The sequence below is a fragment of the Faecalibacterium sp. AF10-46 genome, from assembly GCF_003604105.1.
GTDB lineage: Bacteria > Bacillota > Clostridia > Oscillospirales > Ruminococcaceae > Faecalibacterium > Faecalibacterium taiwanense.
The window spans coordinates 1-53,199 of the sequence record NZ_QVGY01000011.1 but is presented as its reverse complement, the minus strand read 5'-3'; the positions used below and the strand labels follow the sequence as shown (position 1 = coordinate 53,199).

The following is a 53,199-nucleotide window of genomic DNA, read 5'->3' as shown; positions in this document are numbered from 1 at the left end:
TGAACCTGAACCGGTGCCTTTGCCTTGGAACCCTGAAAGCGCCGCGGTTTTCACGTGCCTGCGCCCGTTTGACCGCAGCTTGCCGCTTCAGCGTTCTCCAGTTCCAGTGCCGGTCCACAGACGGACAGGCGGCGATGATCGCCACATACTTCATCTTTCGCGGCACAAAATCCGCAAAACGGGCAGAAAATCCCTGTCCGCCGAGGAAGTATCTGGCTTCCACAGCCATTTATAGATTATACACCTTTTGTTGTCAATTTGCAAGAGGTTTTTTCCGTATTTCCGATAAAAAATTCTCGAAATTCAAAAGCTGCCCTTTCTCTCCCCGGTCTTGGTTTTTCTCCACCGCAAAGATGAAACTTTTTCACCAAAAGTTGTCATAATTGCACAAACAGCAGGTCTGTCCCTGCAAAAACGCCGCCTGCGGCGGAGCATTTCTGCTCTTCACAGGCGGCGCTTCTCATATTTCAGGGATCAGCTTACTTCAGGCTGAACTTTTCCGGGTCAAAATCCGGGTCATCCCAGAAGCGGGTCATGATCTCAGTGTGATCCTTCAGGATCGCATTGGAGTGCTCAAAGTGCGCAGCCAGACCACCGTCCTTGGTCTTGACGGTCCAGCCGTCCTTGGACTGGGTGATCTTGCAGTCGTACTGGCAGATCATGGGCTCAATGGCAATGGTCATGCCGGGCACAAGGCGCGGGCCGCGGCCCTGATGGCCGTAGTTGGGCACTTCCGGGTCCTCGTGCAGCTCACGGCCGGTGCCGTGGCCCACGAACTCGCGGACGACCGAGAAACCGGCATCCTCGCAGTAGCTCTGCACGGCATAGCCAATGTCGCCGATGCGGTTGCCGGCCACAGCCTGCTCGATACCTTTATAAAGAGCAGCCTTGGTCACGTCCAGCAGGCGCTGTGCTTCCAGATCGACCTTACCCACCGCATAGGTGCAGGCATTGTCGCCGTTGAAGCCGTCGATCTTTGCGCCGGTGTCGATGCTGACGATATCACCGGGACGAATGACGATGTCATGCGAAGGGATACCATGGATGATGGTATCGTTCAGGCTGATGCAGGCCGTGCCCGGAAAGCCATACAGACCCTTGAAATTGGGGGTGCCGCCGTGCTTCACGATGAAGTCGTAGATCAGCTTATCCAATTCCCATGTGGTCATACCTGCTTCGATATGCTCACCGCCGTACTTCAGGGCAGCTGCGCTCAGGGCATTTGCCTTGCGCATGCCGTCCAGCTCTTTCGCATTTTTGATCTGAATCACGATTATGCCTCCAAAGCTTTCATGACTTCAGCCGTGGTCTCCTCGATGGAGGGGCAGAACTTGATCTCTGCCAGCTTGCCGCGGGTACGGTAGAACTCCACCAGCGGCTCGGTCTGCTCATGATATGCTTTCAGACGATCCAGCACGGTGGCAGGCTGGTCGTCCTTGCGGATGACGGTCTTGCCGCCGCACAGGTCGCATACACCCTCGACCTTGCTCTTCTTGTTGACGATGTGGTAGCTTGCGCCGCACTTCTCGCAGACGCGGCGGCCGCTCATGCGGTCAACGATCACATTGTCCTCGACCTGCAGCTCCAGCACCTTGTCGATGCGGATGCCCATGGTCTCGATGGCCTCGGCCTGAGCGATGGTGCGGGGCACACCGTCCAGGATGAAGCCGTTTGCGCAGTCCGGCTGAGCCAGACGCTCTTTCAGGATGCCGATGATGACCTCATCGGGCACCAGAGCGCCAGCGTCCATAAAGCTCTTTGCCTTCAGGCCCATCTCGGTGCCTTCCTTGACAGCAGCGCGCAGAATGTTGCCGGTGCTGATGGAGGGGATGTTCAGCTTGGCGCAGATGATCTCGGCCTGAGTGCCCTTACCAGCACCAGGTGCGCCCAACAGGATCAAATTCATAGGATCATTCCTTTCCTTTGTTAGAGGATGTAAACTCCAAAAAAGTAAAAAAGCACTGAAAAGTTCGAGCGTACTCTCCTTTCCAGTGCTTTCTCACATCTTAATTATTGTGGATCAACCAAGGAAGCCCTTGTGGTTGCGCATCGTCATGAAGCTGTCGAGGCTGCGGGTGGTATCAAGTGCCACACCAACCACGATCAGCAGGCTGGTACCGCCCAGCTGGATGCTCATACCGGTCAGGTTGCCCAGAATGATCGGCAGCACAGCCACCGCAGCCAGGAAGATGGCACCGATGAGGGTGATCTTGTTCAGGGTGCGGGTGATGAAATCGCTGGTCGGCTTGCCGGGACGGAAGCCGGGGATCGAGCCGTTGTTGCGGCGCAGATTGTTGGCGATCTCAACGGGGTTGTACTGGATGGCCACATAGAAGTAGTTGAATGCCAGAATCAGCAGCAGGTAGATCACAACGTACAGCCAGGAGGTGTAGTTGAAGGTGTGGAAGAATGCATACCACACCGGGTGTGCCTGCTGGTCGATCTGCAGGAAGCTGCCGACGGTGCCCGGGATGGACACCAGAGCCGAAGCGAAGATGATGGGCATAACGCCGCTCATGTTCAGCTTCAGGGGCAGATAGCTGTTCTGACCGCCCATCTGCTTGCGGCCTACCACGCGCTTTGCGTACTGAATGGTGATGCGGCGCTCTGCGTTGGTCATGACGACCACGAAGACCACAGCCACCAGTGCCAGCACGATCAGCAGCGGCAGGAAGAAGTAGTACTGAGGCTTGCCGGACGCTGCCTGAGTCAGCAGACCCTTGACAGAGGTGTACAGCGAAGACCAGTTGGAGACGATCGAAGCAAAGATGATGAGCGAGACACCGTTGCCGATGCCCTTGTCATCGATCTGCTCACCGCACCATGTAATCAGCTGTGCGCCAGCCACAAAGGTTGCGATGATGACGATGGCGGCAAAGATGCCGGCACCGCCGGAAACGTACTTCAGTGCGCCCATATTGCGGATCACGAAGTAGTAGCCGATGCTCATGATCAGAGCGACCACAGCACCTGCGTACCGGTTGATCTGCTGCAGCTTCTGCTGGCCGTCGGCTTCCTTTGCCAGATTTTCCAGCGCGGGAATTGCCACGGTGAGCAGCTGCACAATAATGGAGGCGTTGATATAGGGTGTCACACCTAACGCGAAGAGCGTGCAACGGGCCAGAGCACCACCGCTCATCATGTTCAGATAGGAGAGCATGTCGCCGTTTGCGAACATCTGCGTCAGCGCAGAGCCGGAAACGAACGGAACGGGGATGGCACAGCCCAGACGGTACACCACGAGGATCGCCAGCGTGAACAGGAGACGATTTTTAAGCTCGGGGATCTTCCATGCGTTACGGAATGTCTGGAACACCTTACATCACCTCAGCCTTTCCGCCTGCCTTCTCGATTTTCTCTTTGGCAGAAGCGGAATAGGCTGCGGCCTTCACGGTCAGAGCCTTGGTCAGCTCGCCGTTGCCCAGAACCTTAACGCCGTCCAGGGTCTTCTTGACCAGACCCTTTGCCTTCAGAGCCTCGGTATCGACGACATCGCCGGCATTGAAAGCAGCTTCCAGATCAGCCACGTTGACGATGGCGTACTGGGTAGCAAAGATGTTGTTAAAGCCAACCTTGGGCAGGCGGCGTGCCAGAGGCATCTGGCCGCCCTCGAAACCAGCGTGCTTCACGCCGGAACGGGCCTTCTGGCCCTTGCTGCCGAAGCCGGCAGTCTTGCCATTGCCGGAGCCAATGCCGCGGCCCTTACGGGTCACAGCCTTGTTTGCGCCGGGAATCGCGTGCAATTCATGAAGTTTCATTATGCGTATACCCCCTGCTATTAGGCTTCGGTGACGCTGAGCATAAAGCCGATCTTTGCGATCTTGCCCTGCGTAGCGGCATTGTCAGGCTGAACGGTAACGTCGCCCGGCTTCTTCAGGCCCAGAGCCTCAGCGGTAGCGATCTGCTTAGCGCCGCGGCCAATCAGGCTCTTCTTCAGCTCGATCTTGAGCATCTTATCTGCCATGGTTTGTTACCTCCTTAACCCAGAATTTCTTTCACGGTCTTGCCGCGCTTCTCAGCGACAGACTCAGCGCTGACCAGGCCGCACAGACCTGCGAAGGTAGCAGAAACAACGTTGATGGGGTTGTTGGAACGCATAGACTTCGCACGGATGTCCTTGATGCCAGCAGCCTCAATGACGGCACGCACAGGGCCGCCGGCGATCATACCGGTACCGGGTGCAGCCGGCTTGAGCAGAACGGCGCCTGCGCCGTACTTGCCGACGATCTCGTGGGGGATGGTGGTGCCCTTCAGGGCAACCTTGTGCATGTTCTTCTTAGCAGCAGCTTCGCCCTTGCGGATTGCCTCAGGCACTTCGCCGGACTTGCCGATGCCGTAACCGATGGTGCCCTTGCCGTCGCCTACGACAACCAGAGCGGCAAACTTCATGATGCGGCCGCCCTTGACAGTCTTGGAAACGCGGTTGATGGAGACAACCTTGGTGATCATGCCGTCGTCTTCACGGTTTCTCATAGCCATAATGTGTTTCCTCCTCTCATTACAGCTTCAGGCCGCCCTCACGGGCGCCATCAGCCAGGGCCTTAACACGGCCATGATAAACGTAGCCACCACGGTCGAACACGACCTCGGTGATGCCCTTTTCCAGAGCCTTTGCTGCGATCTTCTTGCCGATCTCAGCAGCGGCCTCGACGTTGCCGCCGTTGCCGTTGAAGTCCTTGTCCATAGTAGAAGCCGACACCAGAGTCACGCCCTGCTCATCATCGATGATCTGAGCGTAAATGTGCTTGGCGGAGCGGAAAACATCCAGGCGAGGACGTGCTGCGGTGCCGCTGATCTTGTTACGAACGCGGCGATGACGACGAAGACGAGCTTCGTTCTTGTCGATCTGCTTAACCATTGTCTTTCACTCCTTACCTTATTTCTTGCCCTTGCCGGCCTTGCCTTCTTTGTGCTTGACAACCTCGCCCTCGTAGCGGATGCCCTTGCCCTTGTAAGGCTCAGGCGGCTTCTTGGCGCGGATCTCGGCAGCATACTGGCCGACCTTCTGCTTGTCAATACCGGTAACGGTGAAGTGGTTGGGATCCTGCCACACGATGGTGCAGTCCTCAGTATCAGGAATGTTCACCTGATGAGAGAAGCCCAGGTTCATGACCAGGTTGGAGCCCTGCTTCTGGCAGCGCAGACCAACGCCCACGATCTCCAGCTTCTTCTCGTAGCCGTTCACAACACCGTTCACCATGTTGGCGATGTTGGTACGGGTCAGGCCGTGCAGGCTGCGGGCCTGGGGTTCGTCATTGGGGCGGGTAACCAGAACTTCATTGCCCTCGACCTTGACGGTCATCAGGGGATGATAGTTGGAATTCAGGCTGCCCTTGGGGCCCTTGACGGCGACGTGATGTGCTGCCTCATCGACAGTGACAGTAACGCCGGCAGGAATGACGATGGGTTTTCTTCCAATTCTCGACATTGTCTTTTACCCCTTTCTTACCACACGTAGGCCAGGACTTCGCCGCCGACGTGTGCAGCACGTGCAGCCTTATCAGTCATGATGCCCTTAGAGGTGGAAATGATTGCGGTGCCCAGGCCCTTCATAACCTTGGGCATATCCTCGCAGTTGGTGTAGATGCGCAGGCCGGGCTTGGACACGCGGCGCAGACCAGCGATAACGGGCTCGCCGTTAACCTGATACTTCAGGGTGACAACGATGGTGCCCTGAACGGTGTCGTTCTTGACCTGCATGCCCTTGATGTAGCCCTCGTCAACCAGAATCTGGCAGATAGCCTTCTTCATGTTGGAAGCGGGGATCTCCACAGAAGGGTGTTTGGCAGTGCTAGCGTTGCGGATGCGAGTCAGCAGGTCCGCGATAGGATCAGTAATCTGCATTTGCCACTAACCTCCTTAGATTAGCTCTCGTTTGTTTTATAATGATACCGCCCCGAAACATCGTTGCCCCGGGGCGGATATCCGACAAATTATCCGGCCCTCTGGCTTGATTACCAGGAAGCCTTCTTCACGCCCGGGATCTCGCCCTTGTAGGCCAGCTCACGGAAGCACACACGGCACACGCCGTACTTGCGCAGCACGGAGTGGGGACGGCCGCAGATGCGGCAGCGGGTGTATGCACGGGTAGAGAACTTAGCAGGACGAGACTGCTTCAGCTTCATAGACAGTTTAGCCATTGTAGAAATCTCCTCCCTTAGTTGTTCTCTGCGAACGGAGCGCCCAGAGCCTTCAGCAGCTCCTTGCCCTCTTCGTCAGTCTTGGCAGTGGTGACAAAGCAGACATCCATGCCGCGGACTGCATCGACCTTCTCGAAGTCGATCTCGGGGAAGATGATCTGCTCCTTGATGCCGCATGCAAAGTTGCCGCGGCCGTCAAAACCGTTGCCGTTGATGCCGCGGAAGTCGCGGACACGGGGCAGTGCGATGTTGAAGAAGCGATCGACGAACTCATACATACGCTCACCGCGCAGGGTGACCTTGCAGCCGATGGGAGTGCCCTGGCGCAGCTTGAAGTTAGCAACGCTCTTCTTGGCACGGCACACAACTGCCTTCTGGCCAGTGATCTGGCCCAGATCCTTCATGACAGCTTCCAGGATCTTCTCGTTGTCCTTGGCTTCGCCGCAGGCAACGTTGATGACGACCTTGTCCAGCTTGGGGATCTGCATAACGCTCTTGTAACCGAACTTGGAGTTCAGAGCAGGAGCAATTTCATTGACATACTGTTCTTTCAAACGAGCCATTGTTCCTTACTCCTTTCTTACAGCTCAGCGCCGCACTTCTTGCAGACGCGAACCATCTTGCCGTCCTTCTCGACGTGGCCCACACGCACGGCCTTGCCGCACTTGGGGCAGATGGGCATGACCTTGGATGCGTACATAGCACCCTCAGCCTTGACGATGCCGCCCTGCTCGCCCTGACGACGAGGCTTGACGTGCTTGGTAACCATGTTCTGGCCCTCAACGATGACCTTGTTCTCAGAGGGGCTGACCTGCAGGACCTTACCAGTGTGGCCCTTGTCCTTGCCGCTGATGATCATAACGTTGTCGCCGGTTTTAACATGAAGATTATTCATTTTTAAAACCTCCTTACAGCGATTCCGGAGCCAGGCTCAGGATCTTGGTGTAGCCGGCATCACGCAGCTCGCGAGCAACGGGTCCAAAGATACGGGTACCCTTGGGGCTCTTGTCGGCCATAACGATAACGGCGGCGTTCTCATCGAAACGGATGTAGGAGCCGTCGTCGCGGCGGACGCCATGCTTGCTGCGCACGATGACAGCCTTCACAACGTCGCCCTTCTTAACGGAGCCGCCGGGGGCTGCCTTCTTGACAGAGCAGACCACGACGTCACCAATGTTTGCGTATCTCTTGCGGGTGCCGCCCAGCACGCGGAAGCACATCAGCTCCTTGGCACCGGTGTTGTCGGCAACTTTGAGATAAGTTTGCATCTGAACCATATCAGATATCTCCTTTCAAACTGTTCAAAGCAGCGGGCAAATTACTTTGCCTTCTCAACGATACGGACCAGGCGCCAGCGCACATCCTTGGACAGGGGGCGGCACTCCATGATCTCAACACGGTCACCGATGCCGCACTCGTTCTGCTCATCACGAGCCTTGAACTTGGCGGTACGCTTCAGGATCTTCTTGTACAGGGGGTGCTGCACGCTATCCTTAACGGCAACCACGATGGTCTTATCCATCTTGTCGGACACGACGACGCCGACGCGGGTCTTTCTCAGATTACGTTCTTCCATCGTTTAACCTCCTTACTGCTTCTCAGCCAGAACGGTCATCACGCGGGCGATGTCCTTCTTGACTGCTTCGATGCGGCCGGGGTTCTCCAGCTGGTTGATGGCATGCTGGAAGCGCAGGTTAAACAGCTCGGCCTTCAGGTCTGCCAGCTTGCTGGTCAGCTCTGCGGTCTGCATTTCGCGGAGTTCATTAGCCTTCATTGGTGCCATCCTCCTTCACGGAGTCCTCACGGACAACAAATTTGCACTTGATGGGCAGCTTGTGCATAGCCAGGCGCAGTGCCTCACGAGCAGTTGCCTCATCGACATCTGCCAGCTCGAACAGAACGCGGCCGGGCTTCACAACTGCAACCCAGTATTCGGGAGAGCCTTTACCGGAACCCATGCGGGTCTCAGCGGGCTTTTCAGTCACGGGCTTATCGGGGAAGATCTTGATCCACACCTTGCCGCCACGCTTGATGTAACGAGTCATGGCAACACGAGCAGCCTCGATCTGGGTGGAAGAGATCCATGCCGGCTCCAGAGCAACAAGGCCGTACTGGCCCTGGCACACCACGTTGCCGCGGGTAGCCTTGCCGGTCATGCGGCCGCGCTGGACGCGGCGGTACTTAACACGCTTAGGCAGTAACATTACTTGTTGCCTCCTTCCTTCTTCTGAGCGGTCTTAGCGCTCTTCAGGACTTCGCCCTTGTAGACCCACACCTTAACGCCGATGCGGCCGTAGGTGGTAGCAGCCTCTGCAAAGCCGTAGTCAATGTCAGCACGCAGGGTCTGCAGGGGGATGGTGCCCTCGTGATAGCTCTCGGTACGAGCGATATCAGCGCCGCCCAGACGGCCGGAGCACATTGCCTTGATGCCCTTTGCGGGAACGGTTGCGCGATCGCGGGGGCTCATGGCATTGCGCATGCACTGCTTCATGGCACGGCGGAAGGTCACGCGGTTCTCCAGCTGACGAGCGATATCCTCAGCAACCAGCTGAGCGTTGGTAGCAGCGCTCTTGACCTCGATGACATTGACGATGACAGTCTTGCCATACTCCTTGGTCAGCTTGTTCTGCAGAGCAACGCGCTCTTCGCCGCCCTTGCCGATGACCATGCCGGGCTTAGCGCAGTAGATGTTGACAGTTACGCGAGGAGCGGAAGTGGACGGGTCCACAGTACGCTCGATCTCGATCTTGGGCACACCAGCATCCTTCAGCTGAGCCTTCAGCTCAGTGCGGATCTTGTGGTCCTCGACGAGGTTATCGCTGAAATCCTTCTTGGAGGCAAACCAGCGGCTGTCCCAGTCTTTAATAACGCCGACACGAATGCCGTGCGGATTTACTTTCTGGCCCATTGTTTTCCCTCCTTACTCTTTCTCTTTCAGAACAACGGTCATGTGGCTGGTGCGCTTCAGGATGCGGTAGCCGCGGCCCTGTGCACGAGGCATCATGCGCTTCAGCGTCGGGCCGGGGCAGACGTAGCACTCGGCGACGTAGAGGTTGTTCTTGTCCATATTGAAGTTGTTTTCCGCATTAGCGGCTGCAGACTTCACCAGCTTCAGAAGGGGCTCACAAGCTGCCTTCGGGGTGTACTGCAGGATTGCCAGCGCTTCGTCCAGGGGCTTGTTACGGATCAGGTCCATAACGATAGACACCTTACGAGGACTAATGCGGGCATAACGAAGAATTGCCCGAGCTTCCATGTTGTGTTCCTCCCTCTATTACTTAGAATTACCAGTGTGGCCCTTGAAGGTACGGGTGGGAACGAACTCACCCAGCTTGTGGCCAACCATGTCCTCAGTCACATACACAGGCACATGCTTGCGGCCGTCGTGGACGGCAAAGGTGTGACCAACGAATTCGGGGAAGATCGTGGAGGCGCGGCTCCAGGTCTTGATGACCTGCTTCTTGCCGGAAGCGTTCATCGCTTCAACGTGCTTCATAAGAGCAGCCTGGACGAAAGGTCCTTTTTTAATGCTTCTACCCATTGTCTTAAACTCCTCTCTTACTTACCTGCACGCTTCACGATCAGCTTATCGGAGCGCTTATGATGCTTGCGAGTCTTGAGACCCAGAGCGGGCTTGCCCCAGGGAGTCATAGGACCGGAGTGACCAACAGGTGCGCGGCCCTCGCCACCACCGTGGGGATGGTCGCAGGGGTTCATGACGGTACCACGGCTGCCGGGACGCACGCCCATGTGGCGCTTGCGGCCAGCCTTGCCCAGGTTGACGTTCTCGTGGTCGATGTTGGAAACCTGACCGATGACTGCGGTGCAGTTCACGGGCACGTTGCGCATCTCACCGGAGGGCAGACGAACCAGAGCGTAGCCATTCTCCTTAGCCATCAGCTGAGCCATGTTGCCAGCGGAACGAACCAGCTGAGCGCCGCGGCCGGGATACAGCTCGATGTTGTGGATGATGGTACCGACGGGGATGTTCTCGAAGGGCAGGCAGTTGCCGGGCTTGATATCGGCAGACTTGCTGCTGACGACCACATCGCCCACCTTCAGGCCATCGGGAGCAATGATGTAGCTCTTGACGCCATCGGTGTACTCGACCAGAGCGATGAATGCGCTGCGGTTCGGATCGTACTCGAGAGTCTTGACGGTAGCGGGCATATCGGTCTTCTGACGCTTGAAGTCGATGACACGATACTTGGTGCGGTTGCCGCCGCCCTGATGACGGACGGTGATGCGGCCGGTGTTGTTGCGGCCGCTGTGCTTCTTCATGGGCTCCAGCAGGCTGCGCTCGGGAGCGACCTTAGACAGGACGCTGTAATCCGTGACGGTCATGCCGCGGCGGCCCGGAGTAGTGGGGCCATACTTCTTGATAGCCATAGTGCTATTCTCCTTTGTTTATCTTATGAATTATTATCGGGGTCATATCCCCATAGAGGAACCCTCGGCGGGTTCGGCTTAGACCATGCTGTTGAAGAACTCGATCTCCTTGGAGTCCTTGGTCAGGGTCACGATAGCCTTCTTGGATGCAGCGGTGTAACCGGCGTGCATGCCCTGGCGGCGGAAACGGCCGCGCACAGAGATGGTGTTGACCTTTGCGACCTTAGCGCCCGGGAACAGGACCTCAACGGCCTGAGCGATCTCGACCTTGGTAGCATCGGTAGCGACCTTGAAGGTGTACTTCTTGTCAGCGATGCCAGCCATGGAGTTCTCGGTAATGACCGGCTTCAGGATGATATCATGTGCGGTTTTCATTAGCCAAGCACCTCCTCGAGCTTCTTAGCTGCGTCGACGCTGATGATCAGCTTGTCGGCGTTCAGCACATCGTAGGTGTTCACGCTGCCTGCGAAGGTGGTCTTCACACCGGCAATGTTGCCAGCGCTCTTGACGAACTTTGCATCGACAGTCTCGTTGACCAGCAGGTTCTTCTTGCCGGCGCCAACAGCGTTCAACATTGCAACCACGGTCTTGGTCTTGTACTCATCGCAAGCGAACTTGTCAACAACGACCATGTTGCCATTGGCAGCCTTGTCGGACAGAACGCTCAGCAGAGCCAGGCGCTTGACCTTGTTGTTGATGTGGTAGTTGTAGCTGCGGGGCTTGGGGCCCAGAGCGACGCCGCCGTGAGTCCACTGCGGTGCACGGATGGAACCCTGACGAGCGTGGCCGGTGCCCTTCTGACGCCAGGGCTTCTTGCCGCCGCCGGAAACTTCCATGCGGATCTTGGTGTTCTGGGTGCCCTGACGCTGGTTGGCCAGGAAGTTCACCACAGCAATGTGGACAGCCTTCTCGTTCGGGGTGATACCGAACACGGCGTCGGAAAGCTCGATCTCGCTAACATGCTGACCGTTCATATCGACTACGTTAAACTTTGCCATTGTAGCTTTCCTCCTTACGCCTTCACGCTGTTGGCCAGAGTGATGATGGTGCCCTTGGAACCGGGGACCGCACCCTTGACAGCGATCAGATTGTTCTCGGTGTCAACCTTGACAACAGTCAGGTTCTGCACGGTGACGCGCACAAAGCCCATGTGGCCGGGCAGGCGCTTGCCGGGGAACACGCGAGCAGGGGTAGAAGTGGAACCGTTAGAACCTGCATGACGAGCAACAGGACCGGTGCCGTGGCTCTCACGCAGACGGTGCTGACCGTAGCGCTTGATAACGCCCTGGTAGCCCTTGCCCTTGGAAACGCCCACAACGTCCACCTTGTCGCCCTCTGCGAAGACATCAGCCTTCAGCACGTCGCCAACGTTCATTGCGGAAACATCTTCCAGACGGAACTCGCGCAGGGTCTTCTTGGGGGCAACGTTTGCCTTCTTGAAGTGGCCTGCAGCTGCCTTGTTGACCTTCTTGGCGGAAACCTCGCCGAAGCCCAGCTGAACAGCCTGGTAGCCATCGCTCTCGACGGTCTTCTTCTGCACGACGGTGCAGGGACCAGCCTCGATGACGGTGACGGGAACGACCTTGCCGTTCGCGTCGAACAGCTGGGTCATACCGACTTTCTTGCCGATAATGCCTTTAACCATTTTCTTTTCCTCCTGTAAAGGTTATTGGTTGGCAGCGCACGTCACTGCCAACATGACCCCTCGGGAAACGAGGGCATCGAATTTGATCGAGTGTCTTTTACAGCTTGATCTCGATGTCCACGCCAGCGGGGAGCTGGAGGCTCATCAGAGCCTCGACCGTCTTGTTGGACGGCTTCAGAATGTCGATCAGACGCTTATGAGTGCGGCTCTCGAACTGCTCGCGGCTATCCTTGTACTTGTGGGTAGCGCGCAGAACGGTAACGATCTCACGATCGGTGGGCAGGGGGATGGGGCCGGACACGCGTGCACCGGTGTGCTTTGCGGTCTCCACGATCTTCTCTGCTGCGGCATCGATCAGCTGAGCATCATAGCTCTGCAGACGGATTCTGATTTTCTCTTTGACTGCCATTGCTTACGCCTCCTGAAAAAATTGATTTTGCCCTAGGCGAGCCGATAAATTGCTCTACACAGTTCCGGGTGTTCCTCGATTTGGCACTATAAAAACCGGTGAACCGCATGGCAGTTCTCCCGGAAACATATTAGCAAATCAAATCCGAACATTGGTTCCGCCCGTTTCGCAGAGGAGTAACTTCTCTGCCGAGGGAACGTATTCCATCGCTGTCAGTAATTCTTTCGCCCGGTTCTAAGATCGGACATACTCCGCGGAAATAACCCATCGCAGCTATCGCCGGATGACAACCTCCCGCATCTACGCATATCGCTGGCCTGCACGACTTGTATCGCACAAGCCCTTTGCAGCCGAGAGTTATTCTATCACACCTTCGTGCATTTGGCAAGTGTTTTTTAGAAAAAAGAACGAATTTTCTTTTTTATTTTCTCCGTTTTGTCAAAGAGCGCATTTTCTGTGCAAGATGCACAATCCGCAGGCTTTTCTGCCGGTGGAAAACTCCCCTACCCTGCTTTTGCAGAGGTAGTATGGACGATTTTGCTGCGGATTATACCTATTATATAAAGGGAAGCGGCCTCGCCCTCTCAGTCACTTCGTGACAGCTCTCCCAAAGGGAGAGCCCTTGGCAAAGAGGGAAACTTTTCCGTACTGCCAAGGGCTCCCTCCGTGAGGGAGCTGGCGCGTAAGCGCCTGAAGGAGTTCGTTTTTTATCTCTTCTTCAGCTGCTCCTCCAGCCCATCCCGGGGCGTGATATAGACCGTGGTGTACACCTCGTACAGCACCATGCCGGGTTTGGCACCGCTGGCTTTCCAGATGTTTTTCACCTCGGTGGTGTCCACCGCCACCTTGGCGCCGGCGCCCGCCCTGTAGGTGCTGGAGTAGATGACTGCCAGCTCCGCGGCCTCCTGCTTGGTGGTGTCCGGGATCTCCTCGCCCCGGCTCATGACCACAACGTGGCTGCCGGGGGCCTTCTGCACATGGAACCACAGGTCTTTGCCCCGGGCGGTGTGCAGGGTGAGCTTGTCGTTCTGGGCGTTGTTGCGGCCTACCAGGATCTCAAAGCCATCGGTGGAAGTGAACCGCAGGAAGTCTGCAGGCTTCTGGCGCTTATCCCGCTGCTTGTAGTATTTCAGGTAGCCCTGACTCTTCAGCTCTGCCCGGATCTCGTTGAGGGCCGCTTCGCCGGAAGCGGACTCCACCTCGTAGAGCACCGTTTCCAGATAGGCGATCTCCTTTTCACCCTCTGCCAGCAGGTCCACAAGCATCCGGGCGGCGGTCTGCTTCTTTTTATAGTTCTTGAAGAAATTCTGGGCGTTCTGGCTGGGTGTGAACCGCAGGTCCAGCGGGATGGTCACCTCTTTGCCCTCGTCGTACCAGTTGGGCACGGTGATGCTCTTCATGCCCTTCTGGGCCAGATAGAGGTTTGCCGAGAGCAGCTCACCGTACAGACGCAGCTTTTCGCTCTTGCCGCTGGCAGCAAGCTCTTCCTGACGGGCGGCCTGCTTGCGCACGGCGCGCTCGTACATATTGTGCACCGCCTTGTGCAGCTCCTTGCTTTTGGTGCGCAGGCGTTCCGCGCGGTCCTTCTCAGCGTAGTAGCCCTCCAGCATGGCGTTGAAGGAGGGCCACTCCTTTATAATATATTTTTCGCCGTACTGCTGCGGGCGGAAAAAGGTATACTCGATGGGCTTGCCGCTGGGGTCGGTGACGCTGCAGGGCGTACCGCCGGTTGCGTGCTCTTCCTTCAGCTCGTCGATGGCGGCCATAAGCTTGCGCTTCTGTTCCTCGGTCAGCTCATTGGCGGGCAGATGTTCGCCGTCAAAGGCACGCCATGCAGCTTCGCGGCAGACCACCGGGCCAACACCGGCCACGGTCTTGTTGAGGGCATCTGCCACCGGCAGATCTCTCTGGCAGGCTGCTGCCACGATGGACGCACTGCTCACCAGCAGGAAGTCCGGTCTTGCAGGCTTGGGCGGCGTGGTGTAGGGCAGGCCCGGCAGCAGCTGGCGCACATCGCTGTCCTCAAAATCCACGCGCTTGAGTGCGTCAATGATCTTGCCGTTCTGCACCAGAACCAGATTGGAGTAGCGGCCCATCAATTCGGCACACAGGGTGTTGCGCACAAGGTCGCCCATCTCGTTGGTGCACTGAAAATCAAAATAGACGATGCGGTCTCCCGGCTCCATGTGCACGTCCAGCAGCCTGCCGCCGGTGAGATGCTTGCGCATCAGCATACAGAAGGAGGGCGGCGTTTCCGGGTTTTCAAAGCTTTCTTCGGTCAGGCACACGCGGGCGGAACCGCTGCGGGCCGAAAGCAGCAGCGCATAGGTATCCGTGCGGGTACGCAGGGTGAGCACCAGCTCATCACGGGTGGGTTCAAATAGTTTTGCGATCTTGGCGTCGGTCAGCGTTGCTTTGAGCTCTGCTGCCGTAAGGGCCAGTGTCGCGGCATCCAATGCCATAGTGTTTACCTCATTTAACGATTTTAAATGGCCACCGCATTCGCTCTGGCCATAATCAGCGGAATTTTTATTTGTATTTGTAATTCGGCCAAGCCTGCGGGCTTTGCCGAATTACTCTTTCACAGAAGAGGCTGCAGCGGCAATCTTCATCTCAGCCGGAAAATCGCCGCAAGAAAAAGCAGCGGCTTTTCCTTACAAATACGTATACGGATCCCGGTTTTCAGTGCTCACCAGCACGTCCAGCTCCGGCAGGGCGGCGCGCAGCTTTGCAGCCACGGCGGCAGTCACCGGAAATTCGGTGGCATAGTGGCCCGCCGCAATGAGCGAAAGGCCCAGCCGCTTGGCATCGATGGCGTGGTGGTGATTGGCTTCACCGGTCAGCAGGCAGTCCGCGCCCATAGCAATGGCATCTGCAAACAGGCTTCCGCCCGCACCGCTGATGACCGCCAAGCGCTTGACCGGCTTACCCGCATCCACAAACTTCACCTGCACCGCCGGGCCGTTCTTCGGCTGGTTGCAGCGCGCAGCAAGCTCCTGCTGTGCCTTGCGGGCAAGCTCCGGAACCGCGATTTCTTCAATAGCTCCCACACGGCCGCAGCCCTCGGCAAAGGTTTCCATATTCTTCATGTCAAAGATGCCTGCCAGCACTTCGTTCACGCCGCCCTCGGCAGCATCCAGATTGGTGTGCATACAGATGGCAGAAATGCCTGCCTGCACCAGCTGGAAAGGCACATCCTGCGGGCCGATCTTTTTGAGCGGATCAAAAATGACCGGGTGGTGGGACACGATCATCTCACACTGCTTTGCGGCGGCTTCGGCCACCACTTCGGGGGTGATGTCCAGTGCTGCCAGCACCCGGTGCACCTGCCCGCCGCAGTCCACCAGCAGGCCGGGATTATCCCAGTGTTCCGCCAGCTCCAGCGGCGCGATGGCCTGCATTGCTTCGTATACCTGATTAACTGTTATCATATCTTCACCATCCTCGCCCTCTCCGTCATTGCTTACGCAATGCCACCTCTCCCATGGTGAGAGGCCTTGGCATTCCATGCAGCGTTCATCATTTTGCCAAAGGCTCTCCCTTTGGGAGAGCTGGACGCGAAGCGGCCTGAGAGGGCAAGCCAGCTAATAAACTATCGATTTCCTGCGCAAGTGCGCTGCCATCCGGCACGCCAAGGCGCATCCGGGGCAGCTTTGCCTTCTGCCAGTCGGCGTAGCCTTTTCCCTCGGGCCACTCTCCCGTACTGCCAAACAGGCACTCGGCAAAGGTGGGCGCATACACCCTGCCGGTGTACTCCGCCGCCATCACCGCGTACCAGCGGCCCGCCGCCTGCACCGGGCGGTCGGCCGCAAAGGAGAAGCCATGCTCCCACAACCAGCGGCGCAGCGCGTCGTGGCGGGTGGCCGGGATCATGATGATCCGCGGCCCTCCCACGGTGAACACCCACGGGGCTTTCTCTAAAATTTCCCAAGTGGTCTGGGCGGAAACGCCCGCCAGCACGATGCTGCCTACTTCGTTCTCCGTAAGCACAGAAAGACCGTCGCCAAGCCGAAGCTCAGCGCGGTCTTTACAGCCTGCATGTTCCAGCGTCTGCTCTGCCTTTGCCAGCGGGCCGGGCCGCAGGTCGGCACCGATCACCTTCGGGTATTTTCCCGAAGCCGCCAGCACCGCCGTCAGCTTGCCGTGGTCGCAGCCGATGTCCGCCACCGGCTCTCCCGGCCGCACAAGCTCTGCGGCGGCAGCCAGACGCGCATCCAGTGTGGGCAGCAATTTATGCCTTCTTTGCGGCCAGATGCTCGTTCAGCTTCTCGATCAGCTCATCGCAGTCCACGCCGTGGACAGCACAGGCCTCCTCGATGCTCTCGCCGCGGGATGCAGGGCAGCCCAGGCAGTGCATGCCGATCTCCATGAAGTAGGGAGCGGTGGTCTGGTCCATATCCAGGATATCGCCGATGATGGTCTCGCGGGTCACCTGCTTTGCGTCCTTGTGTTCTTCCTTCTTGAGCATATTGAAAATATCAAACATGATGGTTTTCCTTTCCTGTTGGGTAAAATCACGGCATAACCTACCGTTCTTCTATACTATACCCTAAACCGGTACTGTTTTTCAAGTATCTGCTGGGATTTTCAGCGTTTACTGGTAATTCTTATCCAGCGAGAAGCCGCGCCCGCTCACCTCGGTCACATGGCTCACGATCATAAAGCAGGTGGGGTCGATGGCATGGGCCAGCTTTTCCAGCTTCGGCAGCTGGCGGTTGCTCACGATGCTCAGCAGCACCTGCTCCGGCTCGTGGCTGTAGCCTCCCTCGCCATGCAGCACGGTCACACCGCGGTCCAGCTGGGTGAAGATGGCCTCACGGATATCATCGGCGTGCTGACTGATGATCTTTACCTCGGTGCGGGTAGTGCCGAAGATGAGCACCTTGTCCAGCACCACCGTATACACGATCACCATCACGATGCCGTACAGACACTGCTGCAGCGGGCTGAACGCCGCCTGCAGGCAGAGGATGAGCATATCGAACACCAGCATACTGGCCGACACCGGGATGTGGAAATATTTGTTCAGCACCAGCGGAGGGATGTCCATGCCGCCGGTGGATGCGCCTGCCCGGATGGTGATGCCCAGCGAAATGCCTACGCCGAGGCCTGCAAAAATGGTGTTGAGCACCAGATCATCGGTGAGCACAAAGCCTGTGAACACCCGCTCCCACAGGGCCAGAAACAGGGGGCTGAGCACGGTGCTGGCAATGGTGGTGATGGCAAAGCGCCGCCCCAGCAGCACCCAGCCCACCGTAAGCATGGTCATGTTGATGACGAACAGCACACCGGACACCGGCAGTCCCAATGCACGGTTGATGCCCAGTGCGATGCCGGTGGCACCGCCGGTGATCAGGCCTGACGGCACAAGAAACAGCACCACCGTGAGCGCATACAGTGCATTGCCCACGATGATGGACAGCGAATTGAATGCGATCTGCTGCTCATATGAAAGCTTTATCATCTTTTGTCCCTCATTCTTGAATTTCTTTCTTCTATGATAACGAAAAAATCCGCATTTATCAAGCGTTTCGCCCATAAATGCGGAATAATCCCGAAATAAATTACATTTTGTTGTTTACTGCGCAGAGGTTTCCTGCACCAGTTCCTCGTCCTCCAGCAGACGCAGACCGGCGGTATCCGTCACCGGCAGCGAGAACACGATCGCGCCCGCCTTTGGCCCGGCACCGTCCATGATGGCTTTCATGATGCGGTTCTTTTCCGGCGTGCGGGCCACGATGAGCACCAGCTCCTTTTCGTTCACCAGCTCCACGCCAAGGAACTGGGCTGCGCCTTCCATGCCGGTACCCTTGGCGTGGATCACCGTGCCACCGCCAGCACCTGCTGCGCGGGCGGCATCCATAATGGTGCCGGTGTGGCCCTGATTGGCAATTACCAGCAGCAGTTCGTAACGGGTATCCTTCAAGGTGCTCTCCTCCTTCAATGTCAGCGGCTGGTGCTGGGTGAGGAACATCAGCGCCCTTCTGCCGCCGATGCTGCTCAGCGGCACCGTGAATGCAATGCCGGTGCCCGGCACGTCGATGCGCATTTTGCGGCGCAGGTCTGTCCGGACGGCCTTCCATGTATCCTCTGTCACCACCGCCAGCAGCACCGCCTTCTCGGTCTTTTCCAGACCCAGCGTGGCCAGCGTTTCCCGCACGGCGGTGCCGCTGCCCACAGTGCGCAGGCTCACATTCACGCCGTGGCTCTCATACAGCTGCAGAAAGGCATCGGTGGAGCGGCGGTCGGTGATGGTGACCAGCAAAAACAATGTACTCATACCGCACCCTCCTTACAGTTCAATGATATCATCGTCCGGCAGTCCGGCAAAGGCCTCACCCACGGCCGCAGGCTGCAGCCGCCGGGCCTTGCGGGTGCGCAGCTGTGCCACAAGGCCCATCAGCTGCACCGTGATGAGCGGCGTCATGGCGACCATCGCCACCACGCCGAAAGCGTCGGTGACGATGTTGCCTCCCACCGCTACGCATGCGCCCTGTGCCAGCGGCAACAGGAAGGTAGCCGTCATGGGGCCGGAAGCCACACCGCCCGCGTCAAACGCGATGGCTGTGAAGAGCTTTGGCACCACAAAGGAGATGCCGATGGCAAACACATAGCCCGGCACGAGGAACCACAAAATGGAAATACCGGTGAGCACCCGCACCATGGCAAGGCCCACCGAGATGGAAACACCTGCCGAGAGTGCCATGCCCATGGCCTTGGCCGAAATGGCACCGTCGGTCACCTCTTCCACTTGCTTGTTCAGCACATAGACGGCCGGCTCGGCCTTGACGATGAAGTAACCGATGAGCATTCCAATGGGAATGATGATCCAGCGGAAGCTCTGCCCGGCCAGCACCTGACCCAGATAATTACCGGCGGGCATAAAGCCCACATTTGCGCCGGTGAGGAACAGCACAAGGCCCACGTAGGTATACGCAAGACCCACCGCAATGCGGCCCAGCGACCGGCGGTCCATGTGCAGAGCCGCAAATTGAAAAATGCCGAACATCACAATGATGGGCAGCAGCGAGACAGCGATCTCTTCCAGATACGTAGGCAGGCTGACATGGAACAGCTGCCACAGCTCCACCGAGTCGCTCACCTCCGGCAGCACCGGCGGGATATAGGTGCTGTCCGAGGCGCGGAACACGATGCCCAGAATGAGCACTGCCAGAATGGGGCCGATGGAACACATGGCCACCAGACCAAAGCTGTCGTCCGCCGCGTGGCGGTCGCCGCGGATGGACGAAACACCCACGCCCAGCGCCATGATAAAGGGCACAGTCATGGGGCCGGTGGTCACACCACCGGAGTCAAAGGCCACAGCAAGAAATTCCTTGGGCACAAACGCCGCCAGAAGAAAGATCATGCCGTAGAACAGCACCAGCAGCTTTGGCAGCGAGATGCCAATGAGCATACGCAGGAAGGCAAACACCAGAAACAGGCCCACGCCCGCCGCCACCGATAAAATAAGGGTGCGGTTCGGGATGGAGGGCACCTGATTTGCCAGCACCTGCAGGTCCGGCTCCGAAATGGTGATGAGGAAGCCCAGCAGAAAGCCGATGCCCAAGATCACCGGCAGCTTCCGGCTTTTGGTGATCACCGCACCCACGCGCTCGCCCATGGGGGTCATGCTCATCTCCGCGCCCAGTGTGAAGAACATGATGCCCACCACGATCATGGCGGCACCCAGCAAAAAGCACAGCAGGATGCTGGGCGACACCGGCGCAATGGTAAAACAGAGCACCAGCACGATGGCTGCAATGGGCAGCACTGCCTGCAGCGCTTCCAATAATTTTTCCCGCAGTTTCGGGAGGGATGCTTTCAGGATAGCGTCCACCGCCTTTCACCGTTTTATATCCAGTTTGTACAAATCAGGAGTAAGTATATGAATAGTATACAAGGCAAAAGCCGCCCCGTCAACAAACGGAGCGGCAAAGATCGGCAAAGACGCAGAAGCTTTACAGTTTCTTCCAAGTTTGTCTTTATTTCGTCAGATCTCCTGCTTTGCCAGCACGTCCGAAGTGGGGGTCTGGAACACCGGGATATTGGCATAGGGGTCAGCCACTTCTTCTGCAGGCAGGCTCTTCATGTAGGCATCCATGGATTCGGCCACCTTCTTGGCCACAGCCACCGCCTCCACCACGGTGCGTGCGCCCATCACGGCATCGCCGCCGGCAAATACGCCCTCGCGGGTGGTGCTGCCGTCCTCGCTGACGGTGAGCAGACCCTTCTGGTTGGTCTCGATGCCGGTGGTGGTCTTGACGAGGTTGCTCTCCGAGCCCTGACTGACCGACACGATCACGCCGGTGTGGGGGTAGAAAATCTCACTGCCCTCCACCTGAGTGAACCTGCCATCTTCGCCCTTGACGGTATCGCGGCAGATCAGGCCGTTCTCCCGGATCTCCACCGGTGCTTTGCAGAAGCGGAAGCCCACGCCCTCCAGCTTTGCATAGCTCACCTCGTACTCGGAGGCGCTGATGCAGCTCTCGTCGCGGCGGGCATAGCAGGTGACGTGGCGGGCACCGTTGCGGATGGCGGTGCGGGCGCAGTCCATGGCAGAGTTGCCCACGCCGATCACGGCAATATCGCTGCCCAGACGGAACGCCTTGGAGTTTGCCAGATAGTCGATGCCAAAAGCTACATTTCCCAAAGTTTCGCCCTTGATATGCATGGCGTTGGCCTTCCACAGACCGGCACCGATGAACACGCTCTTGTAGCCGTCGCGGAACAGATCATCGATGGTGATGGTCTTGCCGATGGTGGTGTTGGGCCGCACCTTGATGCCCTTCAGCTCCAGATGGCGGTACTGGAAATCGTCCAGCACGCTGTCCGGCAGGCGATAGTTGGGGATACCGTAGCGCATGACGCCGCCAATTTTATCGCGGGCATCAAAGATGGTCACATCGTAGCCCCAGCGTGCCAGCAGCACCGCAATGGTCAGGCCCGCCGGGCCGGAGCCAACGACTGCCGCCTTCATGCCGTTTTTGGGGGCAGGGCCGGCGGTCATTTTGTTGGCGTAGGTCGTGGAAATGTAGTCCTCAATAATGGAGAAGTGCACCGGGTCGTGGCTGGGCATCCGGTTGCGCACGCAGTGGCCCTCGCATTGGTTCTCGTGGTTGCACACCAACGCACAAACGGTGGTCAGCGGGTTATTCTCAAACAGCATCCTGCCAGCTTCGTCCATCTGGTTTGCCTTGAGCAGCCGAATGACCTCCGGGATGTTGGTGTGGATGGGGCAGCCCTGCTGGCACAGCGGCTTTTTGCAGCCCAGACAGCGGTTGGCTTCGTCCAGAACATGAAGTGCCATGAAGTTTCCTCCTTATTGCGTGCGGTTTTCTGATTCCATTCTCATTTGTTGTATCCAACATTGCATTGCTTTAATCATACACCACAAACCGTCCGGGCACAAGTGTTTCTGCATAAAATTTTTTCGATTATTTTTTGTCAATTCGTCAAAAAGATATTTTTTTGACGATATACTCCCCCCATCGGCCCGGGCACCCGGCGGCACAGTGCGCCAAAATCGCTGGCTGCTGCCTGTGCCGCCGCCATGCGGGCGCAGTCTGCATTTTCTTTTTCCAGCTTTGCCAGCGAGTGGCTCAGCGGCAGGGATGCATGCTTCAGCAGCACAAGTGCTTCCCGCCTTGCCCCCAGCAGGTGCAGATAGGGCGGCAGAGCGGGCACTGTATCTGCCGTATAGCCCAGTGCAGCATCCATGGCAAGGCGGCGCATCCGGGCGCGGGGGTAACGCACAGTGGTCAGCGCGTCCAGCAGCTGGGGCAGGCCGGTGCAGCTGCGCACGGCGTTTTCCAGCCGGTGGTCCAATCCCTCGGAAACGCCCCGCACTGCGGCAAAAGGTTCCGGCCGGGCACAGGCCGCCCGCAGCAGAGCCAGCTCACACCGGCCCGCAGCGGCATGATCCGTATACATTCCGTCGATTTCCGCTTTTTTATACAGCTCCAGTGCTTTTTCCGGCACATAAGGAGTCAGCGCATCCGCGCCCTGCTCTGCCCAGAGGGCACGCAGCGCGCTGGCGCTGGCAAACTGTGCGTGGCCGCTTTCGGCAAGGGCCTGCCCGTGGCCCGCCCCCACGCGGGGCAGCGGCACCGGGGTCATGGGTGCCTCCTGTTCCAGAATGGCCTTGCAGTATTCCACTGCCAGATTGTTGTTGGGCTTATCCAGTAGCGCGGCCAGCGCCGTGCCCGGACAAAGCGCTTCCACCGCCGCTTGCCGCGCCGCCGCAAAGCTGCGCGCCCCGGCCGCAAGCTGGCGTTTCAGCTCGGTGCGGTAGGCTGCGCTGCACAGCACCCGGGCAGCTTCCATCAGCAGGGCTGCGTCCGGCATCTCTGCCCCGAACACCAGCGCATCGCACCCGGCGGCGGCAAGGATGCGCACCCCCGCCCGGGCAAAAGCCTCTGCCCCCGCACAGGCACAGGGCGCAGGCAGCGCAAATATCAGATCTGCCCCGCACTGCAGGGCGGCCTGCACCCGCACCGTTTCCGGCAGCAGCGGCAGTGCGCCGCGCTGGGTCAGCCCGCAGCTCATGGCCACCGCCACATGCTGTGCTCCCAGCGCTTTTGCCTGCGCCAGCTGCCATGCATGGCCGTTGTGAAAGGGGTCGTACTCTGCAATGATACCGGCAAATTTCATAGATGAGCTCCTCTGCAGGGCTGCTGCGCCCTCGGAAAGATTGTTAAATTTATATCGTATATACAGAAAACTGCAGTGGTTTTGCGCATTTGTGGGCAGGATGTACAAAAACCTTGTACACAAGCTTTACCGCTTTGCCCGGGTTGCGGCTTGAAAAGCCGCCCACCCTATTATATAATAAACACAGGAATCTGTAAAATTCTGTCCTCAGGTTTAAAAAGAGGGCAGACCAAAAACATACAGGAGGCAACACAGATGAAAGTTCTGGTTATTAACTGCGGCTCTTCTTCTCTGAAGTATCAGCTGATCGATATGGACGGCGAGAAGGTGCTGTGCAAGGGCCTGTGCGAGCGCATTGGCATGGAAAGCAGCATGATTACCCATGAGGCAAACGGCCACAAGGCCACCACGCCCGCCATCTTCCCCACCCACACCGAGGCATTTGCCGAGGTCGTGAAGAAGATGACCACCGGCGAAGGCAAGTGCATCAACGACGTGAGCGAGATCGATGCCATCGGTCACCGTGTCGTGCACGGCGGCGAGAAGTTCAAGGAGAGCTGCCTGATCACCGACGAGGTCATCGAGACCATCCGCGAGCTGAGCCCTCTGGCTCCCCTGCACAACCCCGCCGGCATTCTGGGCATCGAGGCCGCACGCAAGGTGTTCGGCAACATCCCCATGGTGGCTGTGTTCGATACCGCTTTCCACAGCACCATGCCTCCGAAGGCTTATATGTACGCCATTCCGTATGAGTACTATGAGAAGTACGGCGTGCGCCGCTACGGCTTCCACGGCACCAGCCACAAGTACGTTGCGCACAAGGCTGCCGAGTATCTGGAAGAGCCCATTGAGCGCCTGAAGCTGATCACCTGCCATCTGGGCAACGGTTCCTCCATTGCCGCTGTGGATCAGGGCAAGGTCGTGGACACCTCCATGGGCATGACCCCGCTGGCCGGCCTGATGATGGGCACCCGCTGCGGCGACCTGGACCCCTCTGTGGTCAACTACCTGAAGTACACCCTGAACATCACCGGCCACGAGCTGGACGAGATCCTGAACAAGAAGTCCGGCCTGCTGGGCATCTCCGGTGTTTCCAGCGACAAGCGTGATGTGGAGGAGGCTGCTGAGGCTGGCAACAAGCGTGCTATTCTGGCCTCTGATATGCTGAACTATCAGATCAAGAAGACCGTTGGCGCTTACATCGCTGCCATGGGCGGCGTGGATGCCATCGTCTTTACCGGCGGCATCGGCGAGCACGACGCGATCGCCCGTGCAAAAGTCTGCCACCACATGGATTGGCTGGGCATCCGCATCGATACCGAGAAGAACAAGCACCCCGTGGGCGATGTGTGCGAGATCACTGCCTGGGGCGCAAAGGTGCGCACTCTGGTCATTGCTACCGACGAGGAGCTGATGATCGCCCGCGACACCAAGGAAGTCCTCGAGAAGTAATCGTTTTCCAAAGGGCTTTGCAGGGGCTGCTGCACGGAATGTGCGGCAGCCCCTTTTCATCTTCCGGCAGTTATTTTACCCAAATCAGCCCTGTCGGATTGTGCTATCTATACAAATAGCAAGGCGAATGGTTGTTTTTTGGTTGACAAATTTCAAAAAGAACGGTACAATAGAAAAGTCCTCAATTGGAGGACGTCCATTCATTCAAGCCCCTGGTAAGCTTACTGATCAGCGCGATGGTCCCAAAACCAAAGGTATGGTTACAATCCTTCCGTGGGCAAGAACTAACTAAAGAGGAGATACTACTATGTTTGAAGACAAGACTCTGGTCTGCAAGGACTGCGGTAAGGAATTTGTTTGGACTGCTGGTGAGCAGGAGTTCTACGCATCTCGCGGCTTCGAGAATCAGCCCCAGCGCTGCAAGCCCTGCCGTGACGCCCGCAAGAACGGCGGCGCACGCAGCAACAGCGGTGAGCGTCAGATGTTCGATGCTGTCTGCGCAGCTTGCGGCAAGGCTTGCAAGGTCCCCTTCCAGCCCCGTGAGGACCGTCCGGTCTACTGCTCTGACTGCTTCGCTCGCATGAAGCAGAACTAAGCGCTGATTTTTATTTAAATCGGTAACAAAAGGCCCGCTGTCGAAAGGCAGCGGGCCTTTTTGTATTCAGAGCTTCTCCTGTCTGCTTACGCAGCCATGGCGGAAGGAGTCTTTCACACCAGCGGCGCAATAAACTTGAGCAGGATGCCCGCCAGATGCAGCAGCTTTTTGCCCTGCCAGATGCTTTCTTTCGTCTGCTCCACCCTGCGGCACCGGGTGAGCGTATCCTGAAAATCCGCTTCCATGTTGGCAATGCAGTCGGTGCCGCGCATCCAGACCGCGTTTTCAAAGTGATGGTACAGGCTGCGGTAGTCCAGATTGATGGTGCCCGCCACAGCTTCCACGCCGTCGGCGATCACGATCTTCGCATGGGTAAAGCCGGGCTGCCACTCGCTGATCTTCACACCCGAAGAAATCAGCGCCTTGTAGTGGGTCTTGGCCAGTGCATAAACGAACCACTTATCCGGCTTGCCGGGCAGGATCAGGTGCACATCCACACCGCGCTCTGCCGCAAAGCGCAGGGCCGTTTCCAGCTCGCCGTCTAAAATCAGATACGGCGTGATGATGTGCACATACTTCCGGGCGCGGTTGAGCATATCCATGTACACCATTTCGCCCACCCGCTCACCGTCCAGCGGGCAGTCTCCGTAGGGCACCACAAAGCCCTTGGCGTTTGCTGCCGCCGGGATGGGATCGGACAGGAACTGCTCAAACTCCGGCTGACGCAGGATGCACCACATCTGCAGGAACAGCGCCGTCATGGAGCGCACGCCTTCGCCTTCCAGCATCAGGGCCGAGTCCTTCCAGCGGCCATACTTTTCTATGTGGTTGATGTACTCATCTGCCAGATTCACGCCGCCGGTAAAGCCCACTTGGCCATCAATGACCAGAATTTTGCGGTGGTCGCGGTAGTTGTAGTGAGTGGAAACAAAGGGCGTGACCGGCGAGAACACCTTGCACTGGATGCCCAGCGCTTCCAGCCGGCTGGGGTAATCCCGCGGCAGGGTGGAAAACTCACAGGTGCCGTCATACATCACCCGCACATCCACCCCCTGCGCCGCCTTGCGTGCCAGCACTTCCAGAATGCGGCCCCACATCAGGCCTTCATCCACGATGAAATATTCCAGAAAGATGTACTTTTTTGCCGTTTCCAGCTGGCGCAGCATTTCATCGAACATGGCTTCGCCGCCGTTGAAGTAGGTGGCCACCGTGTCGGCATAGACCGGAAAACCGCCTCCCTTGCCCCGCAGATACCGTGCCAGCGGCATCGCTTCGGGTGCCTGCTCCTGCAAAAGCTCCACGGTCTGCTCATTCTGCGGCAGCTGGGCGCGGGTCTGGCCCTCCAGATCCAGCAGGCGGTGCTTCAGGGCATTGTGGCCCACATCACTTTTGGTGTACCAGAACAGCGGCACGCCCAGCACCGGCATCAGCGCTGTGACCACCAGCCATGTAATGCGCACGCTGTTGTCCATGTCCTGATTGAGCAGATAGACCATCATTGCCGCTGTTACCAGCAGGGTGCCGCCAAAATAATGCGGCAGCAGCTCGCCGAACCACTGCAGCAGGCTGAACAGCGCGAACGCCTGTAAAAGCAGCAGAACCAGCACTAGGCCAAAACGGCTGAAAATAGCGTGTACCACGCCCTTCTGTCCCCGTTTGAGCAGGCGGATGCCGCCATCCTCAAACACCCGGACCTTGTCCTTCATATTTTGCTGAAATTGTTTTTTCTGCATGGCATTTTCCCTTATCTCACACATTTGCAGCCCTGGGGCTGTAAAAATGTGCCGGTTTGTGTTATGATGTACAGGAACAAGCCCGCCCGGCGCTGTGTCCCGGACAGGCAGCTTTGTACCTATTATAATCCATTCCTGCCCTTTTTTCCACCCAAAACGGCAGGATGATGCAGGAGGGACCCCTATGAATAATCTGATCATTGGCATTGCAGGCGGCTCCGGCAGCGGCAAGACCACCCTTGCTCTGCGGCTGAAGGAGCGTTTTGGCGAGGATGAAGTGCGCCTGATCTCCCACGACAGCTATTACAAGCGCCACGACGAGCTGCCCTTTGAGGAGCGCTGCAAGCTGAACTACGACCACCCGGATGCTTTTGACAACGCTTTGCTGATCTACCATCTGCAGGAGCTGAAGGCAGGCCGCGCCATCGACTGCCCGGTGTACGACTACTCCAACCACAACCGCAGCGACAAGGACAGCACATCGAGCCCGCACCGGTGCTGATCGTGGAAGGCATCCTGCCCTTTGTGGAGCCGGAGCTGTGCGCCCTGTTCGACTACAAGATCTTTGTGGATACCGATGCCGACGAGCGCATCCTGCGCCGTCTGGTACGCGACGTGAAGGAGCGCGGCCGCAGTCTGGACAGCGTGATCGAGCAGTACCTGACCACCGTCAAGCCTATGCACGAGGCCTTTGTGGAACCCAGCAAGCGCAATGCAGACATCATTGTGCCCAACGGCGGCGAGAACACCACCGCCATTGAAATGCTGGCTCACCACATCCGCAGCCTGATCGAAAAGGCAAACATGGTGTAAATTTCCACTTCATTTTTTGCACGCAAAAGGAGCCACCGCACAGTTGGTGCAATGGCTCCTTTTTTCTTATCTCAGTGGATAGAGGTACGCACCAGTGCGCGCTTGAGACGCGCCTGAGCCAGCTCGTAGTCCTTCTGGTCGAGGTTCTTCTGCGCAAGGATCTCCTCCGCGCGCTTCTTGGAAGCCTCGGCGCGGGCCTGATCGATCTCCTCGGCCCACTCCCATGTGGTGGCGACCAGACGCACTTCGCCATCCAGCACGCTCAGCAGCCCGCCCATGCAGGCGGCGCGGCGGCGCTGGCCCTCGGCATCCACGATATGGGCTTCGCCCATGCCCAGCGCGGTGCAGTAATCCCCGTGTTTGGCAAGGATGGCCAGATCGCCGTCAATGGCGCGGCAGACGATGCGCTCGGCCTGCCCGTCAAAAGCGCAGCCGTCCGGCGTGACCACCGTCAGATGAAAGGTCGTCATGGTTTACCCTTTCTTCGCTTTTGCGAACACGTCATCGATGGTGCCCGCGAACAGGAATGCGCTCTCGGGCAGCTCGTCGCACTCGCCGTTCAGGATCATCTTGAAGCCGCGCAGGGTCTCCTTGAGCGGCACATACTGGCCGGGCATACCGGTGAACTGCTCTGCCACGTGGAAACTCTGGCTCAGGAAGCGCTGCACCTTGCGGGCGCGGCTGACCGTGCGCTTGTCTTCCTCGCTCAGCTCGTCCATGCCCATGATGGCAATGATGTCCTGCAGCTCCTTGTAGCGCTGCAGCACCTTCTGGACGGCGCGGGCGATCTCGTAGTGCTCCTGACCCACGACCTCCGGGCTGAGGATGCGGCTGGTGGAATCCAGCGGGTCCACAGCGGGATAGATGCCCTGCGAAGCAATGTCACGGCTCAGGACCGTGGTGGCATCCAGATGGGTAAAGGTGGTGGCAGGGGCCGGGTCGGTCAGGTCGTCGGCGGGCACGTAGACGGCCTGCACCGAGGTGATGGAACCCTTGCGGGTGGAGGTGATGCGCTCCTGCAGAGCGCCCATCTCGGTGGCCAGCGTGGGCTGGTAGCCGACGGCAGAGGGCATACGGCCCAGCAGTGCGGACACCTCAGAGCCTGCCTGCGTGAAGCGGAAGATGTTATCGATGAAGAGCAGCACATCCTGATTCTTCACATCGCGGAAATACTCCGCCATGGTCAGGCCGGACAGTGCCACGCGCATACGGGCTCCCGGGGGTTCGTTCATCTGGCCATAGACCAGCGCAGTCTTGTTGATAACGCCACTCTCGGTCATTTCGCCGTACAGGTCGTTGCCCTCACGGGTGCGCTCGCCAACACCGGTGAACACCGAGTAGCCGTTGTGCTCGGTGGCGATGTTATAGATCAGCTCCTGGATCAGGACCGTCTTGCCGACGCCTGCACCGCCGAACAGACCGATCTTGCCGCCCTTTGCGTAGGGGCAGATCAGGTCCACGACCTTGATGCCGGTCTCCAGGATCTCGGTGGTGGACTGCTGCTCCTCGTAGCTGGGAGCAGGGCGGTGGATGGGCCAGTAGGCCTCCGGGGCCGGGGCGGGCTTGTTGTCCACGGGCTCACCCAGCAGGTTGAACACGCGGCCCAGACACTGGTCGCCCACGGGCACTTTGATGGGTTCGCCGGTATCCACGGCTTCGGTGCCGCGCACCAGACCATCGGTGCTGTTCATTGCAATGCAGCGCACCACGTTATCGCCGGTGTGCTGTGCCACCTCGACCACCAGCTTTTCGCCGTGGTTGTCGATCTCGATGGCGTTGAGCAGCTCCGGCAGCTGGCCATCCTCAAACTGGATGTCCAGCACCGGGCCGATGACCTGGAGCACCTTGCCGATATGTTTTTCGGACATAGGCTACAACTCCTTTTTGATAGGTTTTAAATCTCCGCGCCGGCCACGATCTCGGTGATCTCCTGCGTGATGGCAGCCTGACGGGCACGGTTATAATACAGGTTCAAATGGTCGATCATCTCACCGGCGTTCTTGGTGGCGGCATCCATGGCAGTGCGGCGGGCGGCAAGCTCACTGGCTACGCTCTCGCACACGGCACCGTAGACGATGCCTGCCACATACTCCGGGATGATCGCGCTGAATACTTCCTCGCTGCTGGGCTTGTACAGGATCTGGCTGCGGCGGGCATCCGCCTTCTGCTGCTCGGTAGGTTCGATGGACAGCGGCAGCACCTCCATGGTGGCTGCAGTCTGGGTCATCATGGAATCGAACCGGGTGTAGCAGATCTTTACCGCATCGTACTCGCCCTTGAGGTAGCCCTCGGTGATCTGGCGGGACAGCTGGAAGCACTCGCCCACCGAGACATCTGCCGCCAGCAGCACCTCCTGCGTGAACAGGGGCACCTCGTGGTGGACGAAATACTCTGCCGAGCGCTTGCCGATGGGCAGCACCAGCACTTCGCCTTCTTCGGCCCCGGCCTGCTTGAGCACGTTGGAATTGTATCCACCGGCAAGGCCGCGGTCGCCTGCGATCACGATGAGCAGGGTGCGCTTCACTTCGTCACGGCGCAGGTAGGGGTTGCGGGCGCGGGGGTCGGCCGCGGCGATCTTGGTCAAAGTCTCATGCAGCGTTTCAAAGTAGGGGCGGCTGTGCTCCACCCGTTCCTTGGCGCGGCGCATTTTGGAGGAAGCCACCAGTTCCATTGCCTTGGTGATCTGCATGGTGCTCTCTACGCTTTTGATGCGCAGCTTGATGTCCTTCATGGAACCAGCCATGCGTTACGCCTCCTTCCTTAGTGCGCTTTGACGAAGCTTTCGGTGTAGGCCGTGAGCACGCTCTTAAGCTGCTCCTCAGTGTCCTTATCCAGATTGCCGGTGGTGCGGATGGTCTCCATGACGGCGGCACCCGCAGCATTGTTGTCCAGATATTCGTACAGGCCCTTCTCATACTCGGCCACGTCCGGCACCTTGACCTTCACAAGGTGATCGTGAATGGTCGCATACAGGATGGCCACCTGCTTTTCCACAGGCACGGGAGCGGAACGGTTCTGCTTGAGCACTTCCACGATGCGCTCACCTTGTGCAAGGCGGGCCTTGGTGTCGGCATCCAGATCGGAACCGAACTGTGCAAAGCTCTGCAGCTCGCGGTACTGGGAGTAGATCAGCTTCAGAGTGCCGGCGACCTTCTTCATGGCCTTGATCTGGGCATTGCCGCCCACACGGGACACCGAGATGCCGGGGTTGACTGCCGGCATGACACCGGAGTGGAACAGCTCCGTCTCCAGGAAGATCTGACCATCGGTGATGGAAATGACATTCGTGGGGATGTAGGCGGAAACATCGCCCGCCTGCGTCTCGATGATGGGCAGAGCCGTCAGGCTGCCGCCGCCCAGCTCATTGGAGAGCTTGGCCGCGCGTTCCAGCAGACGAGAGTGCAGATAGAACACGTCGCCGGGGTAGGCCTCACGTCCCGGGGGACGGCGGATCAGCAGCGACAGTGCACGGTAGGCCACGGCGTGCTTGGACAGATCGTCGTAGATGATGAGGACATGCTTGCCCTGATGCATGAAATATTCGCCCATGGCACAGCCGGAGTAGGGTGCGATATACTGCAGGGGCGAAAGCTCGGATGCCGTTGCGGACACCACGATGGTGTAGCCCATAGCGCCGGCCTCGGTCAGGCTCTGCACAAGGTTTGCCACGGTAGAGCGCTTCTGACCGATGGCAACGTAAATGCAGATGACGTCCTTGCCCTTCTGGTTGATGATGGTATCGGAGGCGATGGTGGTCTTGCCGGTCTGGCGGTCGCCGATGATCAGCTCGCGCTGGCCGCGGCCAATGGGGATCATGGAGTCGATGGCCTTGATGCCGGTCTGCAGCGGCTCTTTGACCGGCTGACGGTCGATGATGCCGGGAGCGCGGCTTTCAATGGCGCGGAACTCGGTGGTCTCGATGGGGCCTGCGCCGTCGATGGGCTGGCCCAGCGCGTTGACCACGCGGCCGATCATGGCTTCGCCCACCGGCACGGACACCACCTTGCCGGTGCGCTTGACAGTGCTGCCTTCCTTGATGCCGACGTCGGAGCCCAGCAGAACGATGGAGACGGTGTTCTCCTCCAGATTTTGGGCCATGCCGTATTCGCCGTTATCAAACTGAAGCAGCTCACCTGCCATGCACTTTTCCAGACCACTGGCGCGGGCGATTCCGTCGCCCACCATAATGACCGTGCCGGTCTCGCTCTGCTCGATGGCATTTTCGTAATGCTTGATCTGCGCACGGATGATCTTGGAGATCTCTTCAGGTTTCAGTTGCATCTTTGTTTGTTCACCACTCAATTCTTAAAAATCTTTCGGGTGGAAATTCGATCACAGTGTCACGGAAGCAATATCCCTGCGCAGGGCGGACAGACGGTTCTGCACCGTGCCGTCCAGCTCGGTGCCTTCAATATCCAGCCGGATGCCGCCCAGCACTGCCGGATCGACCTTTGTTTTCAGGTCGATGGTCTTGCCGGTGAGCTTTTCCAGCTTTTCGTGCAGGCTCTTTGCCTGCTGCTCCGTCATTGCCACTGCAGTGGTCGCCGTTGCTTCCAGAATGCCGTGCGCCTGATTGTAGCGCACACGGTAAGCCCGTGCGCAGCCGGACAGCTCCCGCAGGGTGCCCTTCTCGCACAGGATCTTCAAAAAGTTCAGCACATAGAGGTGGACCTGATCCCGCAGTGCTTCATCCAGCAGGCCGCAGCGCTCTCTTTTCGGGATGCTGGGGGTGCTGAGCAGATGCAGGTAGTCCGGGTTTGCCTTAAAAAGCGCCACGGCTTCGTCCAGCTCACCCAGAATGCGGGCCTCCAGCCCTTCCTCCGCCGCCAGATCGTACAGGCTTCCGCCGTACATCCTTGCAGTCTCGGTCATGATGCTTCACCCACATTTTTAATAAATTCGTCGATCAGATCCTTGTGGTCCTTCTCGCTGATCTCACGCTCCACCACCTTGGAGGCGATCTCCATGGCGATGCCGCCGATCTCGTCCTTGACCTCGTTCACGGCCTTCTTGCGCTCCTGCGCAATGTCGGCTTCGGCCTTCTGCTTGAGGGCAGCAGCCTGCGCGCGGGCCTCGCCCACGATCTCTTCGCCGCGGGCGGTAGCCGTCTTCTGCGCATTGGCAACGATCTCGTTGGCCTCGGCGCGGGCATTCTGCAGGTTCTGCTCGTACTCTGCCTTCATGGCTTCGGCTTCGGTGCGCAGCTTGGTGGCATCGGCGATCTGGCTGTCTGCCTTCGCCTTGCGCTCTGCGATCACGTTTTTGACCGGATTCAGCAGGAACTTTTTGAAGATGAACAGCTGGATCATCAGGTTGCAGATCTGGGCCAGAAAGGTCCAGCCGTCCAGCGTGATCAACGCCTGGTACAGTTCCATAAGCGTCTCCTTTCGTTATTTTGTAAAAGGTTCCGCTTATGCCAGGAACTTCATGAACATACCGGGTGCCAGGAAGATCAGCAGCAGGCCGGTGACGAAGCCGTAAATACCGGTGGTCTCGGAAAGTGCAACGCCCAGGATCAGGGTGCTGGTAACGTCGCTCTTGCACTCGGGCTGACGGCCCACAGCTTCACAGGCAGCAGCTGCTGCGTTGCCTTCGCCGATACCGGGGCCGATACCTGCGATCAGTGCACAGCCTGCGCCGATGCCGCAGCCTGCCAGAGCGATACCACGAGCGAGGTACTGAAAGTCAGTCATAAGATTTGTCCTCCAAAAAAGTTTTTTGTTTTGGGAGATGCCGTTGTGAGGGCTTAGTCCTCACCGGCAGCACGTTTGATGAAAATTGCGGTCAGGGTACAGAAGATGAACGCCTGAATACAGCCGCCGAACCAGTCGAAATACAGGCCCGTAAAGGCCGGGATGCCGATCTGGAACAGCTGGATCTGGCTCAAGGCACCCGGCAGCCAGCCGAAAATGACGTGGCTCAGGCTTGCCAGCGCCCAGTACAGCAGTGTGGAGATGACCGTACCGGACAAGATGTTGCCAAAGTGACGGAACGCCATACTGACGGGGGTGGAAACCTCCGACAGCACATTGATGGGTGCCATGATGAAGATGGGGTCCAAAAGACCTTTCAGGTAGGAAAGGATGCCGTTGGTCTTGATCTTGTAGTACATGATCAGCACGAACACCACGATGGCCCACGCCGCCTCGGTGTTCAGGTCGGCTGTGGGGCTCCACAGGCCGATGACACTGATGAGGTTGCAGCCGATGCTCAGAGCGAAGATCGCGCCGATGAGCGGGATATACTGATCAAAGTGATAGCCCATATTGTCGTGCACGAACTGGTCCAGCCGTTCTACGATGAACTCGGCGGCGGCCTGCCGCTTTGAGACATTTTCCAGCTTGAGATTGCTGCCCAGCCAGATGGCAAAACCCGAAAGCAGCGCCATGACGATCCAGGTACTGACCAGGGTCTGGGTGATCTTGAAATCGCCCAGCAGGGGGATGTCGGTATGGATGGTATACAGGATCTTTGCGCCGTTCAGTTCCATTTGTTACGTTTCACCCCCTTCGTCACGGGGTTCAGCTTCCGGCTCCGGTGCGGGTTCGGGGTCATCCTCCACAGAGACATCCACCGAAGGCCCGGCCGGTGCAAGAGGCTTGTACTTGCCGGTTATTTGCAGATAGTAAATTGTAACACGCGGGAAAAGCAGCGGCAGAACACCGGCAAACGGCTGGAACACCGGTGCCCCGATGGCAACGATGATCCACACCGCCTGCAAAAGCATCCGGACATTGTAGGAAGCCTGCAATGTCGCTTTGCGCCGTTTCTCATCCTGCTCGTCGATGACCTTCTGGCATACGAGGCAGATGCCCGCAAAGTTGCCTATGGCCACGGCCGCGCCGATGAGACTGCCCAGAACAACGGTATAGTCAAATTTCACCCAGCCAACCAGGTGCAGAGCTGCAAAGATCACCCACATGACGGCGGTACAGATGGCCGTGCCGCAGGCGATGCGGGTCAGCTCCTTTTTGGATTCCGGCTGCAGTTTCATAAAGGGAAACCTCCTGTTAAGTTTACTGATGCGAGTTGAACCCCACCCGCTTTGGTTTTTCCTTTTTGGTGCGGTCCATGTGTTCCTTTGCAAAATACCAGAAGTTCTGTGCCCCGGCAGCAAGCCCCAACAGGATGGCCGGCAGGAACACCCATTCCGGCCAGCTCCAGTTGTTCACCGCCCACCATGCACCGCCCAGACACATGACCAGCGGCAGCAGCATATTCAGGCCCAGCTGGGTCAGCCAGACAAGATCCTCCAGTGCCTTATACCAGCCCTTCAACCTGCGTTTCCTCCCTGTGTGATGTGCCTTTGCAAAAGCCAGATTCTGGATTCTTTGCCAAGGATTTGCAGTCAGCAAAAAATCTTATAACGATAGTATAATTCAAACCGGTCGTTTTTTCAATCAATTTTCCACTGTTTTCTAGTAAAATTTCATAGTTTGTTCACACCAATGTCGTAACTGTACGCCCTGTATGGAGTTTGTGCGTCTGCGGGCACATCAATACCAAAAGTTTGATGGATCTGTTGTGCAGAATGCAAAAAAGCCGCCCGGCTCTTTGGGAACCGGGCGGCAGCCGTTATGCAGTTTTCAGGACATTACCAGAGGTTTGCCGTCTCGTTGTACAGGCCCTCGTAGCTCTTGGCGGAGACATCCCAGCTGAAATCGCACTCCATGCAGTGATGCACGAGGTTCTTCCAGTTCTCCTTGTCATAGTAAGCATTCTGTGCGTTGCAGCAGGCCACATACAGCTCGTGGGCATTGTAGCCCGCAAAGGTAAAGCCGTTGCCCTCGCCCATGGTGCTGTCGTGGATGGAGTCGCGCAGACCGCCGGTCTCGCGGACGATGGGAGGCGTGCCGTAGCGGCAGGCCACCATCTGTGCCAGACCGCAGGGCTCGCTCTTGGAAGGCATGATGAAGGCATCTGCGCCTGCGTAGATCTCCTGCGACAGGGCCGGCTCGAAGCCGATGTAGGTGCCAACGCGGCCCGGATGGCGTGCGCACAGGTCGGAGAAGAAGTTCTCATACTGGCTCTCGCCGCTGCCCAGAATGACCAGCTCGATGCCGCGGTCCACCAGACCATCGGCGATGCTCTGCACCAGATCAAAGCCCTTCATGCCGACCATGCGGCTGACCATGGCAAAGACGGGGCTGCCATCCTTGTTCAGGCCGAACTTATCCTGCAGGGCTTCCTTGCACTTTGCCTTGCCCTCTTCAAAGTTGGTGATGTCGTAGTTGAAGGGGATGTTCTTATCCGTAGCGGGATCGTTGGAATCCACATCGATGCCGTTCAGGATGCCGCACAGCTTGTACTGCTTCTCGCGCAGCAGAGCGTCCAGACCATAGCTGAACCACGGGTCGAGGATCTCCATGGCATAGGTGGGGCTGACAGTGGTGATCTTATCGGCAGTCTCGAAAGCACCCTTCATGAAGTTTGCGCAGCCATCGTACTCCACGATGTGCTGGTCGCGGCGGCCGATGCCGCAGGTGTCCTCCAGAATGTCGGTGCCGTACTTGCCCTGATAAGCGATATTATGGATGGTGAAGATGGTCTTGATGCGGTTGAACTTATCCAGATGGCGATAGTACAGGTTCAGGTACACCGGCACCAGAGCGGTCTGCCAGTCGTTGCAGTTGATGATATCGGGGGTGAAATCGATGTAGAACAGGGTCTCTAAAACGGCGCGGGAGAAGAAGGCGAAACGCTCGCCGTCATCGTAGAAGCCGTACAGGCCGCGGCGCTTGAAGTAATACTCGTTGTCCAGGAAGTAGTAGGTCACGCCGTTCCACTCGGTCTTGAACAGGCCGCAGTACTGGCTGCGCCAACCCACGGGGACGGAATAATTGGTCACGTACTCCAGCGTATCACGGAACTTCAAATCGCCGTACAGGGGCATAATGACGCGGGCATCCACGCCGTCCTTGACCAGAGCCTTGGGCAGGGCACCCGCAACGTCGGCCAGACCGCCGGACTTTGCAAAAGGGGCAGCTTCCGAAGCAGCATACAGGATTCTCATAGGATCGCTCCTTCCATATAGTGGGATATTTTCGTTCTCCCCCACCGCCCTTGCAGGCAGCACGAACCATTTTTACAAAAGAGCAGGCGGGGGCACACAGATGCCCCCGCCCCTCTCAAGAGGGGCTACCGGGGAGGAAGCCGCCCCTATGGATAACTCAGTAAAATCAGACGGTGTGGTTCTTCTGCACGTACACCGGGAAGCTCTCGGTGCCGGACAGCTTCTTGCCGGCGGTGATCTTCACGTTCTTATCGGTAACAACGCAGTCCAGCTCGGCATTGGCTTCCACAACGGTGTCCTGCATGAGCACGCAGTTCTTGACGACGGCACCCTTCTTGACCTTGACGCCGCGGAACAGCACACAGTTCTCCACCGTGCCCTCGATCACGCAGCCGTCGGCCAGAATGGAGTCGGTCACCTTGCAGCCCGGCACATAGCGGGTGGGGTTGTCGTCGCGGATCTTGGTGTAGACCGGGCTCTTCTTGGGGAACAGCTTTTCCAGATTCTCGTCATCGGTCAGCTTGAGGTTCTCGTCGAAGTAGCTCTTCATGTCACAGACATGTGCCACATAGCCGGTGTACTCCAGAGCGTGGATGTTCAGGATGTTGACATTGTGGGCCAGAATATCGCGCTCGAAGTAGATCAGGCCGCGGGAGGTCGCATCCCGGACCAGCTTGAGCAGGGTCTCGCGCTCCAGAACATAGATGTTCAGGTCAAGGTTCTGCACGCCGGGGCGGTAATCGTTGAACAGCAGCTCGGTCACACGGCCGTCGGCATCAACGGTCAGGGTGTAGTTGTCATTCTTGCGGCCCTCGGGGATCTCGGTCTTCTGGTAAGCGATGGTCACATCGGCACCGCTTGCCTGATGAGCAGCCAGCAGAGCGTTGAAGTCGTAGTTCAGGGCAACGTTGGCATCGCTCATGACCACGTACTTTTCCTTCTGGTTCTCCAGGAAGTTCATGATGGAGCCCAGAGCTTCCACACGGCCGGAATAGATGCGCACGCCCTTCTCAGCGAAAGGCGGCACGATGTTCAGGCCGCCGTGACGGCGGGCCATATCCCACTCACGGCCGGTGCCCAGATGATCCATCAGGGAGTGGTAGTTCTTGCGCACCACGATGGAGACATTGGAGATACCGCAGTTTGCCATGCTGGACAGAACAAAGTCCACCATACGGTAGCGGCCCGCGAAGGGGATCGAAGCCATTGCGCGCTCGGTCACCAGCTCGGGGACGGTATTATCATAACTGTTGGGGAAAATAATACCCAACGCATTGGTGTTCTGGCTCAGCATACTTCCATACCCTCCTTGACGGATTCAAAGACTTTGGCACCTTCCTTGACGGTTGCGCCTGCGCCGACGGTCAGGCCGGTGCCCACATGGGCAATGGGGCCATCGCCGCCCACTCGTGCACCTGCACCGACCACAACATCCTCCGCCAGGATGCAGCGCTTGACAACAGCACCAGCCTTGACCACAACGCCATCCATCAGGACTGCGTCCTCAACGGTAGCGCCCTCTTCCACAACAACGCCTGCGCTCAGCACAGAGTGATGCACATTGCCGTAGATCTTGCAGCCCTCGGTGATGAGGGAATCCTGCACCACAGCGCGGGGGCCGATCTTCTGCGGAGGCAGGACCGGGTTGCGGCTGTAGATCTTCCACTTCTCGTCGAAGATATCGATGCCGGAGTTTTCGGGATCCAGCACTTCCATGTTGGCTTCCCACAGGCTGTCGATGGTGCCCACGTCACGCCAGTAACCGGCAAAGCGGTAGGCGTACATCTTGCGGCCGTCGCGCAGCAGGGCGGGGATGATGTTCATACCAAAGTCGTTCTTGGAGTTGGGGTCTGCTTCGTCCTCTTCCAGATACTTCTTCAGCACATCCCAGTTGAAGATGTAGATGCCCATGGAAGCCAGATTGGACTTGGGTACCGGGGGCTTCTCCTGGAACTCGGTGATGCGGTCGTTCTCGTCAGCCACCATCAGGCCGAAGCGGGAGGCTTCCTTCCAGTCCACTTCCATAACAGCCACAGAGAACTCTGCGCCCTTTTCCTTGTGGAAGCGCAGGAAGTCGGCATAGTCCTGCTTGCAGATCTGGTCGCCGGACAGGATGATCACATACTCGGGATCGTAGCTGTCGATGAAGCCGATGTTCTGGTAGATGGCGTTTGCAGTGCCCTTGTACCAGTCGGTGCCCTTTGCCTGCTCGTAGGGCGGCAGGGTGTGCACGCCGCCGTGCAGACGGTCCAGATCCCAGGGCTGGCCGTTGCCGATGTACTCGTTCAGCTTCTGGGGCTGATACTGGGTCGCGATGCCAACGGTGTCGATGTTGGAGTTCACGCAGTTGGACAGCGGGAAGTCCACGATGCGGTACTTACCGCCGAAGGACACTGCGGGTTTTGCCGTTTTCTGTGTCAGCGCGTACAAGCGCGAGCCACGTCCACCGGCAAGGATCATTGCCACAATTTCTTTTGCCATAGCTTTATTCTCCCCTTTAACATTAACATTTCCGTTGTTCGGAAATGAGCGTCAACATGTGCGGTATGGGTCGGCCGAAGAGTCGGGTCATTCCTTTGGCTCCTTCGGTTTGCGGGTGCGTTTTGCGGGTGCTTTTTCCGCCTTGGGTTCTGCCTCTGTCTTGGGCTTGCGGCCGCGCTTCTTGGGTGCTTCTGCGGCAGCCTCCGGCTCGGTTTTAGCCTTGCGGGCGGTCTTTTTGGCCGGCTTTTCCTCTGCAGCGGCGGTCTCTGCCTTAGGCTTGCGGCCCGGCTTCTTTACCACCTTTGATGCAGCTCCCTCCGCAGCGGTCTTTGCCTTTTTGGCCGCGGTCTTTTTCCCCGCCTTATCGGTCTTGTCCGCTGCGGCCTTGCGGGTGCGCTTGGCGGGCACTTCAAAATACAGGGTGCTCATGGGCGGCAGGGTGATGGTGATGCTCTGCTCAAACCCGTGCATCGGCTTTTTGTGGGTGCGCACGGCCTTGTTGTGGACTGCGCCGGAACCGCCGAACTCTGCATCGTCGCTGTTCAGGATCTCCTTGTAGGATCCGGCCACCGGTGCACCCAGCGTATAGCCCTCGCGCAGGACGGGGTTGAAGTTGCACACCACAAGGATCTGCTTGCCGGAGGTATCCTTGCGCAGGAAAGCGATGACGCTCTGCTGCGAGTCATCCGGCACGATCCACTGGAAGCCCTCCCAGCTGTAATCCACCTGCCAGAAGGCGGGATGCTCCTTGTAGAAGGCGTTCAGGGTCTTGACGTAGGTCTGCAGCTCGGTGTGCTTATCGTAGCCCAGCAGCATCCAGTCCAGCGGCTTTGTCTCGTTCCACTCAGCGAACTGGCCGAACTCCTGACCCATGAACAGCAGCTTCTTGCCCGGGTGGGCCATCATGTAGCCAAAGAAGGTGCGCAGGTTTGCAAACTTGGCTTCGTACTCGCCGGGCATCTTGTTGATCAGGCTGCCCTTGCCGTGCACCACCTCATCGTGGCTGATGGGCAGCACAAAGTTCTCGCTGAAAGCGTAGAAGAAGCTGAAGGTGACCTTGTTGTGGTTGCCGGAACGGAAGAGCGGGTCGGTCTTCATGTAGCTGAGCATGTCGTTCATCCAGCCCATGTTCCACTTGAAGTTGAAACCAAGGCCGCCGTCCGATGCAGGCTTTGTAACCATGGGCCATGCAGTGGATTCTTCCGCGATCATGTACTTGTGGGGGTGACGGCCCAGCACGGTATCGTTCAGCTTGCGCAGGAAAGCAACAGCCTCCAGATTTTCCTTGCCGCCGTCCTTGTTCGGCTCCCACTCGCCCTGCTTGCGGTTATAGTCCAGATACAGCATGGATGCCACCGCGTCCACGCGCAGACCGTCGATATGGTACTGCTCCAGCCAATACAGTGCGCTGGAGATCAGGAAGCTCTGCACCTCGCTGCGGCCGAAGTCGAACACCATGGTGCCCCACTCCTTATGTTCGCCGCGCTTCGGATTCGGGTCCTCGTAGCAGGCTTCGCCATCAAAGTTGTACAGGCCGAACTGATCCTTCGGGAAGTGAGCAGGTACCCAGTCCATGATCACACCGATGCCGGCGGCATGGAGCTTATCCACAAAGGCCATCAGGTCCTTGGGGGTGCCGTAGCGGCTGGTGGGTGCAAAATAGCCGGTGACCTGATAGCCCCAGCTGCCGTCAAACGGATATTCCATGACCGGCAGCAGTTCCACATGGGTATAGCCCATCTCTGTGATATACGGGATCAGCTCGTCTGCCAGCTCGGAATAATTGTAGGGCTTGCCGCCCTCCTTCATCTTCCAGCTGCCGGCGTGCATCTCGTAAATATTCATCGGGCTGTTGATCACATCAGCCTTTTTCTGTGCTGCCTGCCATGCATCATCGTGCCACGCAAAACCACTGATATCGTAGACCTTGCTGCCGTTGGACGGGCGGGTCTCGGCGTGGAACGCATAGGGATCTGCCTTATAGACCAGATCACCTGCACGGGTGGTCACGCAGTATTTATAAACATCATATTCCTTCATGCCCGGGATGAACAATTCCCATACGGAATCGCCATCCACCTTGCGCATCGGATGGCTGCCCGGCTTCCAGCTGTTAAAGTCGCCCACCACGCTGATGGCTACAGCATGGGGTGCCCACACGCGGAACACCACGCCCGATTCACCGGCGCGCGTTTCCATGTGTGCGCCAAAGTAGCGGTATGCTTCACAGTTATTGCCCTGTTTGAACAGATACACCGGCAGGTCCGATGCATTGCTTTGGATCTTCTCCTCGGTCGGTTTCATAGACTGCTCCTCCCCGTACAGATGCACAAAGCGCACCTGTAGCTTTTTACCCTTTTATATTAAAGAATTTCGGTCTTTTTTTCAAGAGTTTCGCCGCATTTTACTGTAAAATTTACCATAATCTTTTCGTTGATATTTTTCCCTTATATACATACCCGCCAAATTTTTACAAATTTTATGGTGAATCCTGCCAATCCAACAATAAAAAAGAGCCTCTGCGCACCCTCCCAAAGGGAAGGTGTACAGAAGCTCTCTGTTTCTGTTGAAAATTTTCAGTTCCGGTTTCCCCGGTTCTTTTCGGCCTGCTCACTCCACCACGTAGACGTTCACCTGAATGGCTCCATTGATTACGCTCTCGGCGTAGGTCTCGTAGAACAGGTCCACAAGGATCTGGCCCTTCTGCACGGCAATGCCGGTATCGGTAGCCACCGCATAGCCGTACACGAACTTGCCGTCGGTGGAAGTGATATACAGCTTGGTACCGTAGGGGATCACATCCGGGTCCACAGCCACAGTGCCGTAGCCCAGACCCAGACCGGAAGAACCCTTGCCGGTCTTGGAATAGTAGCCGGTGGCCTTGCCGGTGAGCACCTTGCTGTAAGAGGCGGGTGCATTGGTGGTGCCGTCCGGGCCGGTCAGCGGGGAGACCGGCGCGCCTGCGCCATAGGTCTTGATGACATGGTTGGTGGGCTCCACAGTGGTGGTAGAATCCACCACGATGCTGTTTTCCAGCTCGCCGTCCACATAGCGGTCGCGGGTGGTGATGGTCTGCTGGCCCTCAGCGCCATGGCGCACGGTGGTGGTACGGCCGGTATTGCGGAAATACAGGCTGGTGTAGACGTACTCGGTATCGTAGGGGATGGCCTGCGTCTCCACACGGTCGGTGTAGTCCACGCGGTGCACCGTGATGGTGGAACCTGCGCTCACCAGCTGGTCCAGAGCAGGCTCGGTGTAGTCGTCACCCTCCAGGGTGATGCCGGCACGCTTCAGGGCATCCGCCACGGTGCCGAACACCATTTTGACGGGGTACTCCTGACCGTCGGCAGTAATACTGACGGAGAATGCGCGCTCAATGTTCAGGGCGGCAAGATTGCCGCTGTAGGCCGTGTAATAGACCTGATCGCCCTCTTCGGACTGGATGCCGGAAAGGTTCATGACCTGTGCAGGGTCGGTCTCGGAGGTGAGGATCACCTGCCGGGCACCATTGGAGTCTGTGACGTAGGTCAGCCGCAGATTCGCAGCGGTCACACTGAGTGTAGCCACGAGGCACACGACCATGACACAAAACGCCAGCACACGGGGAGAGACTGCATGCTTGCAGTCAGACAATGCTTTCTTCAATTTTACGGAAGCGATACGAGACAACTCCTCTCTTTTCAAAATTGGCTGCGGCTGCGGACATGTTTTTCATGCCCCGGCCGCCCGGACTGCGGGGCGGGCAGAAGCCATCTGGCCCCACAATCAAATACGATGCCCTCTTTTTGGTAAAATCGAGCATCGTATACAATTTGGACTCCGCTGCGGAGGGTGCAGTTACCCTCCCGGCCCAGACCCCATCTGCCCGCGCCGCGCCGTATATAAGACGGCTTTTTACTTCATCCAGATAAATTTTAAACGCTGCAACGTCTGTTGGTTCCGTTGAGCGGGTCTTATTTTACCAGCCCAATGGCCATTTGTCAAATCACCTTCTCACACTTTGTTAGTTTTTTGACGTTATTTTTTGTGCAACTTTAACATTGTTTTCTCCAAAATATTGTTTTTTCGGTTATTTCCTTCCGATTTTCGACCTGTTTTCTGGGGTGTTTTGTTCACGAATTTTTAACATTTATTTTGGACTTTTTGCACCGGAAACTGCACTTTTGGGTTCGTTTTCCCATGCGGCAAGCGGCCAAAAATCGCTGGTTTTCCGTACAAAGCCACCTCTTTTTCATCCCATTTTTCACCCACAAAGAACTGTGCGAATTACCCATGAAAAGCGCCTCCCGGCAAAATGCCGAAGCACAGAAATTTGTGCAGCAAAAGACCACACTGGCAGCTGCCGGGCAGCGGCTGTACAATCAAACAAAAAACAGAAAGGAAGGTTTTCAAGTGAACATCAAGATCATTCAAAGGCAGTGCGGCGGCACCGAATTTCTGTCCCAGCCGCACCGCCTGCACCTCGGTGCACAGAACGCTGCCGGTGTGGACGAGCTGTGCTTCACACTGCCGGAAGCATGGGCCGGGTGCACCGTTGCGCTCTACCTGCGCCGCAGTGACGGCACCCTGCTGGCACCGGTCTCACTGGACACGCAGCACTGCGTCACCGTGGACCGCCGCCTGACCGGAAGCACCGGCGGACAGTGGATGCTGGCAGCCATCGATGCCAGCGGCTACGCCGCCTACACCCGGCCCGGCAGCTACGACACCTACGCCATCCTGCCCATCGACGGCGGCGCGGAAGAGCTGCCGCCCTCGCAGTATGAGCAGTTCGTGGCGCGTGTGCTGGAAAGTGCCAGTACCGCTTTCACCGCCGCGCAGCGTGCCGCAGCCAGTGCTGCAAGCACGGCATCCAATGCGGCACAGGCCCAGACCGCGGCACAGCGCACCAGCGCCGACAGTGCCGCTGCATCCCGCTGTGCAGCCCGTGCCGAGGCTGCTGCCGCACGGGCAGAGGAGCTGGTGCCTACCGGCGGTCAGGTAGTGAGCGTGAACGGCAAAAGCGGCATCGTAAAACTGACGGCGCAGGATGTGGGGGCGCTTCCCTGCCCGGCAGTTCCGGTCTCCGGCCGGCTGCTTCGGGTGCTGAGCGTGGACCCCAACACCGGGGCCGTGTTGACCGATACTGCCGCCATGCCGGATCTGTCGCCCTACCTGCGCAGCAGCACGGTGCCCACGGCTTCGGCCCCCGGCGCAGTGCGGGTGGACCCTGCCTGCGGCATCAACGTGCGCAGCGACGGAACCCTGATCACCGCACCAGCTGCCCGCAAACAGCTGGACAGCATGACGGATTCGCTTCTGCCGCTGACCGCAGCCCTGCTGCCTTATGGCGTGAAGAAGGCTCTGACCACCGCCGCAGCCGCCGGGAAATGGACCGCTGCCGAAAAGGCAAACGCCCTGCGCACCCTCGGTGCCGATTTTTCTTCCTATTATACAAAGGAAGATGTCGATGCTCTGCTGGCCGCACCCAGCTCCGCTGCCTACCCGGTGGGCAGCATCTACCAGAGCACCGACCCCACCAGCCCTGCCGCCCTGTTTGGCGGCACATGGGAGCAGATCGCATCGGAGCGCGTGCTGATGGGTGCCAGCAGCAGCCACAAAGCGGGCACCACCGTGAAGGCCGGACTGCCGAACATCACGGGTACAGCCAATGGCGGTGTATTGTCCGTGTCAACCCCCCAAAGTAATGGAGCTTTTGGAGCCACGCATTACGATAGCAGTTTGTCGTATTTAAGTGGCGACGTGCGTCGCTTATCTACATATAACCGCACTTTTGACGCTTCCCGCTCGAACCCGATCTACGGTGCAAGCGATACCGTGCAGCCCGCCGCCTACTATGTTTACATCTGGCACCGCGTGGCATGAGAAAGGAGGTTTTGAACCATGAAGATCATTGACGAGAACGGTGCAGCCATTGAGACCCCTGACCTGACGCTTGGGCATCTGGTGGGCGGCACCGAGCCGGTGGAGCACCCCGCCGTGGAAGGCGTGGAGGAAGTGAGCCACTACGAGACCGTAACGGAGTATCCCGGCGGCGGCAGGGATGTGCGGAAGGTCATCGATGTGCCGGGCGTGACTGCGCAGGCCGCATGGACCGAACAGGTGCCGGTGCAGAGATACATCCGCTATACGGAAGAAGAATTGGCCGCGCGGGAAAAAGAGCGCCAGCAGGCCGAGGAAGCAGCCCGTCTGCCCGAAACGATCGCCAGCCTGACCCGCCAGCTGACCGACCTGCAGCTGGCCCTGTGTGAACTGTACGAAGGAGGTGGTGTGTAATGGCAAGGATCTATGCGGCCCTGATCCGCAAGGGCATCAAAACGCTGGAGGATGTGCCCGCCCGGCTGCGGGGCGCCGTGGCAGCGCTGTTGCAGGAGGACGGCCATGCTTAACGTTTACTCCCGCACAAGGGATGGCGAAACGCTGCTGAGCCGCAGCTTCCGCGCAAAGGAATTTGCCTGCAAAGACGGCACCGACCCTTTGTTTGTGGACAGCGAACTGGTGCAGGTGCTGCAGGCCATCCGTGACCACTTTGGTGCTCCGGTGGTCATTACCAGCGGCTACCGCACCGCTGCACACAACAGGGCTGTGGGCGGGGCGGTTTACAGCCAGCATCAGTATGGCCGTGCCGCGGATATCCGGGTGTCCGGCGTGCCGGTGGAGCAGCTTGCCGCCTACGCCGAGACCCTGCTGCCCGGCACCGGCGGCATCGGCCGCTACCCCGCAAAAGGCTTTGTCCATGTGGATGTGCGCAAAGCAAAAAGCCGGTGGGCCGGGTAAAGGCGGTGAACGGAATGGAAACGATCTTATCCGCTGTCATTGCCGGGGCCGTGACCCTGATCGGCGTGCTGATCGCCAACAGCCGCAGTCAGGCCGTGACCGACACCAAGCTCGAAGAGCTGACCCGCGAGGTGCGCGAGCATAACAATTTTGCCCGCCGCGTACCGATTTTAGAAGAACAGATGAAGGTGGCCAACCACCGCATCGCTGACCTTGAACAAAATGAGAAAGTGAGGAATTGATATGAACTTTGGTAAAATTTCTGCCGCCACCATCGCCCGCACCGCTGTGCTGCTGCTTGCCCTGACCAATCAGGTGCTGAGCGCTCTGGGCAAACCCATGCTGCCCATTGAGAGCCAGACTGTGGAACAGCTGGTGACCGCCGGCATCACCACCGTGGCCGCGCTGATCAGCTGGTGGAACAACAACAGCTTCACCTCTGCAGCCATTCAGGCCGATGCCGAATACGCCCGCCTGAAGCAGAAAAGTGAGTGAGAAAGCCCTCGAAGCAGTGTATTAGTAATACTTTTTGACTGAAAAGTATTACTAATACAGTCATCTTTCACAGCAGCCCCGGAAGGCACCCAGACAGCCTTTCCGGGGCTTTTTTTGCTGCCCAGATGATTCGTTCACGCAGATTCAAGAACGTTTCGCGCAGGTTTCGATGCCTTTTGCACTGAAATCATGTATAATCCGGGCAGAAGCAAATCGGAAAAGAGCAGTCAAGAGACTGTAAGCGGTCCCCTAACGCTCCAACGTAAAGGGACTGTTGCAAAATAGTCCCAACAAAAAAATGAGATAGGTTTTCCCGAAAGGGGGTGCCTATCTCATTTTTTGTTGTAAACTGAGATTGTAAAAAAAAACAGATAGAACCCGCGCGCTGGGTGCATTGCAGCATACCAGAGCGCGGGTTCTCTTTGATCTATAAAGTTTAATCGTCGTCGCTGTCCAGCTTGAGCACAGCGGTAAAGGCTTCACTGGGCAGGGAAACGCTGCCCAGCTGACGCATCTTCTTTTTGCCTTCCTTCTGCTTTTCCAGCAGCTTCTTTTTGCGGGAGATGTCGCCGCCGTAGCACTTGGCAAGCACGTCCTTGCGCATGGCCTTGACCGTTTCACGGGCAATGATCTTGCCGCCGATGGCAGCCTGTACCGGGATTTCGAACAGGTTGCGCGGGATGTTATCCCGCAGCTTTTCGCAGATGCGGCGGCCCTTGGCGTAAGCGTTATCGCGGAACACGATCATGGACAGCGCGTCCACAGGGTCGCCGTTGAGCAGGAAGTCCAGCTTGACAAGGTCACTCTCACGGTACTCCTTAAACTCGTAATCGTAGCTGGCGTAGCCCCGACTGCGGCTCTTGATGGCATCAAAGAAGTCGTACACGATCTCGCCCAGCGGCAGCGCATAGTGCAGGTCCACCCGCACATCATCCAGATACTTCATGTCGATCAGCACGCCGCGCTTGTTCTGGCACAGATCCATCAGGCCGCCCACATAGTCGTTGGGGGTGTACAGGTGAACATCCACAAAAGGCTCTTCCTGCTTGACGATGTTGGAGGGGTCGGGGTAGCTGGAAGGATTGTCGATCATCTCCACAGTGCCGTCGGTCAGGGTAAGGCGGTAGCGCACGCTGGGGGTGGTGGTGATGATATCCAGATCAAATTCCCGTTCCAACCGCTCGGTGATGATCTCCATGTGCAGCAGGCCAAGGAAGCCGCAGCGGAAACCGAAGCCCAGCGCGGCGCTGGTCTCCAGCTCAAAGGTGAGGGAGGCGTCGTTCAGCTGCAGCTTTTCCAGTGCATCCTTCAGGTCGGGGTACTTGGCACCGTCGGCGGGGTAGATGCCGCAGAACACCATGGGCTTGACCTGACGGTAGCCGGGCAGTGCTTCGGCGGTGGGATTATTGGCCAGCGTGACGGTATCGCCCACGCGGGTGTCCTGCACGGTCTTGATGCTGGCGGTCAGATAGCCGACCTCACCAGCCTGCAGCTGGGCACAGGGAGAAAGGTTGGTAGCACCCATGTGGCCCACTTCTACCAGCGTGAACTCCGCACCGGTGGCCATCATGCGGATGGTATCGCCGGGCTTCACGGTGCCCTCAAACACACGGATATAGACGATAACACCCTTGTAGCTGTCGTAGATGCTGTCGAAGATCAGCGCCTTCAGCGGGGCATCCGGGTCGCCGGTGGGAGCAGGAATGTCGGTGACGACACGCTCCAGCACCTGATCCACATTCAGGCCGGTCTTGGCAGAGACGCGGGGCGCATCCAGACAGGGCAGGCCGATCACGTCCTCCACCTCCTGCGCCACCTCGTCCGGGTGGGCGCTGGGCAGGTCGATCTTATTCAGGATGGGCACCAGTTCCAGATCATGCTCCAGCGCCATGTAGGTGTTGGCCAGCGTCTGAGCTTCCACGCCCTGAGTGGCATCCACCACAAGGATGGCACCCTCGCAGGCGGCCAGACTGCGGCTGACCTCGTAGGCAAAGTCCACGTGGCCCGGGGTATCGATGAGGTTGAACTCGTAGGTCTTGCCGTCCTTGGCGGTATAGTTCATGGTGACAGCGCGGGCCTTGATGGTGATGCCGCGCTCGCGCTCAATGTCCATGTTGTCCAAAATCTGGTCTTCCATGGTGCGCTCGTCCACGCTCTTGGTCAGCTCCAGAATACGGTCCGACAGGGTGGATTTGCCGTGGTCAATGTGTGCAATGATGCAGAAATTGCGGATATTGTCTCTTGCCATGTAGTTCCTCCGGGAGAAATTTAAGCTTCCAGTATCCAGTCCTCGACATCCACGATCTTTCCGTGCTCGAGGTAGACGCGGGGCACGCGGCGGGACACGCCGCACAGCACCTCGTAGGAAATAGTGTCGGTCTTGCGGGCGATGGTCTCGGCAGTATCACTGACGCTGCCGCCCCACAGAATGGCTTCGTCACCCTCGTGGATGTCCGTGATACCGGTCACATCCACCATCATCTGGTCCATGCACACGCGGCCCAGCACCGGGCAGGCCTTGCCGTGGATCTCCACGATGCCCTTGCCGCAGCTCAGCTGGCGGGGATAACCGTCCGCATAACCGGTGCACAGGGTGGCCACCAGCGTAGGCTTATCGGCGGTGAAGCGGCGGCCATAGCTGGCGCTCTGACCGGGCTGCATTTCCTTGACCATGCTCACCACGGTCTTGAGGGTCATCACCGGCCGGAACTGCCCAAAGCGCACCTCGTCGCTGGGGTCGTAGCCGTAGAGGATGATGCCGGGCCGCGCCATGCAGCGCTCCCGGGCCAATCCCTCGGGCCAGTCCGGGTGCAGCATCACGCCCGCAGAGTTGTCACAGTGGACGGTCTGTGGCTCGCGGCCTGCCGCCTTGAGCGCATGGAACGCTCTGACGAACAGTGCGTGCTGCTCCGCGGTGTAGGCAACGTTCTCTTCGGCGGTGTCGTCGGCCACCGAGAAGTGCTGGAACAGGCCGGTCATCTCAAGGCCCGGCAGCTCACACACAGCCAGCATTTCGCAGATGGCGGCATCAAAATCGGTGCGCAGGGCAAAGCCGATGCGGCCCATGCCGGTATCTGCCTTGAGGTGGATCTTTACTCTGCCGCCTGCCTTTACGGCAGCAGCGGAAAGGTTCTGCGCCTGTTCGGTGGAGTAGCACGCTACGGTGATATCCTCGTGGATGAGGGTCTGGGCGTACTCCGGCTGCACATGGCCCAAAATAAGGATGGGCAGCGTCTGCCCGTCCTGACGCAGCTGCACGGCCTCGGTCAGGCAGCTCACTGCCAGCCATGCTGCACCCTCATGCGCAAAAACGCGGGCACACTGCACAGCACCGTGGCCGTAGCTGTCGGCCTTGACCACCGCGCACAGCGGCAGGTCACCGGCCCGGGCTTTGACGGCCCGGAAGTTATGCCGCAGGGCATCAAGGTCGATCTCGGCCCAGACGTGTTTTTCAAAAGGTTGAGTCTTCATGATTCATTCTTCCTCGTTTGTAATTGCAAAGCTGCCGCGCCCGGTGTGGACGGGCCGCCAGCCATCGATGCCGCTCTCCTGCAGTGCGTGCAGGGTTTTCTGACGGAAAGCGTGGTCGGTGCGGCAGCGCTCCTTGACGAACTCCTTGGTCTGTTCGCGCACGGTCACGCCGTCGGCAGGGCAGACGCTCTTGACGATGGGCAGCCCCTCGGCGTGCACTGCGGAAATGACCTCCTGCTCGGTGGCCAGCAGCATGGGCCGGATGAGGGTGAGGTCCCGGCGCGAAAGGTAGGTGACCGGCGAGAAGCAGCCGATGCGGCCCTCCCGCCAGAGATTCATGTAAAAGGTCTCCACGGCATCGTCCAGATGGTGGCCCAGCGCCACCTTGTTGCAGCCCAGTTCCTGCGCTGCCGTGTGCAGTGCACCGCGCCGCAGCTTGGCGCACAGGGCGCAGGGGTTCTTCTCCTTGCGGTAGTCGAACACCACAGGGCCGATCTCGGTGCGGCGGATCTCATAGGGGATATCGTACTGGGCAAACAGCTCCTGCAATACGGTATAATCCATGGGCCTGCCGCCGAACTGCGGGTCCAGCGTGACGGCCTGCACCGTAAAATCAAAGCCGATGTACTTGCGCAGTTCGGCAAGGCCGATGGTAAGGGCCACGCTGTCCTTGCCGCCGGAAACGCCCACCATCACTTTATCGCCGGGGGCGATCATTTCATAGTCCTGCACAGCCTTGCGCATCAGGCCGCACAGACGCTGCATTGCACGGGAACTGCTCATGACAGGGTCACACTTTCCACAAGGTTCACGATGTCGTTGATGGAGGCAAGCTTTGTCAGGCCGGAAACATACACCACGTCACCGCTGGGGTAGGTAATGGTGGCCAACACCGCATAATACGCCTGAATGTCGCAGCGCACGGCCTCCACCTCGGCACCGTCCACGGTCAGGTTCACCTTGCGGGGCTTGATGACGCCATAGGCCTGCTTGAGATCCTTCTCGGACGCATCGATAAAGTCCGCGTAGCTGTCGGCAGTGCCGCGCTGCAGCAGCACGGCTTGGTAGTCCTCACCGTCGGCAGAGTCTGCCGTGGCGAGTTCCAGCACGGTGCCAAGGGTGCTGTCCTCGGTCATCTGGCATACCTTCCAGATGGAACTGTCATAGTAGACGGAAACGCCGTTTGTGCCGGTGTAGTGGGTGTCCGGGTTTGCGGGCACGCTGCGGTTGACCAGCAGCGTTAAAATAATGTAAGCAATGATGCCCAGAGCAACAAAGATGCCCATAGCGGCCAGAAGTTTGGAGGTGCGGCGCTGGGCAGAAGCGTTGCGGTCGATGTCGTTTGGCATGTAAAAAATTCTCCTTGTATCAGTGCGCAGCAAAAGCTGCCATATCCTTTATAGTATACCACACCGGCAGACAAAATTGTAGCGGGCAGCGGCAGAAAATGTGCGGCCGTGGGCAGAAAATTTTGCAGAAAATGCGTTTTTAGAAATCATGAGAATTCAAGAGAAAACAAGAGATTTTGAAAGATTGAAAAAATTACAATGAAAAAATCAAAAAATGCTGTTGACAGGCACCTTTTTATGATGTATACTGACACTCGCGCCCCAGAAAGGCGCCTGAAACGTACAAAAAGCTTATCAGGAGGAAATAGATATGAGCACTACTCTCGTGAAGCCCGCTGAAGTCGAGCGCAAGTGGTACCTGCTCGACGCTGCCGGCAAGAGCCTGGGCCACGTCGCTGCTGAGGCCGCTGTTCTGCTGCGCGGCAAGCAGAAGGTCGATTATACCCCCAACGTGGACTGCGGCGATTTCGTTGTTGTCATCAACTGTGATCAGGCTGTTCTGACCGGCAAGAAGGCCGAGCAGAAGTTCCACATCACCCACAGCAAGTACATTGGCGGCCTGAAGAAGGTCCAGTACAGCAAGCTGATGGCTGAGCACAGCGATCTGGCCATGACCTACGCTGTCAAGGGCATGATCCCTTCCAACACCATCGGTGCTAAGGCTCTGACCCGCCTGCACTGCTACCAGGGTGCCGAGCACGCTCACGCAGCTCAGAAGCCCGAGAAGATCGAGTTCTAAGAAGGAGGCAATCGAACATGTACGAAACCAAACCTTATTTCTACGGCACTGGTCGTCGTAAGGATTCCGTTGCCCGCGTTCGTGTTTACACCGGCACTGGCAAGATCACCATCAACGATCGTGATATCGACAACTACTTTGGTCTGGAGACCCTGAAGCTGATCGTCCGTTCTCCGCTGGTCCTGCTGGGCCTGGAGGGCAAGTACGATGTCGTCGTCCGCGTTTCCGGCGGCGGTGTTTCCGGTCAGGCTGGCGCTATCCGCCACGGCCTGAGCCGCGCTCTGCTGCAGCAGAACGAGGAGAACCGTGCTGCTCTGAAGAAGGAAGGCTTCCTGACCCGCGATCCTCGTATGAAGGAACGTAAGAAGTATGGTCTGAAGGCTGCCCGTCGTGCACCTCAGTTCAGCAAGCGCTGATTTATCCCGTATCGCAAACTTTGCAGTCCTGCCTTGGCAGGGCTGCTTTTTTGTTGCAAATTTTCTGCTGAACTGGGGTGCGCGATTGCGCACATCAGGCGGTTGCCCCGCATTTTTTGATTCCTATACATCCTGCCTAAAAAATGGAGAATTATTTTTCACAATGCGCGCGAAAGGGGTTAAAACCTGCGTGAATGCAGATTGACCCGGGGGAAGGGGATGTATTACAATTTCGGAACGGCTGTCTTTTCCATGCCGGAGAATGCTGTTGATCCGCAGGCATGGAAAAACGCTGCGAATGCATTGGTGGCAAATTTTCTGTGTTATTATCGATACAATGGCAACAATGTTGAGTTCTGCGTTGAAATTGTGAAGCAGGAGGCCGCAGATGGACAAGGTGAAGCGGCAGACCGTATGGTGATTTTTGCAAAGAGACATTATGGGGAGAGCGGTGGTGATATCACGCCGCCGATGCTCTGATATTTTTTGATACCAACATCCCTGTATAAACCCAGAGAAAAAGATTTGACAAAGCTTTCCGGCAAAAGAAAAACGCTTCAGAATTTCTTCTGAAGCGTTTTTTGTTCAAGTCGGCGACTACCTATTTTCACGCGCCGTTTCCAGCGAAC

Annotated in this window: 64 protein-coding genes and 1 pseudogene; 12 read left to right on the top strand and 53 right to left on the bottom strand. The window is 58.0% G+C overall.

Annotated features, from left to right (window positions below; all coding sequences use genetic code 11):
• Positions 1-479: 479 nt before the first annotated feature.
• From map to DWV57_RS11400, 33 genes are all read right to left on the bottom strand, one after another.
• Positions 480-1,271: a type I methionyl aminopeptidase gene (map, locus tag DWV57_RS11560; protein WP_097777145.1), complete on the bottom strand. Its 792-nt coding sequence runs from the start codon at positions 1,269-1,271 to the stop codon at positions 480-482.
• A 2-nt stretch (positions 1,272-1,273) separates the two neighbouring features.
• A complete protein-coding gene (locus tag DWV57_RS11555; protein WP_005937991.1) occupies positions 1,274-1,906 on the bottom strand; it encodes an adenylate kinase in 633 nt (210 codons plus the stop codon).
• Positions 1,907-2,020: 114 nt separating this feature from the next.
• Positions 2,021-3,316 (bottom strand): preprotein translocase subunit SecY, encoded by a 1,296-nt coding sequence (gene secY / locus DWV57_RS11550; RefSeq protein WP_120020861.1) that lies wholly within the window; start codon positions 3,314-3,316, stop codon positions 2,021-2,023.
• A 1-nt stretch (position 3,317) separates the two neighbouring features.
• Positions 3,318-3,758: a 50S ribosomal protein L15 gene (gene rplO / locus DWV57_RS11545; RefSeq protein ID WP_005934902.1), complete on the bottom strand. Its 441-nt coding sequence runs from the start codon at positions 3,756-3,758 to the stop codon at positions 3,318-3,320.
• Between the two features lie 20 nt (positions 3,759-3,778).
• Positions 3,779-3,964, bottom strand: a complete 186-nt coding sequence (rpmD, locus tag DWV57_RS11540; RefSeq protein WP_005934904.1) for a 50S ribosomal protein L30 — start codon at positions 3,962-3,964, stop codon at positions 3,779-3,781.
• A gap of 14 nt (positions 3,965-3,978) precedes the next feature.
• Positions 3,979-4,479, bottom strand: coding sequence for a 30S ribosomal protein S5 (rpsE, locus tag DWV57_RS11535; RefSeq protein WP_005937997.1), 501 nt, complete (start codon positions 4,477-4,479; stop codon positions 3,979-3,981).
• Positions 4,480-4,498: 19 nt separating this feature from the next.
• Positions 4,499-4,858 (bottom strand): 50S ribosomal protein L18, encoded by a 360-nt coding sequence (gene rplR / locus DWV57_RS11530; RefSeq protein ID WP_005938000.1) that lies wholly within the window; start codon positions 4,856-4,858, stop codon positions 4,499-4,501.
• Between the two features lie 18 nt (positions 4,859-4,876).
• Positions 4,877-5,428, bottom strand: coding sequence for a 50S ribosomal protein L6 (rplF, locus tag DWV57_RS11525; protein WP_005938003.1), 552 nt, complete (start codon positions 5,426-5,428; stop codon positions 4,877-4,879).
• Between the two features lie 17 nt (positions 5,429-5,445).
• Positions 5,446-5,844 (bottom strand): 30S ribosomal protein S8, encoded by a 399-nt coding sequence (gene rpsH, locus DWV57_RS11520; protein ID WP_120020860.1) that lies wholly within the window; start codon positions 5,842-5,844, stop codon positions 5,446-5,448.
• 110 nt (positions 5,845-5,954) lie between these two features.
• Entirely contained in the window at positions 5,955-6,140 is a 186-nt protein-coding gene (locus DWV57_RS11515) for a type Z 30S ribosomal protein S14 (RefSeq protein ID WP_005921866.1), read from the bottom strand.
• Positions 6,141-6,157: 17 nt separating this feature from the next.
• Positions 6,158-6,703, bottom strand: coding sequence for a 50S ribosomal protein L5 (gene rplE, locus DWV57_RS11510; RefSeq protein ID WP_005938011.1), 546 nt, complete (start codon positions 6,701-6,703; stop codon positions 6,158-6,160).
• Positions 6,704-6,720: 17 nt separating this feature from the next.
• Positions 6,721-7,035, bottom strand: coding sequence for a 50S ribosomal protein L24 (gene rplX, locus DWV57_RS11505; protein WP_005934911.1), 315 nt, complete (start codon positions 7,033-7,035; stop codon positions 6,721-6,723).
• Positions 7,036-7,048: 13 nt separating this feature from the next.
• Positions 7,049-7,417, bottom strand: a complete 369-nt coding sequence (rplN, locus tag DWV57_RS11500; protein WP_005938014.1) for a 50S ribosomal protein L14 — start codon at positions 7,415-7,417, stop codon at positions 7,049-7,051.
• 41 nt (positions 7,418-7,458) lie between these two features.
• On the bottom strand, positions 7,459-7,716 hold the full coding sequence (rpsQ, locus tag DWV57_RS11495) for a 30S ribosomal protein S17 (RefSeq protein WP_005938017.1): 258 nt from the start codon (positions 7,714-7,716) through the stop codon (positions 7,459-7,461).
• Between the two features lie 12 nt (positions 7,717-7,728).
• A complete protein-coding gene (rpmC, locus tag DWV57_RS11490; protein WP_005921879.1) occupies positions 7,729-7,914 on the bottom strand; it encodes a 50S ribosomal protein L29 in 186 nt (61 codons plus the stop codon).
• Positions 7,904-8,344: a 50S ribosomal protein L16 gene (rplP, locus tag DWV57_RS11485; RefSeq protein ID WP_005938020.1), complete on the bottom strand. Its 441-nt coding sequence runs from the start codon at positions 8,342-8,344 to the stop codon at positions 7,904-7,906. Before rplP ends, rpmC begins: the two co-directional genes overlap by 11 nt.
• Positions 8,344-9,048 (bottom strand): 30S ribosomal protein S3, encoded by a 705-nt coding sequence (rpsC, locus tag DWV57_RS11480; RefSeq protein ID WP_005938023.1) that lies wholly within the window; start codon positions 9,046-9,048, stop codon positions 8,344-8,346. The genes rplP and rpsC overlap by 1 nt, the downstream gene beginning before the upstream one ends.
• A gap of 12 nt (positions 9,049-9,060) precedes the next feature.
• A complete protein-coding gene (gene rplV / locus DWV57_RS11475) occupies positions 9,061-9,396 on the bottom strand; it encodes a 50S ribosomal protein L22 (RefSeq protein WP_005921882.1) in 336 nt (111 codons plus the stop codon).
• 18 nt (positions 9,397-9,414) lie between these two features.
• Positions 9,415-9,681: a 30S ribosomal protein S19 gene (gene rpsS / locus DWV57_RS11470; RefSeq protein WP_005921883.1), complete on the bottom strand. Its 267-nt coding sequence runs from the start codon at positions 9,679-9,681 to the stop codon at positions 9,415-9,417.
• 17 nt (positions 9,682-9,698) lie between these two features.
• The gene (gene rplB / locus DWV57_RS11465) at positions 9,699-10,529 is read right to left on the bottom strand and encodes a 50S ribosomal protein L2 (protein ID WP_097777144.1); all 831 of its coding nucleotides are present in this window, start codon (positions 10,527-10,529) and stop codon (positions 9,699-9,701) included.
• A 78-nt stretch (positions 10,530-10,607) separates the two neighbouring features.
• Entirely contained in the window at positions 10,608-10,904 is a 297-nt protein-coding gene (gene rplW, locus DWV57_RS11460) for a 50S ribosomal protein L23 (protein WP_005938030.1), read from the bottom strand.
• Positions 10,904-11,527, bottom strand: coding sequence for a 50S ribosomal protein L4 (rplD, locus tag DWV57_RS11455; RefSeq protein WP_005938033.1), 624 nt, complete (start codon positions 11,525-11,527; stop codon positions 10,904-10,906). Before rplD ends, rplW begins: the two co-directional genes overlap by 1 nt.
• Before the next feature lie 14 nt (positions 11,528-11,541).
• Positions 11,542-12,174, bottom strand: a complete 633-nt coding sequence (gene rplC, locus DWV57_RS11450; protein WP_005938036.1) for a 50S ribosomal protein L3 — start codon at positions 12,172-12,174, stop codon at positions 11,542-11,544.
• 97 nt (positions 12,175-12,271) lie between these two features.
• On the bottom strand, positions 12,272-12,583 hold the full coding sequence (rpsJ, locus tag DWV57_RS11445; RefSeq protein ID WP_005934923.1) for a 30S ribosomal protein S10: 312 nt from the start codon (positions 12,581-12,583) through the stop codon (positions 12,272-12,274).
• A 707-nt stretch (positions 12,584-13,290) separates the two neighbouring features.
• Positions 13,291-15,045, bottom strand: coding sequence for an NFACT RNA binding domain-containing protein (locus DWV57_RS11440; RefSeq protein ID WP_120020859.1), 1,755 nt, complete (start codon positions 15,043-15,045; stop codon positions 13,291-13,293).
• A 192-nt stretch (positions 15,046-15,237) separates the two neighbouring features.
• Positions 15,238-16,014 carry a Nif3-like dinuclear metal center hexameric protein gene (locus tag DWV57_RS11435; protein ID WP_120020858.1) on the bottom strand — a complete coding sequence of 259 codons (777 nt, stop codon included), beginning with the start codon at positions 16,012-16,014 and terminating at the stop codon, positions 15,238-15,240.
• Between the two features lie 88 nt (positions 16,015-16,102).
• On the bottom strand, positions 16,103-16,813 hold the full coding sequence (locus DWV57_RS11430) for a class I SAM-dependent methyltransferase (RefSeq protein WP_120020857.1): 711 nt from the start codon (positions 16,811-16,813) through the stop codon (positions 16,103-16,105).
• A 1-nt stretch (position 16,814) separates the two neighbouring features.
• Positions 16,815-17,069, bottom strand: coding sequence for a DUF1858 domain-containing protein (locus tag DWV57_RS11425; protein ID WP_005938058.1), 255 nt, complete (start codon positions 17,067-17,069; stop codon positions 16,815-16,817).
• Positions 17,070-17,177: 108 nt separating this feature from the next.
• Positions 17,178-18,047, bottom strand: coding sequence for a YitT family protein (locus DWV57_RS11420; RefSeq protein WP_044953275.1), 870 nt, complete (start codon positions 18,045-18,047; stop codon positions 17,178-17,180).
• Between the two features lie 114 nt (positions 18,048-18,161).
• On the bottom strand, positions 18,162-18,863 hold the full coding sequence (locus tag DWV57_RS11415; protein WP_120020856.1) for a P-II family nitrogen regulator: 702 nt from the start codon (positions 18,861-18,863) through the stop codon (positions 18,162-18,164).
• A 12-nt stretch (positions 18,864-18,875) separates the two neighbouring features.
• Positions 18,876-20,423: a DUF1538 domain-containing protein gene (locus tag DWV57_RS11410; protein WP_118526571.1), complete on the bottom strand. Its 1,548-nt coding sequence runs from the start codon at positions 20,421-20,423 to the stop codon at positions 18,876-18,878.
• Positions 20,424-20,576: 153 nt separating this feature from the next.
• On the bottom strand, positions 20,577-21,893 hold the full coding sequence (locus DWV57_RS11405) for an NAD(P)-dependent oxidoreductase (RefSeq protein WP_118526569.1): 1,317 nt from the start codon (positions 21,891-21,893) through the stop codon (positions 20,577-20,579).
• A gap of 137 nt (positions 21,894-22,030) precedes the next feature.
• Positions 22,031-23,236: a nucleotidyltransferase family protein gene (locus DWV57_RS11400; protein ID WP_120020855.1), complete on the bottom strand. Its 1,206-nt coding sequence runs from the start codon at positions 23,234-23,236 to the stop codon at positions 22,031-22,033.
• Between the two features lie 255 nt (positions 23,237-23,491).
• Here DWV57_RS11400 and DWV57_RS11395 point away from each other — a divergent pair, with 255 nt between their 5' ends.
• Together DWV57_RS11395 and DWV57_RS11390 are read left to right on the top strand one after the other, a co-directional pair.
• On the top strand, positions 23,492-24,688 hold the full coding sequence (locus DWV57_RS11395) for an acetate kinase (RefSeq protein WP_120020854.1): 1,197 nt from the start codon (positions 23,492-23,494) through the stop codon (positions 24,686-24,688).
• Positions 24,689-24,995: 307 nt separating this feature from the next.
• Positions 24,996-25,283 carry a zinc-ribbon domain containing protein gene (locus DWV57_RS11390; RefSeq protein ID WP_005921120.1) on the top strand — a complete coding sequence of 96 codons (288 nt, stop codon included), beginning with the start codon at positions 24,996-24,998 and terminating at the stop codon, positions 25,281-25,283.
• Positions 25,284-25,396: 113 nt separating this feature from the next.
• Here the strand turns inward: DWV57_RS11390 and DWV57_RS11385 are convergent, their stop codons facing one another.
• A complete protein-coding gene (locus DWV57_RS11385; RefSeq protein WP_120020853.1) occupies positions 25,397-27,016 on the bottom strand; it encodes a phospholipase D-like domain-containing protein in 1,620 nt (539 codons plus the stop codon).
• Positions 27,017-27,200: 184 nt separating this feature from the next.
• Here DWV57_RS11385 and udk point away from each other — a divergent pair.
• Positions 27,201-27,829, top strand: a pseudogene (gene udk, locus DWV57_RS11380) (uridine kinase).
• Positions 27,830-27,900: 71 nt separating this feature from the next.
• Here udk and atpC read toward each other — a convergent pair.
• The 15 genes from atpC to DWV57_RS11305 all read right to left on the bottom strand — a co-directional run bounded on the left by atpC (position 27,901) and on the right by DWV57_RS11305 (position 42,956).
• Positions 27,901-28,299: an ATP synthase F1 subunit epsilon gene (gene atpC, locus DWV57_RS11375; protein WP_120020852.1), complete on the bottom strand. Its 399-nt coding sequence runs from the start codon at positions 28,297-28,299 to the stop codon at positions 27,901-27,903.
• A 3-nt stretch (positions 28,300-28,302) separates the two neighbouring features.
• Positions 28,303-29,697, bottom strand: coding sequence for a F0F1 ATP synthase subunit beta (gene atpD, locus DWV57_RS11370; protein ID WP_005938088.1), 1,395 nt, complete (start codon positions 29,695-29,697; stop codon positions 28,303-28,305).
• A 26-nt stretch (positions 29,698-29,723) separates the two neighbouring features.
• Positions 29,724-30,572: an ATP synthase F1 subunit gamma gene (gene atpG, locus DWV57_RS11365; protein WP_005938091.1), complete on the bottom strand. Its 849-nt coding sequence runs from the start codon at positions 30,570-30,572 to the stop codon at positions 29,724-29,726.
• 17 nt (positions 30,573-30,589) lie between these two features.
• Complete coding sequence (atpA, locus tag DWV57_RS11360) at positions 30,590-32,110, bottom strand: F0F1 ATP synthase subunit alpha (RefSeq protein WP_120020851.1); 1,521 nt, start codon at positions 32,108-32,110, stop codon at positions 30,590-30,592.
• A gap of 51 nt (positions 32,111-32,161) precedes the next feature.
• The gene (gene atpH, locus DWV57_RS11355; RefSeq protein WP_097774384.1) at positions 32,162-32,701 is read right to left on the bottom strand and encodes an ATP synthase F1 subunit delta; all 540 of its coding nucleotides are present in this window, start codon (positions 32,699-32,701) and stop codon (positions 32,162-32,164) included.
• Positions 32,698-33,204, bottom strand: coding sequence for a F0F1 ATP synthase subunit B (gene atpF / locus DWV57_RS11350; protein ID WP_097774383.1), 507 nt, complete (start codon positions 33,202-33,204; stop codon positions 32,698-32,700). Before atpF ends, atpH begins: the two co-directional genes overlap by 4 nt.
• A 36-nt stretch (positions 33,205-33,240) precedes the next feature.
• Positions 33,241-33,522 carry an ATP synthase F0 subunit C gene (gene atpE, locus DWV57_RS11345; protein ID WP_005930278.1) on the bottom strand — a complete coding sequence of 94 codons (282 nt, stop codon included), beginning with the start codon at positions 33,520-33,522 and terminating at the stop codon, positions 33,241-33,243.
• Positions 33,523-33,575: 53 nt separating this feature from the next.
• A complete protein-coding gene (locus tag DWV57_RS11340) occupies positions 33,576-34,319 on the bottom strand; it encodes a F0F1 ATP synthase subunit A (RefSeq protein ID WP_120020850.1) in 744 nt (247 codons plus the stop codon).
• Positions 34,320-34,322: 3 nt separating this feature from the next.
• On the bottom strand, positions 34,323-34,823 hold the full coding sequence (locus DWV57_RS11335) for an ATP synthase subunit I (RefSeq protein ID WP_005938105.1): 501 nt from the start codon (positions 34,821-34,823) through the stop codon (positions 34,323-34,325).
• A 22-nt stretch (positions 34,824-34,845) separates the two neighbouring features.
• The gene (locus DWV57_RS11330; protein WP_044953278.1) at positions 34,846-35,106 is read right to left on the bottom strand and encodes an AtpZ/AtpI family protein; all 261 of its coding nucleotides are present in this window, start codon (positions 35,104-35,106) and stop codon (positions 34,846-34,848) included.
• Positions 35,107-35,423: 317 nt separating this feature from the next.
• Complete coding sequence (locus DWV57_RS11325) at positions 35,424-36,842, bottom strand: glycogen/starch synthase (protein ID WP_118526555.1); 1,419 nt, start codon at positions 36,840-36,842, stop codon at positions 35,424-35,426.
• Between the two features lie 166 nt (positions 36,843-37,008).
• Positions 37,009-38,136 (bottom strand): glucose-1-phosphate adenylyltransferase subunit GlgD, encoded by a 1,128-nt coding sequence (gene glgD / locus DWV57_RS11320; RefSeq protein WP_118526553.1) that lies wholly within the window; start codon positions 38,134-38,136, stop codon positions 37,009-37,011.
• Entirely contained in the window at positions 38,130-39,323 is a 1,194-nt protein-coding gene (locus DWV57_RS11315) for a glucose-1-phosphate adenylyltransferase (protein ID WP_097777127.1), read from the bottom strand. The genes glgD and DWV57_RS11315 overlap by 7 nt, the downstream gene beginning before the upstream one ends.
• Positions 39,324-39,410: 87 nt before the next feature.
• Positions 39,411-41,627 (bottom strand): 1,4-alpha-glucan branching protein GlgB, encoded by a 2,217-nt coding sequence (gene glgB / locus DWV57_RS11310; protein WP_120020849.1) that lies wholly within the window; start codon positions 41,625-41,627, stop codon positions 39,411-39,413.
• A gap of 306 nt (positions 41,628-41,933) precedes the next feature.
• Positions 41,934-42,956 (bottom strand): 3D domain-containing protein, encoded by a 1,023-nt coding sequence (locus DWV57_RS11305; RefSeq protein WP_243112354.1) that lies wholly within the window; start codon positions 42,954-42,956, stop codon positions 41,934-41,936.
• A 759-nt stretch (positions 42,957-43,715) separates the two neighbouring features.
• On the opposite strand from DWV57_RS11305, the gene DWV57_RS11300 reads away from it, so the two are divergent.
• The 6 genes from DWV57_RS11300 to DWV57_RS11280 are packed head-to-tail and all read left to right on the top strand — an operon-like array spanning position 43,716 to position 46,595.
• Positions 43,716-45,188, top strand: a complete 1,473-nt coding sequence (locus DWV57_RS11300; RefSeq protein WP_133303648.1) for a hypothetical protein — start codon at positions 43,716-43,718, stop codon at positions 45,186-45,188.
• A gap of 18 nt (positions 45,189-45,206) precedes the next feature.
• Complete coding sequence (locus DWV57_RS11295; RefSeq protein WP_118526549.1) at positions 45,207-45,599, top strand: hypothetical protein; 393 nt, start codon at positions 45,207-45,209, stop codon at positions 45,597-45,599.
• Entirely contained in the window at positions 45,599-45,712 is a 114-nt protein-coding gene (locus tag DWV57_RS14965; protein WP_256372181.1) for a CD1375 family protein, read from the top strand. The genes DWV57_RS11295 and DWV57_RS14965 overlap by 1 nt, the downstream gene beginning before the upstream one ends.
• On the top strand, positions 45,705-46,100 hold the full coding sequence (locus DWV57_RS11290) for a D-Ala-D-Ala carboxypeptidase family metallohydrolase (RefSeq protein WP_097777123.1): 396 nt from the start codon (positions 45,705-45,707) through the stop codon (positions 46,098-46,100). The genes DWV57_RS14965 and DWV57_RS11290 overlap by 8 nt, the downstream gene beginning before the upstream one ends.
• A 14-nt stretch (positions 46,101-46,114) precedes the next feature.
• Entirely contained in the window at positions 46,115-46,342 is a 228-nt protein-coding gene (locus tag DWV57_RS11285; protein WP_044953283.1) for a hypothetical protein, read from the top strand.
• A 1-nt stretch (position 46,343) separates the two neighbouring features.
• Positions 46,344-46,595 carry a phage holin gene (locus DWV57_RS11280; RefSeq protein ID WP_005938144.1) on the top strand — a complete coding sequence of 84 codons (252 nt, stop codon included), beginning with the start codon at positions 46,344-46,346 and terminating at the stop codon, positions 46,593-46,595.
• Positions 46,596-47,031: 436 nt separating this feature from the next.
• On the opposite strand, the gene lepA is transcribed toward DWV57_RS11280, so the two are convergent.
• Genes lepA through DWV57_RS11260 form a run of 4 tightly spaced genes read right to left on the bottom strand, consistent with a single transcriptional unit; the run spans position 47,032 to position 51,415 of the window.
• On the bottom strand, positions 47,032-48,843 hold the full coding sequence (gene lepA, locus DWV57_RS11275; protein WP_097774375.1) for a translation elongation factor 4: 1,812 nt from the start codon (positions 48,841-48,843) through the stop codon (positions 47,032-47,034).
• Between the two features lie 20 nt (positions 48,844-48,863).
• Complete coding sequence (gene alr, locus DWV57_RS11270) at positions 48,864-50,066, bottom strand: alanine racemase (protein ID WP_120020847.1); 1,203 nt, start codon at positions 50,064-50,066, stop codon at positions 48,864-48,866.
• A gap of 3 nt (positions 50,067-50,069) precedes the next feature.
• Positions 50,070-50,849: a tRNA 2-thiocytidine biosynthesis TtcA family protein gene (locus DWV57_RS11265; RefSeq protein WP_097774373.1), complete on the bottom strand. Its 780-nt coding sequence runs from the start codon at positions 50,847-50,849 to the stop codon at positions 50,070-50,072.
• Complete coding sequence (locus tag DWV57_RS11260) at positions 50,846-51,415, bottom strand: hypothetical protein (protein ID WP_120020846.1); 570 nt, start codon at positions 51,413-51,415, stop codon at positions 50,846-50,848. The genes DWV57_RS11265 and DWV57_RS11260 overlap by 4 nt, the downstream gene beginning before the upstream one ends.
• 310 nt (positions 51,416-51,725) lie before the next feature.
• Here DWV57_RS11260 and rplM point away from each other — a divergent pair, with 310 nt between their 5' ends.
• From rplM to DWV57_RS11245, 3 genes are all read left to right on the top strand, one after another.
• On the top strand, positions 51,726-52,154 hold the full coding sequence (gene rplM, locus DWV57_RS11255; RefSeq protein WP_005938158.1) for a 50S ribosomal protein L13: 429 nt from the start codon (positions 51,726-51,728) through the stop codon (positions 52,152-52,154).
• A gap of 17 nt (positions 52,155-52,171) precedes the next feature.
• Positions 52,172-52,570, top strand: a complete 399-nt coding sequence (gene rpsI / locus DWV57_RS11250) for a 30S ribosomal protein S9 (protein ID WP_005938160.1) — start codon at positions 52,172-52,174, stop codon at positions 52,568-52,570.
• Between the two features lie 219 nt (positions 52,571-52,789).
• Positions 52,790-53,050 carry a hypothetical protein gene (locus DWV57_RS11245; RefSeq protein WP_118526537.1) on the top strand — a complete coding sequence of 87 codons (261 nt, stop codon included), beginning with the start codon at positions 52,790-52,792 and terminating at the stop codon, positions 53,048-53,050.
• Positions 53,051-53,199: the final 149 nt, after the last annotated feature.

What these genes read in the sequence shown, in the direction of transcription:
- DWV57_RS11555 (WP_005937991.1), bottom strand. Translation starts at nt 1,906, where the DNA reads ATGAATTTGATCCTGTTGGGCGCACCTGGTGCTGGTAAGGGCACTCAG.
- rplO (WP_005934902.1), bottom strand. Translation starts at nt 3,758, where the DNA reads ATGAAACTTCATGAATTGCACGCGATTCCCGGCGCAAACAAGGCTGTG.
- rpmD (WP_005934904.1), bottom strand. Translation starts at nt 3,964, where the DNA reads ATGGCAGATAAGATGCTCAAGATCGAGCTGAAGAAGAGCCTGATTGGC.
- rpsE (WP_005937997.1), bottom strand. Translation starts at nt 4,479, where the DNA reads ATGGCTATGAGAAACCGTGAAGACGACGGCATGATCACCAAGGTTGTC.
- rplR (WP_005938000.1), bottom strand. Translation starts at nt 4,858, where the DNA reads ATGGTTAAGCAGATCGACAAGAACGAAGCTCGTCTTCGTCGTCATCGC.
- rplF (WP_005938003.1), bottom strand. Translation starts at nt 5,428, where the DNA reads ATGTCGAGAATTGGAAGAAAACCCATCGTCATTCCTGCCGGCGTTACT.
- rpsH (WP_120020860.1), bottom strand. Translation starts at nt 5,844, where the DNA reads ATGCAGATTACTGATCCTATCGCGGACCTGCTGACTCGCATCCGCAAC.
- DWV57_RS11515 (WP_005921866.1), bottom strand. Translation starts at nt 6,140, where the DNA reads ATGGCTAAACTGTCTATGAAGCTGAAGCAGTCTCGTCCTGCTAAGTTC.
- rplE (WP_005938011.1), bottom strand. Translation starts at nt 6,703, where the DNA reads ATGGCTCGTTTGAAAGAACAGTATGTCAATGAAATTGCTCCTGCTCTG.
- rplX (WP_005934911.1), bottom strand. Translation starts at nt 7,035, where the DNA reads ATGAATAATCTTCATGTTAAAACCGGCGACAACGTTATGATCATCAGC.
- rplN (WP_005938014.1), bottom strand. Translation starts at nt 7,417, where the DNA reads ATGGTTCAGATGCAAACTTATCTCAAAGTTGCCGACAACACCGGTGCC.
- rpsQ (WP_005938017.1), bottom strand. Translation starts at nt 7,716, where the DNA reads ATGGAAGAACGTAATCTGAGAAAGACCCGCGTCGGCGTCGTCGTGTCC.
- rpmC (WP_005921879.1), bottom strand. Translation starts at nt 7,914, where the DNA reads ATGAAGGCTAATGAACTCCGCGAAATGCAGACCGCAGAGCTGACCAGC.
- rplP (WP_005938020.1), bottom strand. Translation starts at nt 8,344, where the DNA reads ATGTTACTGCCTAAGCGTGTTAAGTACCGCCGCGTCCAGCGCGGCCGC.
- rpsC (WP_005938023.1), bottom strand. Translation starts at nt 9,048, where the DNA reads ATGGGCCAGAAAGTAAATCCGCACGGCATTCGTGTCGGCGTTATTAAA.
- rplV (WP_005921882.1), bottom strand. Translation starts at nt 9,396, where the DNA reads ATGGAAGCTCGGGCAATTCTTCGTTATGCCCGCATTAGTCCTCGTAAG.
- rpsS (WP_005921883.1), bottom strand. Translation starts at nt 9,681, where the DNA reads ATGGGTAGAAGCATTAAAAAAGGACCTTTCGTCCAGGCTGCTCTTATG.
- rplB (WP_097777144.1), bottom strand. Translation starts at nt 10,529, where the DNA reads ATGGCTATCAAGAAGTATGGCCCCACTACTCCGGGCCGCCGCGGCATG.
- rplW (WP_005938030.1), bottom strand. Translation starts at nt 10,904, where the DNA reads ATGAAAACCGCACATGATATCATCCTGAAGCCGGTCATTACCGAGAAC.
- rplD (WP_005938033.1), bottom strand. Translation starts at nt 11,527, where the DNA reads ATGGCAAAGTTTAACGTAGTCGATATGAACGGTCAGCATGTTAGCGAG.
- rplC (WP_005938036.1), bottom strand. Translation starts at nt 12,174, where the DNA reads ATGGTTAAAGGCATTATCGGCAAGAAAGTCGGTATGACCCAGCTGTTC.
- rpsJ (WP_005934923.1), bottom strand. Translation starts at nt 12,583, where the DNA reads ATGGCAGTCAAAGAGAAAATCAGAATCCGTCTGCAGAGCTATGATGCT.
- DWV57_RS11440 (WP_120020859.1), bottom strand. Translation starts at nt 15,045, where the DNA reads ATGGCATTGGATGCCGCGACACTGGCCCTTACGGCAGCAGAGCTCAAA.
- DWV57_RS11435 (WP_120020858.1), bottom strand. Translation starts at nt 16,014, where the DNA reads ATGATAACAGTTAATCAGGTATACGAAGCAATGCAGGCCATCGCGCCG.
- DWV57_RS11425 (WP_005938058.1), bottom strand. Translation starts at nt 17,069, where the DNA reads ATGTTTGATATTTTCAATATGCTCAAGAAGGAAGAACACAAGGACGCA.
- DWV57_RS11420 (WP_044953275.1), bottom strand. Translation starts at nt 18,047, where the DNA reads ATGATAAAGCTTTCATATGAGCAGCAGATCGCATTCAATTCGCTGTCC.
- DWV57_RS11415 (WP_120020856.1), bottom strand. Translation starts at nt 18,863, where the DNA reads ATGAGTACATTGTTTTTGCTGGTCACCATCACCGACCGCCGCTCCACC.
- DWV57_RS11405 (WP_118526569.1), bottom strand. Translation starts at nt 21,893, where the DNA reads ATGGCACTTCATGTTCTGGACGAAGCCAACCGCTGTCTGGGCTGCAAA.
- DWV57_RS11400 (WP_120020855.1), bottom strand. Translation starts at nt 23,236, where the DNA reads ATGAAATTTGCCGGTATCATTGCAGAGTACGACCCCTTTCACAACGGC.
- DWV57_RS11395 (WP_120020854.1), top strand. Translation starts at nt 23,492, where the DNA reads ATGAAAGTTCTGGTTATTAACTGCGGCTCTTCTTCTCTGAAGTATCAG.
- DWV57_RS11390 (WP_005921120.1), top strand. Translation starts at nt 24,996, where the DNA reads ATGTTTGAAGACAAGACTCTGGTCTGCAAGGACTGCGGTAAGGAATTT.
- DWV57_RS11385 (WP_120020853.1), bottom strand. Translation starts at nt 27,016, where the DNA reads ATGCAGAAAAAACAATTTCAGCAAAATATGAAGGACAAGGTCCGGGTG.
- atpC (WP_120020852.1), bottom strand. Translation starts at nt 28,299, where the DNA reads ATGACGACCTTTCATCTGACGGTGGTCACGCCGGACGGCTGCGCTTTT.
- atpD (WP_005938088.1), bottom strand. Translation starts at nt 29,697, where the DNA reads ATGTCCGAAAAACATATCGGCAAGGTGCTCCAGGTCATCGGCCCGGTG.
- atpG (WP_005938091.1), bottom strand. Translation starts at nt 30,572, where the DNA reads ATGGCTGGTTCCATGAAGGACATCAAGCTGCGCATCAAAAGCGTAGAG.
- atpA (WP_120020851.1), bottom strand. Translation starts at nt 32,110, where the DNA reads ATGCAACTGAAACCTGAAGAGATCTCCAAGATCATCCGTGCGCAGATC.
- atpH (WP_097774384.1), bottom strand. Translation starts at nt 32,701, where the DNA reads ATGACCGAGACTGCAAGGATGTACGGCGGAAGCCTGTACGATCTGGCG.
- atpF (WP_097774383.1), bottom strand. Translation starts at nt 33,204, where the DNA reads ATGGAACTGTACCAGGCGTTGATCACGCTGGACGGCTGGACCTTTCTG.
- atpE (WP_005930278.1), bottom strand. Translation starts at nt 33,522, where the DNA reads ATGACTGACTTTCAGTACCTCGCTCGTGGTATCGCTCTGGCAGGCTGC.
- DWV57_RS11340 (WP_120020850.1), bottom strand. Translation starts at nt 34,319, where the DNA reads ATGGAACTGAACGGCGCAAAGATCCTGTATACCATCCATACCGACATC.
- DWV57_RS11335 (WP_005938105.1), bottom strand. Translation starts at nt 34,823, where the DNA reads ATGAAACTGCAGCCGGAATCCAAAAAGGAGCTGACCCGCATCGCCTGC.
- DWV57_RS11325 (WP_118526555.1), bottom strand. Translation starts at nt 36,842, where the DNA reads ATGAGAATCCTGTATGCTGCTTCGGAAGCTGCCCCTTTTGCAAAGTCC.
- glgD (WP_118526553.1), bottom strand. Translation starts at nt 38,136, where the DNA reads ATGCTGAGCCAGAACACCAATGCGTTGGGTATTATTTTCCCCAACAGT.
- DWV57_RS11315 (WP_097777127.1), bottom strand. Translation starts at nt 39,323, where the DNA reads ATGGCAAAAGAAATTGTGGCAATGATCCTTGCCGGTGGACGTGGCTCG.
- glgB (WP_120020849.1), bottom strand. Translation starts at nt 41,627, where the DNA reads ATGAAACCGACCGAGGAGAAGATCCAAAGCAATGCATCGGACCTGCCG.
- DWV57_RS11295 (WP_118526549.1), top strand. Translation starts at nt 45,207, where the DNA reads ATGAAGATCATTGACGAGAACGGTGCAGCCATTGAGACCCCTGACCTG.
- DWV57_RS14965 (WP_256372181.1), top strand. Translation starts at nt 45,599, where the DNA reads ATGGCAAGGATCTATGCGGCCCTGATCCGCAAGGGCATCAAAACGCTG.
- DWV57_RS11290 (WP_097777123.1), top strand. Translation starts at nt 45,705, where the DNA reads ATGCTTAACGTTTACTCCCGCACAAGGGATGGCGAAACGCTGCTGAGC.
- DWV57_RS11285 (WP_044953283.1), top strand. Translation starts at nt 46,115, where the DNA reads ATGGAAACGATCTTATCCGCTGTCATTGCCGGGGCCGTGACCCTGATC.
- DWV57_RS11280 (WP_005938144.1), top strand. Translation starts at nt 46,344, where the DNA reads ATGAACTTTGGTAAAATTTCTGCCGCCACCATCGCCCGCACCGCTGTG.
- lepA (WP_097774375.1), bottom strand. Translation starts at nt 48,843, where the DNA reads ATGGCAAGAGACAATATCCGCAATTTCTGCATCATTGCACACATTGAC.
- alr (WP_120020847.1), bottom strand. Translation starts at nt 50,066, where the DNA reads ATGAAGACTCAACCTTTTGAAAAACACGTCTGGGCCGAGATCGACCTT.
- DWV57_RS11265 (WP_097774373.1), bottom strand. Translation starts at nt 50,849, where the DNA reads ATGAGCAGTTCCCGTGCAATGCAGCGTCTGTGCGGCCTGATGCGCAAG.
- DWV57_RS11260 (WP_120020846.1), bottom strand. Translation starts at nt 51,415, where the DNA reads ATGCCAAACGACATCGACCGCAACGCTTCTGCCCAGCGCCGCACCTCC.
- rplM (WP_005938158.1), top strand. Translation starts at nt 51,726, where the DNA reads ATGAGCACTACTCTCGTGAAGCCCGCTGAAGTCGAGCGCAAGTGGTAC.
- rpsI (WP_005938160.1), top strand. Translation starts at nt 52,172, where the DNA reads ATGTACGAAACCAAACCTTATTTCTACGGCACTGGTCGTCGTAAGGAT.
- DWV57_RS11245 (WP_118526537.1), top strand. Translation starts at nt 52,790, where the DNA reads ATGTATTACAATTTCGGAACGGCTGTCTTTTCCATGCCGGAGAATGCT.